Annotated in this window: 49 protein-coding genes, 4 pseudogenes and 1 riboswitch (2 of these 54 running past the window's edge); of the genes and pseudogenes, 20 read left to right on the forward strand and 33 right to left on the reverse strand. The window is 64.9% G+C overall.

Going from position 1 to position 56400, the window contains the following annotated elements; all coding sequences use genetic code 11:
- Both metF and ahcY read right to left on the reverse strand, forming a co-directional pair.
- Nucleotides 1–743 carry the 5' portion of a methylenetetrahydrofolate reductase [NAD(P)H] gene (gene metF, locus ABFA30_RS14315; RefSeq protein WP_225788863.1) on the reverse strand. 103 nt of this gene lie to the left of the window's left edge, so the window shows 743 of its 846 coding nt (coding positions 1–743); it begins with the start codon at nt 741–743; its stop codon lies off the left edge, out of view.
- A gap of 169 nt (nt 744–912) precedes the next feature.
- A complete protein-coding gene (gene ahcY / locus ABFA30_RS14320) occupies nt 913–2322 on the reverse strand; it encodes an adenosylhomocysteinase (RefSeq protein WP_225788864.1) in 1410 nt (469 codons plus the stop codon).
- 21 nt (nt 2323–2343) lie between these two features.
- Nucleotides 2344–2440, reverse strand: a riboswitch (S-adenosyl-L-homocysteine riboswitch).
- 179 nt (nt 2441–2619) lie between these two features.
- On the opposite strand from ahcY, the gene ABFA30_RS14325 reads away from it, so the two are divergent.
- Nucleotides 2620–3021: an acyl-CoA thioesterase gene (locus ABFA30_RS14325; protein WP_317235049.1), complete on the forward strand. Its 402-nt coding sequence runs from the start codon at nt 2620–2622 to the stop codon at nt 3019–3021.
- Between the two features lie 56 nt (nt 3022–3077).
- Here the strand turns inward: ABFA30_RS14325 and ABFA30_RS14330 are convergent, their stop codons facing one another.
- Complete coding sequence (locus ABFA30_RS14330) at nt 3078–4316, reverse strand: cation:proton antiporter (protein ID WP_225788865.1); 1239 nt, start codon at nt 4314–4316, stop codon at nt 3078–3080.
- Nucleotides 4317–4714: 398 nt separating this feature from the next.
- On the opposite strand from ABFA30_RS14330, the gene ABFA30_RS14335 reads away from it, so the two are divergent.
- Both ABFA30_RS14335 and ABFA30_RS14340 read left to right on the forward strand, forming a co-directional pair.
- Nucleotides 4715–5548, forward strand: a complete 834-nt coding sequence (locus tag ABFA30_RS14335; protein WP_225788866.1) for an EamA family transporter — start codon at nt 4715–4717, stop codon at nt 5546–5548.
- 31 nt (nt 5549–5579) lie between these two features.
- The gene (locus tag ABFA30_RS14340; protein ID WP_225788867.1) at nt 5580–5966 is read left to right on the forward strand and encodes an MAPEG family protein; all 387 of its coding nucleotides are present in this window, start codon (nt 5580–5582) and stop codon (nt 5964–5966) included.
- A gap of 84 nt (nt 5967–6050) precedes the next feature.
- Here ABFA30_RS14340 and ABFA30_RS14345 read toward each other — a convergent pair whose 3' ends face one another.
- On the reverse strand, nt 6051–7202 hold the full coding sequence (locus ABFA30_RS14345; protein WP_225788868.1) for a murein transglycosylase A: 1152 nt from the start codon (nt 7200–7202) through the stop codon (nt 6051–6053).
- 117 nt (nt 7203–7319) lie between these two features.
- Between ABFA30_RS14345 and ABFA30_RS14350 the strand changes: the two genes are divergently transcribed.
- Nucleotides 7320–7763: a c-type cytochrome gene (locus tag ABFA30_RS14350; RefSeq protein ID WP_253168200.1), complete on the forward strand. Its 444-nt coding sequence runs from the start codon at nt 7320–7322 to the stop codon at nt 7761–7763.
- A gap of 70 nt (nt 7764–7833) precedes the next feature.
- On the opposite strand, the gene ABFA30_RS14355 is transcribed toward ABFA30_RS14350, so the two are convergent.
- The 5 genes from ABFA30_RS14355 to ABFA30_RS14375 all read right to left on the reverse strand — a co-directional run bounded on the left by ABFA30_RS14355 (nt 7834) and on the right by ABFA30_RS14375 (nt 12835).
- Nucleotides 7834–8229: a DUF1090 domain-containing protein gene (locus tag ABFA30_RS14355; RefSeq protein ID WP_225788869.1), complete on the reverse strand. Its 396-nt coding sequence runs from the start codon at nt 8227–8229 to the stop codon at nt 7834–7836.
- Nucleotides 8230–8361: 132 nt separating this feature from the next.
- On the reverse strand, nt 8362–8757 hold the full coding sequence (locus tag ABFA30_RS14360) for a DUF1090 domain-containing protein (protein WP_225788870.1): 396 nt from the start codon (nt 8755–8757) through the stop codon (nt 8362–8364).
- Between the two features lie 59 nt (nt 8758–8816).
- Nucleotides 8817–10484 (reverse strand): NAD-dependent DNA ligase LigB, encoded by a 1668-nt coding sequence (gene ligB, locus ABFA30_RS14365; RefSeq protein ID WP_225788871.1) that lies wholly within the window; start codon nt 10482–10484, stop codon nt 8817–8819.
- Between the two features lie 145 nt (nt 10485–10629).
- Nucleotides 10630–11820 (reverse strand): methionine adenosyltransferase, encoded by a 1191-nt coding sequence (gene metK / locus ABFA30_RS14370; RefSeq protein ID WP_225788872.1) that lies wholly within the window; start codon nt 11818–11820, stop codon nt 10630–10632.
- 19 nt (nt 11821–11839) lie between these two features.
- The gene (locus ABFA30_RS14375; protein ID WP_225788873.1) at nt 11840–12835 is read right to left on the reverse strand and encodes an ArsR/SmtB family transcription factor; all 996 of its coding nucleotides are present in this window, start codon (nt 12833–12835) and stop codon (nt 11840–11842) included.
- Nucleotides 12836–13099: 264 nt separating this feature from the next.
- On the opposite strand from ABFA30_RS14375, the gene tkt reads away from it, so the two are divergent.
- The 7 genes and pseudogenes from tkt to ABFA30_RS14410 all read left to right on the forward strand — a co-directional run.
- Nucleotides 13100–15097 carry a transketolase gene (tkt, locus tag ABFA30_RS14380; protein ID WP_225788874.1) on the forward strand — a complete coding sequence of 666 codons (1998 nt, stop codon included), beginning with the start codon at nt 13100–13102 and terminating at the stop codon, nt 15095–15097.
- Nucleotides 15098–15245: 148 nt separating this feature from the next.
- Nucleotides 15246–16307 carry an erythrose-4-phosphate dehydrogenase gene (gene epd, locus ABFA30_RS14385; protein WP_225788875.1) on the forward strand — a complete coding sequence of 354 codons (1062 nt, stop codon included), beginning with the start codon at nt 15246–15248 and terminating at the stop codon, nt 16305–16307.
- Nucleotides 16308–16319: 12 nt separating this feature from the next.
- The gene (locus tag ABFA30_RS14390; protein WP_225788876.1) at nt 16320–17483 is read left to right on the forward strand and encodes a phosphoglycerate kinase; all 1164 of its coding nucleotides are present in this window, start codon (nt 16320–16322) and stop codon (nt 17481–17483) included.
- 32 nt (nt 17484–17515) lie between these two features.
- The gene (locus ABFA30_RS14395; RefSeq protein ID WP_225788877.1) at nt 17516–17734 is read left to right on the forward strand and encodes a hypothetical protein; all 219 of its coding nucleotides are present in this window, start codon (nt 17516–17518) and stop codon (nt 17732–17734) included.
- A gap of 78 nt (nt 17735–17812) precedes the next feature.
- A complete protein-coding gene (locus ABFA30_RS14400; protein WP_225788878.1) occupies nt 17813–18142 on the forward strand; it encodes an MliC family protein in 330 nt (109 codons plus the stop codon).
- 99 nt (nt 18143–18241) lie between these two features.
- Nucleotides 18242–19306 (forward strand): class II fructose-bisphosphate aldolase, encoded by a 1065-nt coding sequence (fba, locus tag ABFA30_RS14405; RefSeq protein ID WP_225788879.1) that lies wholly within the window; start codon nt 18242–18244, stop codon nt 19304–19306.
- Nucleotides 19307–19526: 220 nt separating this feature from the next.
- Nucleotides 19527–20882: pseudogene (locus ABFA30_RS14410) on the forward strand (diguanylate cyclase domain-containing protein); the annotation flags it as partial.
- 1 nt (nt 20883) lies between these two features.
- On the opposite strand, the gene ABFA30_RS14415 reads toward ABFA30_RS14410, so the two are convergent.
- From ABFA30_RS14415 to ABFA30_RS14450, 8 genes are all read right to left on the reverse strand, one after another.
- Complete coding sequence (locus tag ABFA30_RS14415) at nt 20884–21903, reverse strand: carbohydrate kinase family protein (RefSeq protein WP_225788880.1); 1020 nt, start codon at nt 21901–21903, stop codon at nt 20884–20886.
- Nucleotides 21904–21944: 41 nt separating this feature from the next.
- Complete coding sequence (xylB, locus tag ABFA30_RS14420; protein ID WP_225788881.1) at nt 21945–23432, reverse strand: xylulokinase; 1488 nt, start codon at nt 23430–23432, stop codon at nt 21945–21947.
- Nucleotides 23433–23449: 17 nt separating this feature from the next.
- A complete protein-coding gene (locus ABFA30_RS14425; RefSeq protein ID WP_225788882.1) occupies nt 23450–24925 on the reverse strand; it encodes a mannitol dehydrogenase family protein in 1476 nt (491 codons plus the stop codon).
- A 24-nt stretch (nt 24926–24949) separates the two neighbouring features.
- Nucleotides 24950–26062 (reverse strand): ABC transporter ATP-binding protein, encoded by a 1113-nt coding sequence (locus ABFA30_RS14430; protein WP_225788883.1) that lies wholly within the window; start codon nt 26060–26062, stop codon nt 24950–24952.
- A 49-nt stretch (nt 26063–26111) separates the two neighbouring features.
- Nucleotides 26112–26945 carry a carbohydrate ABC transporter permease gene (locus tag ABFA30_RS14435; RefSeq protein ID WP_225788884.1) on the reverse strand — a complete coding sequence of 278 codons (834 nt, stop codon included), beginning with the start codon at nt 26943–26945 and terminating at the stop codon, nt 26112–26114.
- A gap of 10 nt (nt 26946–26955) precedes the next feature.
- Nucleotides 26956–27879 carry a carbohydrate ABC transporter permease gene (locus ABFA30_RS14440; RefSeq protein WP_225788885.1) on the reverse strand — a complete coding sequence of 308 codons (924 nt, stop codon included), beginning with the start codon at nt 27877–27879 and terminating at the stop codon, nt 26956–26958.
- Between the two features lie 78 nt (nt 27880–27957).
- Entirely contained in the window at nt 27958–29268 is a 1311-nt protein-coding gene (locus ABFA30_RS14445; protein ID WP_225788886.1) for an ABC transporter substrate-binding protein, read from the reverse strand.
- Nucleotides 29269–29421: 153 nt separating this feature from the next.
- The gene (locus ABFA30_RS14450) at nt 29422–30327 is read right to left on the reverse strand and encodes an AraC family transcriptional regulator (protein WP_225788887.1); all 906 of its coding nucleotides are present in this window, start codon (nt 30325–30327) and stop codon (nt 29422–29424) included.
- Nucleotides 30328–30434: 107 nt separating this feature from the next.
- Between ABFA30_RS14450 and ABFA30_RS14455 the strand changes: the two genes are divergently transcribed.
- From ABFA30_RS14455 to ABFA30_RS14475, 5 genes and pseudogenes are all read left to right on the forward strand, one after another.
- Complete coding sequence (locus ABFA30_RS14455; protein ID WP_225788888.1) at nt 30435–30935, forward strand: M48 family metallopeptidase; 501 nt, start codon at nt 30435–30437, stop codon at nt 30933–30935.
- Nucleotides 30936–30947: 12 nt separating this feature from the next.
- Nucleotides 30948–31244, forward strand: a complete 297-nt coding sequence (locus tag ABFA30_RS14460; RefSeq protein ID WP_225788889.1) for a helix-turn-helix domain-containing protein — start codon at nt 30948–30950, stop codon at nt 31242–31244.
- A gap of 72 nt (nt 31245–31316) precedes the next feature.
- Nucleotides 31317–31475 (forward strand): annotated as a pseudogene (locus tag ABFA30_RS14465) (PAS domain-containing protein); the annotation flags it as partial.
- 8 nt (nt 31476–31483) lie between these two features.
- Nucleotides 31484–32461, forward strand: coding sequence for a threonine/serine dehydratase (locus ABFA30_RS14470; RefSeq protein WP_225788890.1), 978 nt, complete (start codon nt 31484–31486; stop codon nt 32459–32461).
- A gap of 310 nt (nt 32462–32771) precedes the next feature.
- Nucleotides 32772–33509, forward strand: coding sequence for a substrate-binding periplasmic protein (locus ABFA30_RS14475; protein WP_225788891.1), 738 nt, complete (start codon nt 32772–32774; stop codon nt 33507–33509).
- A gap of 15 nt (nt 33510–33524) precedes the next feature.
- On the opposite strand, the gene yccS is transcribed toward ABFA30_RS14475, so the two are convergent.
- From yccS to ABFA30_RS14510, 7 genes are all read right to left on the reverse strand, one after another.
- A complete protein-coding gene (gene yccS, locus ABFA30_RS14480) occupies nt 33525–35708 on the reverse strand; it encodes a YccS family putative transporter (RefSeq protein WP_225788892.1) in 2184 nt (727 codons plus the stop codon).
- Between the two features lie 211 nt (nt 35709–35919).
- Complete coding sequence (locus ABFA30_RS14485; protein WP_225788893.1) at nt 35920–37101, reverse strand: NAD(P)/FAD-dependent oxidoreductase; 1182 nt, start codon at nt 37099–37101, stop codon at nt 35920–35922.
- Between the two features lie 49 nt (nt 37102–37150).
- Nucleotides 37151–38488 carry an ATP-dependent RNA helicase DbpA gene (gene dbpA, locus ABFA30_RS14490; protein ID WP_253080931.1) on the reverse strand — a complete coding sequence of 446 codons (1338 nt, stop codon included), beginning with the start codon at nt 38486–38488 and terminating at the stop codon, nt 37151–37153.
- 112 nt (nt 38489–38600) lie between these two features.
- Complete coding sequence (mdtD, locus tag ABFA30_RS14495) at nt 38601–40028, reverse strand: multidrug transporter subunit MdtD (RefSeq protein WP_225788895.1); 1428 nt, start codon at nt 40026–40028, stop codon at nt 38601–38603.
- Nucleotides 40029–40148: 120 nt separating this feature from the next.
- Nucleotides 40149–41480, reverse strand: a complete 1332-nt coding sequence (locus ABFA30_RS14500) for a TldD/PmbA family protein (protein ID WP_225788896.1) — start codon at nt 41478–41480, stop codon at nt 40149–40151.
- Entirely contained in the window at nt 41480–42922 is a 1443-nt protein-coding gene (locus ABFA30_RS14505; protein WP_225788897.1) for a TldD/PmbA family protein, read from the reverse strand. Before ABFA30_RS14505 ends, ABFA30_RS14500 begins: the two co-directional genes overlap by 1 nt.
- Before the next feature lie 34 nt (nt 42923–42956).
- Entirely contained in the window at nt 42957–44759 is a 1803-nt protein-coding gene (locus ABFA30_RS14510) for an acyl-CoA dehydrogenase (RefSeq protein WP_225788898.1), read from the reverse strand.
- Nucleotides 44760–46220: 1461 nt separating this feature from the next.
- Between ABFA30_RS14510 and ABFA30_RS14515 the strand changes: the two genes are divergently transcribed.
- Both ABFA30_RS14515 and ABFA30_RS14520 read left to right on the forward strand, forming a co-directional pair.
- Nucleotides 46221–46841: a hypothetical protein gene (locus ABFA30_RS14515; RefSeq protein WP_225788899.1), complete on the forward strand. Its 621-nt coding sequence runs from the start codon at nt 46221–46223 to the stop codon at nt 46839–46841.
- 33 nt (nt 46842–46874) lie between these two features.
- Nucleotides 46875–47084 (forward strand): annotated as a pseudogene (locus tag ABFA30_RS14520) (IS5/IS1182 family transposase); the annotation flags it as partial.
- A gap of 28 nt (nt 47085–47112) precedes the next feature.
- On the opposite strand, the pseudogene ABFA30_RS14525 reads toward ABFA30_RS14520, so the two are convergent.
- The 9 genes and pseudogenes from ABFA30_RS14525 to ABFA30_RS14565 all read right to left on the reverse strand — a co-directional run.
- Nucleotides 47113–47241, reverse strand: a pseudogene (locus ABFA30_RS14525) (IS256 family transposase); the annotation flags it as partial.
- A 260-nt stretch (nt 47242–47501) separates the two neighbouring features.
- On the reverse strand, nt 47502–48305 hold the full coding sequence (gene hpaI / locus ABFA30_RS14530; protein ID WP_225789001.1) for a 4-hydroxy-2-oxoheptanedioate aldolase: 804 nt from the start codon (nt 48303–48305) through the stop codon (nt 47502–47504).
- 10 nt (nt 48306–48315) lie between these two features.
- Entirely contained in the window at nt 48316–49119 is an 804-nt protein-coding gene (gene hpaH, locus ABFA30_RS14535) for a 2-oxo-hept-4-ene-1,7-dioate hydratase (protein WP_253104462.1), read from the reverse strand.
- A gap of 17 nt (nt 49120–49136) precedes the next feature.
- Nucleotides 49137–50444: an MFS transporter gene (locus tag ABFA30_RS14540; protein WP_253104465.1), complete on the reverse strand. Its 1308-nt coding sequence runs from the start codon at nt 50442–50444 to the stop codon at nt 49137–49139.
- Between the two features lie 49 nt (nt 50445–50493).
- On the reverse strand, nt 50494–50904 hold the full coding sequence (locus ABFA30_RS14545; RefSeq protein WP_225789004.1) for a 5-carboxymethyl-2-hydroxymuconate Delta-isomerase: 411 nt from the start codon (nt 50902–50904) through the stop codon (nt 50494–50496).
- 56 nt (nt 50905–50960) lie between these two features.
- A complete protein-coding gene (gene hpaD / locus ABFA30_RS14550) occupies nt 50961–51884 on the reverse strand; it encodes a 3,4-dihydroxyphenylacetate 2,3-dioxygenase (RefSeq protein ID WP_225789005.1) in 924 nt (307 codons plus the stop codon).
- A 66-nt stretch (nt 51885–51950) separates the two neighbouring features.
- Complete coding sequence (hpaE, locus tag ABFA30_RS14555; protein WP_253167876.1) at nt 51951–53411, reverse strand: 5-carboxymethyl-2-hydroxymuconate semialdehyde dehydrogenase; 1461 nt, start codon at nt 53409–53411, stop codon at nt 51951–51953.
- Nucleotides 53412–53416: 5 nt separating this feature from the next.
- The gene (locus ABFA30_RS14560) at nt 53417–54184 is read right to left on the reverse strand and encodes a fumarylacetoacetate hydrolase family protein (RefSeq protein WP_410045586.1); all 768 of its coding nucleotides are present in this window, start codon (nt 54182–54184) and stop codon (nt 53417–53419) included.
- Nucleotides 54181–54855: a fumarylacetoacetate hydrolase family protein gene (locus tag ABFA30_RS14565; RefSeq protein WP_225789007.1), complete on the reverse strand. Its 675-nt coding sequence runs from the start codon at nt 54853–54855 to the stop codon at nt 54181–54183. Before ABFA30_RS14565 ends, ABFA30_RS14560 begins: the two co-directional genes overlap by 4 nt.
- A gap of 174 nt (nt 54856–55029) precedes the next feature.
- On the opposite strand from ABFA30_RS14565, the gene hpaA reads away from it, so the two are divergent.
- On the forward strand, nt 55030–55935 hold the full coding sequence (gene hpaA, locus ABFA30_RS14570) for a 4-hydroxyphenylacetate catabolism regulatory protein HpaA (protein ID WP_253104468.1): 906 nt from the start codon (nt 55030–55032) through the stop codon (nt 55933–55935).
- 231 nt (nt 55936–56166) lie between these two features.
- Nucleotides 56167–56400, forward strand: the start of a protein-coding gene (locus ABFA30_RS14575) for a Bcr/CflA family multidrug efflux MFS transporter (RefSeq protein ID WP_410045587.1). Its footprint extends 996 nt past the window's final position; 234 of the gene's 1230 nt are visible here — the first part of the coding sequence; its start codon is at nt 56167–56169; the stop codon falls past the right edge of the window.

Raw genomic sequence — 56400 nt, forward strand, 5'->3', positions numbered from 1 at the left:
CACATGCGGGTGATCACTTCCTCGCCGAACGCCTGGATGCTGCGGGTGTCGTCCCCGTAGGCTTCCAGCTGCTTGCGGATCCAGCGCGGGATCTCGGCGCCGCAGGCATCGGAGAAGCGTGCCAGCTTGCTGTAGTTGGTGATCGGCATGATGCCGGGTACCACCGGAATGTCCACACCCAGCTTGCGCACGCGCTCGACGAAGTAGAAATAGCTGTCGGCGTTGAAGAAGTACTGGGTGATGGCGCTGTCGGCGCCGGCCTTGACCTTGTGCACGAAGTTGGCCAGGTCGTCCTCGAAGTTGCGTGCCTGGGGGTGCATCTCGGGGTAGGCGGCGACTTCCAGGTGGAAGTGGTCACCGCTTTCCTGGCGGATGAACTCGACCAGGTCGCTGGCGTAGCGCAGTTCGCCATAGGCCATGCCCATGCCCGACGGCAGGTCGCCACGCAGGGCGACGATGCGCTTGATTCCGGCTGCCTTGTATTGGGCGATCAGGGTGCGCAGTTCGTCCTTGCTGTCACCGACGCAGGACAGGTGTGGCGCGGCGGCTACCTTGGCCTCGCTTTCCAGTTGCAGCACGGTGTTGAGGGTACGGTCGCGGGTCGAGCCCCCTGCGCCATAGGTGCAGGAGAAGAAATCGGGGTTATAGGTGGCCAGCTGGCGGGCGACGCCCATCAGTTTTTCATGGCCGGCCTCGGTCTTGGTGGGGAAGAACTCGAAACTGTAGCGGCGTTCTTGTGACATCACTCGTTCCTCGAGCAGCGGGCTTGAGCTTCAAGCGGCGAGCTGCAAGTGAAAGCCAGATCGGTGGTGGCCGATCTGGCTGGGGCATCGTTCAAGGTCCATTCAGCTGCAAGAAGCATCGGCACGCGCTGATTTTTCTTGCCGCTTGCAACTGACAGCTTGCCGCTGGTTAGTAGCGGTAGGTGTCTGGCTTGAACGGGCCGTCGACGGTCACGCCGATGTATTCGGCCTGCTGCGGGGTCAATTGGGTGACCACGCCGCCGAAGCCGCGGACCATCTCCAGGGCCACTTCCTCGTCGAGCTTCTTGGGCAGCACTTCCACGGTCAGGCGCTCGGCCTTCTGCGCGGCCGGCAGTTCGGCGAACTTCTGGCCGAACAGGAAGATCTGCGCCAGCACCTGGTTGGCGAACGAGCCGTCCATGATGCGGCTCGGGTGGCCGGTGGCGTTGCCCAGGTTCACCAGGCGGCCTTCGGCCAGCAGGATCAGGTAGTCGTCGTTCTGCGGGTCGAAGGTGCCGGCGCCGGTGCGGTGGATCTTGTGCACCTGCGGCTTGACCTCTTCCCAGGCCCAGTGCTTGCGCATGAAGGCGGTGTCGATCTCGTTGTCGAAGTGACCGATGTTGCAGACCACGGCACGCTTCTTCAGGGCCTTGAGCATGTTGGCGTCGCAGACGTTGACGTTACCGGTGGTGGTGACGATCAGGTCGATGCGGCCCAGCAGGTCACGGTTGATGCCGTCCTCGGTGCCGGTGTTGATGCCGTTCTTGAACGGCGACACGACTTCGAAACCGTCCATGCACGCCTGCATGGCGCAGATCGGGTCGACTTCGGTGACCTTGACGATCATGCCTTCCTGGCGCAGGGACTGGGCCGAGCCCTTGCCCACGTCGCCGTAGCCGATCACCAGGGCCTGTTTGCCCGACAGCAGGTGGTCGGTACCGCGCTTGATGGCGTCGTTGAGGCTGTGGCGGCAGCCGTACTTGTTGTCGTTCTTGCTCTTGGTGACCGAGTCGTTGACGTTGATCGCCGGGACTTTCAGCTCGCCCTTGGCCAGCATGTCCAGCAGGCGGTGCACGCCGGTGGTGGTCTCTTCGGTGATGCCGTGGATCTTGTCCAGCATCGCCGGGTACTTCTTGTGCAGGATCTCGGTCAGGTCACCGCCGTCGTCCAGCACCATGTTGGCGTCCCATGGCTGGCCATCCTTGAGGATGGTCTGCTCGATGCACCACTCGTACTCCTGCTCGGTCTCGCCCTTCCAGGCGAACACCGGGATGCCGGCGGCGGCGATGGCGGCAGCGGCCTGGTCCTGGGTCGAGAAGATGTTGCAGGACGACCAGCGTACTTCGGCACCCAGGGCGATCAGGGTCTCGATCAGCACGGCGGTCTGGATGGTCATGTGGATGCAGCCGAGGATCTTCGCGCCCTTGAGCGGTTGCTCGGCCTGGTATTTGCGGCGCAGACCCATCAGCGCGGGCATTTCCGACTCGGCGATGATGATTTCCTTGCGGCCCCAGTCGGCCAGGGAGATATCGGCGACCTTGAAATCGGAAAAACCTGCAGGCGTGTTTACAGCGCTCATCGAGAGCCTCCATTCGTAGTGTGCGAATGGGCGCCGTTGTGCGTTGAGCGTCCGCGGGAGCGGACAACGCCCCATCCGAGCCTGACAGGTGGAACCTGCTGCAGCGCCCCTCGGACAGGTGGCGGGCATGACCCCTCTGCGGGTGGTCATGTGAAGCGGCTGGGATTATAGCTGCGGCGCAGGCCCAGGCCCAAGGTTTTCTGTCGATTAATCGCGACGATAGTCGATGTTCAATGGAGAGTGACTGGCGGGTCTGCCATCATTACCGCACGTCAGCCAAGCAGGTCAGGAGCACCGATGAATTTCCACACCCGCAAGTGGGTAAAACCCGAAGACCTCAACCCCAACGGCACCCTGTTCGGCGGCAGCCTGCTGCGCTGGATCGACGAGGAGGCGGCGATCTACGCCATCGTCCAGCTGGGCAACCAGCGGGTGGTGACCAAGTACATCTCGGAGATCAACTTCGTCAGCGCCTCGCGCCAGGGCGACATCATCGAGCTGGGCATCACCGCCACCGAGTTCGGTCGTACCTCGATCACCCTCAAGTGCGAAGTGCGCAACAAGATCACCCGCAAGAGCATCCTGACGGTGGACAAGATGGTCTTCGTCAACCTCGGCGAGGACGGCCTGCCAGCGGCGCACGGGCGCACCGAGATCAAGTACATCCAGGACCAGTTCCCCGATACCGCGGTCGAATGAGCTTCAAGCTGCAAGAGAAGGGCGTGCACACTCACGCTTTTTCTTGCAGCGTACAGCTAGTCAGGCTGGGCGCTGACCCCGCGTACAACGCGGCCGATGCTCAAACCCTGCACCAGGATCGACGACAGCACCACGATGTAGGTGATCGACAGCAGCAGGTCACGCTCGGCGCCGGCCGGTAGCGACAGCGCCAGCGCCACGGACACGCCACCGCGCAGGCCGCCCCAGGTCAGTACCCGCACGGTGCCCTTGGGCACACTGCGCCACCGGCGCAGCAGGACGATCGCCGGCGCCACGGTCAGCAGGCGCGACAGCAGTACCGCCACGGCCAGCACGGCGCCTGCGGCCAGGTGCATCCAGTTGAACGGCAGCAGCAACAGCTCCAGGCCGATCAGGGCGAACAGCAGGGCGTTGAGCATATCGTCGATCAACTCCCAGAAACCGTCCATGTAGCGGCGGGTCATGTCGTTCATCGCCAGGTTGCGCCCCAGGTTGCCAATGATCAGGCCGGCCACCACCATGGCGATCGGCGCCGACACGTGCAGCTCGTAGCACATGGCCGAGCCACCGATGACCAGCGCCAGGGTCAGCATCACCTCGACCTGGTACTGCTCGACGCTCTTGATCATGCGGTAGGTGGCGTAGCCGATCAGGCCGCCGAAGACGATGCCGCCGATGGCCTCGCGGGCGAACAGCACGGCGGTGTCGGCGAAGCTTGGCGTCTCGCCGAGCTGGACGATGCCCAGCAGTACGGTGAACACCACCACCGCGGTACCGTCGTTGAACAGCGACTCGCCGACGATGGTGGTCTTCAGTGGTTTGGAGGCGTTGGCGGTACGCAGAGCACCCAGCACGGCGATCGGGTCGGTGGGCGAGATCAGCGCACCGAACAGCAGGCAGTACATCAGCGGCACGTCCCAGCCGAACAGGGCGAAGATCCAGTGCGCCAGGAAACCGATCACCACGGTGGCGATCAGCACGCCGACGGTGGCCAGCAGGCCGATCGGCCAGCGGTAGCTGCGCAGGTCGGCCAGGTTGACGTGCAGGGCGCCGGCGAACAGCAGGAAAGCCAGCATCCAGTGCATGAGCAGATCGTTGAAGTCGATCTGGTTCATCAGCCCTTCGACGCGTTCTTCCAGGCCAGGGAAGCCGATCAGGCTCAGGCCCTGGATGATCAGGGAGAACAGCAGCGCGGTGACCATCACGCCAATGGCTGGCGGTAGGCCGATGAAGCGGTAGTTGACGTAGGTGAGGAGGGTGGTCAGGCAGATAAATGCGGCAACGAGTTCGAGCATCCCGAATCCTGTGACAGTGGCTTCCAAGTCATTACCCGAATGGCTCGGGCAGTTCTTTGATGATCTGGCGGAGCAGCCGGGACACATCTTATGACCGGTTTTGTTGGAATCGTTCAAGTCTGAGGGGTGTGCGGCCTTGAGTCGTACACGGATGAGGCGGGCCGCGAGTGGCTGGCCCTGAGACCCGTGGCGCATGGCAAGGGCTGGTGCCCTTGTCCGCGGGCAAGCCCGCTCCCATAGGGATCTGCAAAACCACATGACGTGTGATCGACGCGAACTCCTGTGGGGCTTGCCGGCGAATGGGCTGCGCAGCAGCCCCAAGGCCCCACGCGAAACGGATATAGTGTGGATCGCCCCGGCCATTGACGGCCCGAATGCTTTGCAAGGAACCCCTCTGCGTGTTGGCAACTTCTCTGGTGCTGGTCGCGGCCCTGCTGCACGCGACTTGGAATACCCTGATCAAGTTCAGTGGCGAGCGCCTGCTGGTGATCGCCAGCATGGATGCGGTGGCACTGTTGTTCGCTGTGCTGGCGATAGCATTCGTCGAGCTGCCGCCGGCCGAGGTCTGGCCCTGGCTGCTGGCCTCGGCGTTGGCCGAGCAGTTGTACCGTTTCCTGCTGATCCAGGCCTATCGGGTCGGCGACCTGGGGTTGGTCTATCCTCTGATGCGTGGCTTGTCGCCGCTGGTGGTGCTGGGGTTGACCCTGGCGTTCGCCGGCGAGTCGCTGAGCAGCCAGCAGATCATCGGTATCCTGCTGATCCCCTGCGGCATGGCCTGCCTGCTGTGGCAGGGCGGCGGTGGCGATCGCTTGCCCTGGTCGATGTTACCGGTGGTGGCGCTGATCGGCCTGTGCATCGGCTGCTACACCTGGTTCGACGGCCAGGCCGTGCGGCTGTGGGGCAAGCCCTGGGACTACCTGGTCTGGCTGACCCTGCTCAGTGCCTGGCCGTTCCCGTTGCTGGCCTGCGTGGCGCGCCGCGCACCGTTCGTGCTGTTCTGGCGTACCCAGTGGCGCCTGGGGCTGGCGGTGGGGGTATGCGTATTGCTGAGCTACGCCCTGGTGTTGTGGGCCATGCACCTGGGGTCGGTGGCCGAGGCGGCGGCGCTACGTGAGCTGAGCGTGATCCTGGTGGTGCTGATGGGCATGCGCTACCTCAAAGAACCTTTTGGCGGCCCGAGACTCCTAGCTTGCGGGCTGGTCCTGGCGGGCATGCTGGTGATGAAGCTCTGATACCGATCATTCTGAACAAGGAGTCCTGTCCATGACCGTTGCCCTGTGGTGCATTTTGATCGCGATGATCCTGCCGCCGCTGTGTGGCTTGACGGCGAAGCTGAGCAGTGGCCGTTTCGGCATGCGCGACAACCATGACCCGCGTGCCTTCCTAGATACCCTCTCAGGGTTGCCGCGCCGCGCCCATGCCGCCCAGCAGAACGGCTACGAAGCCTTTCCCGCGTTCGCCGCGGCAGTGCTGGTGGCCGATATCGTCGGCAATGCCGAGCAGGTCACCCAAGACGTGCTGGCGGTGCTCTATATCACCAGCCGGCTGCTCTACATCATCTGCTACCTGGCCGACCTGGCCGTCCTGCGCTCTCTTGTGTGGTTCGTCGGGGTGGCCCTGATCGTGACGTTCTTCATCGTTTCGATCTGAGTAGGCGTATTCGCGGGCTTGCACGTGGGGGCGCTTCGCGCCCCGAGATGGCAGTGCTTGCCCGCGAAAACGCTTGGCGCTGATTCAGGGGGCTTTAGGCACTTCGGGCAACGGCTTGCCCTTGGGCCACAACAGCCAGATCTGCCCTTGCTGCTTCATGTTGCCCGCCAGTTCGCCGGCCTCCGGGCCTGTGCCCCAGAACAGGTCGGCACGTACCTCGCCGGTGATGGCGCCGCCGGTGTCCTGGGCGCCGACCGGGCGCACCACCGGGCTGCCGTCCGGGCGGGTGGTGGAGAGCCAGAGCAGGCTGCCCAGGGGAATCACCTTGCGGTCGATGGCCACGCTATAGCCGGCGGTCAGCGGTACGTTGAGCGAGCCGCGTGGCCCTTCGTTGCTGTCCGGGCGGGTGCCGAAGAACACATAGCTGGGGTTGCTCGCCAGCAGCTCGGGCACCCGTTGCGGGTTGGCCTGGGCCCAGGCATGGATGCTGCCCATGGTCACGTCTTCTTTCTTCAACTGGCCCTGTTCTACCAGCCAGCGACCGATCGGCCGGTACGGATGGCCGTTCTGGTCGGCGTAGCCCAGGCGCAGTTGGCGCCCGTCCTCCAGTTGGACACGCCCCGAGCCTTGGATTTGCAGGAACTGCAGGTCCATCGGATCGGTCAGCCAGGCCAGCACCGGCGCCTTGACGCCATCGCGATAGATCGTTTCCGCCGTGTCGTAGGGCTTGAGCACGCGGCCTTCCAGACGCCCGCGCAGACGCTTGCCCTTGAGCTCGGGGTAGATGCTGGCCAGGTCGACCACGACCATGTCTTCCGGGATGCCATAGACCGGTACCTGGGCGCTGTCGGTGCGTTCGAGGCTGCCGGCGTAGACAGGTTCGTAGTACCCGGTGATCAGGCCATTGGCACTGTTTTCGGCCGAGCGCAGGCCGTAGACCTCGAAGTTCTGCTGCAGGAACGCGCGGACTTGGGCGGCATCTTGGGCAAGGGGCTGCGCGGCCTCGCAGGTGGTGGCCCAGACCGGATCGCGCTTGAGCTTCTCGCAACCGTTGCGCCATGCCTGGAAGCCAGCCAGCAGGTCGCTATCGCTGACGGTCGGCAGGTCTTTCCAGGTCGCGGGTGCATAGGTGGCGATGGCATGGGGTTCAGGCTTGGCGCTTTCGCCGCCGTTGCAGCCGGCCAGCAGGGCCAGGGCGGGAAGCGCCCAGGCGAAGTGGCGCAAGGCAGATTTCATGGTCGAATCCTTGAGAGGGAGAGCCTGCTTGGCTGCCCCTGTTTTTCGTAAGGGTATTGGTGTTTGTCGAGCAGGCGAGGATACTGTCGGCCCGTTCCCCGAACCAGTGAGACCATGATGTACAAATGTTTCACCATGCTGCTGGTCAGCCTGTCCCTGGTGGCCTGCGACCGTGTCGATCCTAACTCACCCTTGGGCCAGCGCAAGGCCATCTTCAAGGAGATGCTGAAAACCAGCGAGGACATGGGCGGCATGCTGCGCGGTCGGTTGCCCTTCGATGGCGGGAAGTTCGCCGCGGGCGCGGTGAAGCTCGATGGCTTGGCGCATGCGCCCTGGCAGCACTTCCCTCAGGTCAAGGATGACGGCCAGAGCAGCGCGCGGCCGCAGGTCTGGGAGCGCCAGGCACGCTTCCATGAGCTGGCGCGGCAATTGGAGGGCGTGACCGGGGAACTGGTTGGCGTGACCCGTGCGCAGCCGCTTGAGGCTGCACGGTTGAAATCGCCGATGGACAAGGTGGAGGCCGCGTGCAAGGCCTGCCATACAGAGTTTCGTAATCACTGAGTGGCGGGCTTGCCCCGCCGGCCGCTGGTTCTAATACGACAGCGCGGCCCGGCGGGGCCCGCCAGTCAGGTCACTTGTCCAGTTCGCGTTTCGCCGCTTCCAGTTCCTCCCTGGATTCGGCGAGTTTCTTCTCGCGCTTGCTGATCTTGTCGGCATCGCCCTTGGCCTGGGCTTCCCTCAGGTCGGACTCGCGCTCCTGCACTTCGCGTTCGGCCTTGCGAACCTTCTGCTCGCGTTCCGCCCGCAGCCCGGCGTCGGTGCAGTGTTCCTTGTTTTCCTTCAATGCCTTCTCCAGGCCGCGGATCTCGCCCCAGTTGTCGTGCTTTTTGGCGTACTCGAGCTGGTTCTCGATGGCGCTGCGCTTGGCCGCGCAACCGGTCAGGCCCGGATCGGGCTGCGCGGCCTGCAGCGAGGCCGATGCCAGGCCGAGCACGGTGAATAGGGCGAATGAACAAAGCGGCTTCATGACAGCCTCCTTCCGGGGCAATTGACGATGGATGGGGAAATACTGCCCCCATCCTCCTCGTCAGTGAATCCCGCTGCGATCTTTCGGCTGTTTTTTCAGAAAAGTCTTACATGGTTAGCAGGTAAGCCCCTGTCAACGCTCCAAGTCGTCCACGGCTTCCTGCAGTTCCTTCTTGGCCTCGGCGAGCTTCTCTTTGCGCTTGTTGATCTTCTCCGGGTCACCCTTCTTCATGGCCTTGTCCAGGTCCTTGGTGCGCTGGTTGACCTCATGACGGGACTCGAGCACCTTCTGCTCGCGCTCCTTGCGCAGGCTGGCGTCGGTGCAATGTTCGGTGACTTCGCTCAGGGCTTTTTCCAGGCCGGCCAATTGTTCGGCATCGCCGTGGGTACGTGCCTGGGCGATCTGCTCGGCGATGGCCTGGCGCTTGGCTGCGCAACCGGTCAGGCCTGGCTGCTCCTCGGCGGCCAGCGCGGCATGGGCGGTCAGGCCGAACAGGGCAGACAGGACGAGGGACGAAAGCAGTTTCATCGGGGACTCCATTCGGGGCAGGGCGGCAGAAAAGGAAATGCTGCCTTGATCCGCAGAAATTAGAAACCCTCGATTGCATGCCGGTGCAATTGTTTGGCCAGTATCTGTACATCCTCGTTCTGGAAAAACGCATGCAGTTGCTCGGCTCGGTGGCGGCCGATGCCCGGCTCCGCCATCCATTGCGTGGGGCTCCTGGCTGCCAGGGTCTGCCAGTCCGGCCCCAGTTCGAGATCCTTGGGGGCCGGGACGCCAAGGGCGCGCAGCCAGCGCGGGAAAGGCTGCCTACGCGCCTGGGCGAAGGCCTGCTGCAACTGCTCGGCGCGTGTCTCGGCGATCCCGGGTACGCGCAGTAGTTCATCGCGGGTCAGGGCGAGCCAGCCGTCCAAGGTGCCGACCAGGCCACTTTCGACCAATTGTGCCCAGGCCGCCGTCCCTACGCGTGGCATCGCCAGCCCTTGCTTGCCGCCGAGCCAGGCCAGCCGGGCGATGAACTGCTCCCGGCAGGCCTCGCTGTCCTGCCAGCAGCTCAGCGGGTGATAGCGGCCAGGTTCCGGCACGCTCAGCGGTGCGCGCTGAACACTGCGATGCACCACGTTTTCCAGCCTGGGGATGGTCAGCCCGGCAAGGCTGATCGCCACCTGGTCGCCCGGGCGTATGTCCAGCGCCTGCCAGCGCGCCAGCGAACCCAGGCTGACCTGGCTGATGCGCCGGTCATCCAGCAGTAGTGGCTGCAGGTGCAGCACGGGTGTGACACGCCCGGTTCGCCCGACCCTGAAATGGACCTTGCGCACCTCGGCCATGGCTCGACGGTACGGGTATTTCCAGGCGGCGATCCAGTAGGGCGCCTGGGCGCGCCAGCGTTGTGCGGGCGGGCGACTGTCCTGGCGCAGGATCACGCCATCGCTGGCAAATGGCAGCGGCGAGCGATACCAGTGCTGGCGCCAGTGGGCGGCTTGTGCCGGGCTGTCGATGGCGACGCTGAATTGCTGGCTGTCGGGGAAGCCCAGCGATGCCAGCCGTGCGAGGCGTTCGCCCTGGGAAGCCGGGCCTTCGGGCCAGTCCCAGACGAACAGGCCGATACCGGCGCCTTGCTCGGCGGTCAATTGCCTGCGCGCCATCAGCCCGGCCACGGTACCGCGCGCATTGGCGCCGCCGGCGGTTGCCTGTACGTGCTCATCGAGACGCCAGTAGAGCTCCCCTTGCAGAACCAGGTCGAGCGGCTGGGGCAATTGCCGAACGACCCCCGCCAGTTGGGGAACATGGCGACTCCAATCGTGCCCTCGCACGCCATCGCCACGGCTGAGCAGACGCACCAGCTGGCCTTGGCGATAGACCAGCGATACGGCGACCCCATCGACCTTGGGCTGGATCCAGACGCCGTGCTTGCCGCGCATCCAGCGTTCCATGGCGTGTTCATCGACCAGCTTGGCAACGCCGGTATGGGCGATCGGGTGGGCGATGGTGCCACGGGCGCTGGCCAGCGGGTTGTCGGTGTATGCCAGTGCGAAGCAACCTTGAAGCTGCAGCAGCCGCTGCCGGCTCTGGTCGTACAGCTCGTCCGGCACCAGCGAGATGCCTTGGCGATGATAGTGGTCGTCCCACCGGGCGAGGGTCTGGCGCAGTTGCGCGACCTCCTTGCGAGCGCGCTCGTCAGCCCATGCCGGGCAATCCCCGGCATGGGCCATGGATGACAGGACGAACAGGGCAACGATCAACACGAACGGCATGGCCAGCATCCTTGCGTGGCAACGGGAAATGCTTAGCCTAGGCAAGCCCCGCCCTGGCCGCCGCGCGCAGTTGTCAGCCGATATGTCACGAAAAAGCCCCTGCCGATCACTCGGCAGGGGCTTTGGTCTTGCAGCTTGCCGCTGCTTACAACCCGGCAGCGTCACGCAGGGCGTCGGCGCGGTCGGTGCGTTCCCAGGTGAAGGTGGTGAAGGTGTCGTCGCCGACGGTCTTCTGCTGCGGAATACGGCCGAAGTGGCCGTAGGCAGCGGTCTCCTGGTACATCGGGTGGAGCAGGTCGAGCATGGTGGTGATCGCATACGGACGCAGGTCGAAGCATTCACGGACCAGTTGCACGATCTTGTCGTCGGCGACCTTGCCGGTGCCGAAGGTGTTGATCGAGATGGAGGTCGGCTGGGCGACGCCGATGGCGTAGGACACCTGGATCTCGCAGCGCTCGGCCAGGCCGGCGGCGACGATGTTCTTGGCCACGTAGCGACCGGCATAGGCGGCCGAACGGTCGACCTTGGACGGGTCCTTGCCGGAGAAGGCGCCGCCACCGTGGCGAGCCATGCCGCCGTAGGAGTCGACGATGATCTTGCGGCCGGTCAGGCCGCAGTCGCCCACCGGGCCACCGATGATGAAGTTGCCGGTCGGGTTGATGTGGAACTGGGTGTCCTTGTGCAGCAGTTCGGCCGGCAGGGTGTGCTTGACGATCAGCTCCATGACCGCTTCACGCAGGTCCTTGTAGGACACTTCCGGGTTGTGCTGGGTCGACAGGACGATGGCATCGATGCCGACCACCTTGCCGTTCTCGTAGCGGCAGGTGACCTGGGACTTGGCGTCCGGGCGCAGCCACGGCAGCAGGCCAGACTTGCGCGCCTCGGCCTGGCGCTCGACCAGGCGGTGCGAGAAGCAGATCGGTGCCGGCATCAGTACGTCGGTTTCGTTGCTGGCATAGCCGAACATCAGGCCCTGGTCGCCAGCGCCCTGGTCTTCAGGCTTGGAGCGGTCGACGCCCTGGGCGATGTCCACGGACTGCTTGCCGATGATGTTCATCACCGCGCAGGTGGCGCCGTCGAAACCGACCTCGGAGCTGTTGTAGCCGATGTCGATGATGACCTTGCGCACCAGTTCCTCCAGGTCGACCCAGGCGGAGGTGGTCACTTCGCCGGCGATGATGGCGACACCGGTCTTGACCAGGGTTTCGCAGGCCACGCGGGCATACTTGTCCTGGGCAATGATTGCATCAAGGACCGCGTCCGAAATCTGGTCGGCGATCTTGTCCGGATGCCCTTCGGACACGGACTCGGAGGTGAAAAGGGAGTATTCGCTCATCTCGACGGGTTCCTAAAATTTACCGATGGTGAGTGTCGCCAGTGGCCCGCTGGAAATGGCGGACCTGGATCTGGAAACCGTTACGCAAGCCCACGTAGAGGCTGTCCCCGGGTGCCAGCCCCGCAACATTGGCCCAACGGGCCAGGTCGTCCTGCTCGAAGCCCAGCCAGAGGTCGCCGCAGGCTTCCCGCGCCCACCCCTGGTCATGGCTGCACAACTCGGTGATCAGCAGGCTGCCGCCGGCCTTCACCCGTTTGGCCAGCAGGCGCAGGGCCAGGGCCGGGTCGCTGAAATGGTGCAGGACCATGTTCAGCACAACGCAGTCGGCTTCCACATCCGTTGCACCCAGTGCATCGGCCAACTGCAGGGTTACATTGTCCAGGCCTTCGCGCTGGCAGACCTGGCGTGCCAGCTCGAGCATGGTCGGGCTGTTGTCCAGCGCCGTGACCTGGGCGAAGCGCCGCGCCAGGTCCGGCAGGAAACCGCCGTCGCCCGGGCCGACCTCCAGTGCGCTGGCCGTCGGCGCGAAGCTGAGCTTGTCGAGCAGGGCCAGCAGGCTCTCGCGGTACTGCGGCAGGCCGGCGATCAGGTCTTGCTGGGCGCGGAACTTCTCTTCCACGCGCAGGAAGAAATCCTGGCTGGTGGCCGCCCGGCGCTGCTGTACCTGGGCGATGCGCGCCTGCACGTCCTGCGCCAGGGCCAGGCCGTCGACCTCCTCGAGCAGTGCCGCGTGCAGGCGGCCGCCCAGGCGCAGGCTATCGGGCAGGGCGCGGCGATAGAAGATCGCGTTGCCTTCGCGGCGGGTGGCCACCAGATCGGCCTGGGCGAGCACCTTGAGGTGGTGGCTCATGCCCGACTGGCCGATGCCGAAGATCTGCGCCAACTCCAGCACGCCGAACGAATCGCTGGCCAGGGCGCGCAGCACGTTCAGGCGCAAGGGGTCGCCACCGGCCTTGCACAGGGCGGCCAGTTCGTCGCTTCGCTGGTGGTCTGCCGAGGGCGCACGTAGGTTCATGAGGCGGCAGTCTAGACAGGGGATGCTGTCGTCGCAATAGCAATATCAAAAAGTTTTGATATTGCCGATGAGCTGTAAGTTTCGAGCGCCACGCTGCGAGCGATAAAGCGGGCCGATCACCGCTCTGCCTCCCTTTGTAGCTTGAAGCTCGTCACTCGTGGCTGGATTCGTGGCTGGAAAAGTTTGCCCCCGGACCCGCCTGTGGGCGAAAATGGCCGCCTTTTTTCGTTCCACTACCTTATTCAAGCCCCAGGAGACTCAGCGATGCCCAGCCGTCGTGAACGTGCCAACGCCATTCGTGCCCTCAGCATGGATGCCGTGCAAAAGGCCAACAGCGGCCACCCAGGTGCCCCCATGGGCATGGCGGATATCGCCGAAGTGCTTTGGCGCGACTACCTGAAGCACAACCCGAGCAACCCGAAATTCGCCGATCGCGACCGCTTCGTGCTGTCCAACGGCCACGGCTCGATGCTGATCTATTCGCTGCTGCACCTGACCGGCTACGACCTGTCGATCGACGACCTCAAGGCCTTCCGCCAACTGCACAGCCGCACCCCGGGCCACCCGGAGTACGGCTACACCGCGGGCGTCGAGACCACCACCGGCCCGCTGGGCCAGGGCCTGGCCAACGCCGTGGGCTTCGCCCTGGCGGAGAAGGTGCTGGCCGCCCAGTTCAACCGTGACGGCCACACCATCGTCGACCACAACACCTACGTGTTCCTCGGTGATGGCTGCATGATGGAAGGCATTTCCCACGAAGTCGCCTCGCTGGCCGGCACCCTGGGCCTGAACAAGCTGATCGCCTTCTACGACGACAACGGCATCTCCATCGATGGCGAGGTTCACGGCTGGTTCACCGACGACACGCCGAAGCGTTTCGAGGCCTACAACTGGCAGGTGATCCGCAACGTCGACGGCCATGACGCCGACGAGATCAAGATGGCGATCGAGACCGCGCGCAAGAGCGACCGGCCGACCCTGATCTGCTGCAAGACCATCATCGGCTTCGGCTCGCCCAACAAGCAGGGCAAGGAAGACTGCCACGGCGCGCCGCTGGGCAACGACGAGATCGCCCTGGCGCGCAAGGAACTGAACTGGAACCACGGCCCGTTCGAGATCCCTGCCGAGATCTACGCCGAGTGGGACGCCAAGGCCGCCGGCGCCAAGCTCGAGGCCGACTGGAACCTGCGTTTCGACGCCTACGCCAAGGCCTACCCTGAGCTGGCCGCCGAGTTCCAACGCCGCCAGAGCGGCGAGTTGCCAGCCGATTTCGCCGAGAAGGCCCAGGCCTACATCAACGAAGTCGCTGCCAAGGGCGAGACCATCGCCAGCCGCAAGGCCAGCCAGAACACCCTGAACGCCTTCGGCCCGCTGCTGCCCGAGTTCCTCGGTGGTTCGGCCGACCTGGCCGGCTCCAACCTGACCCTGTGGAAAGGCTGCAAGGGCGTCGAGGCCGATGACGCCAGCGGCAACTACGTGTTCTACGGCGTGCGCGAGTTCGGCATGACCGCCATCATGAACGGCGTCGCCCTGCACGGCGGCCTGGTGCCGTACGGCGCGACCTTCCTGATGTTCATGGAATACGCGCGCAACGCGGTGCGCATGTCGGCGCTGATGAAACAGCGCGTGATCCACGTCTACACCCACGACTCCATCGGCCTGGGCGAGGACGGCCCGACCCACCAGCCGATCGAGCAACTGACCGCCCTGCGCAGCACGCCGAACCTGGACACCTGGCGCCCGGCCGATGCGGTCGAGTCGGCCGTGTCCTGGAAGAGCGCCCTGGAGCGCCGGGACGGCCCGTCGGCGCTGATCTTCTCGCGCCAGAACCTGCAGCACCAGGAGCGCGACGCCCAGCAGATCGCCGACATCGCCCGTGGTGGCTACGTCCTCAAGGACTGCGCCGGCGAGCCTGAGCTGATCCTGATCGCCACCGGTTCGGAAGTGGGGCTGGCGGTCCAGGCGCATGCCACGCTGACCGAGCAGGGCCGCAAGGTGCGCGTGGTATCCATGCCATGCACCAGCGTGTTCGATGCCCAGGATGCCGCCTACAAACAGTCGGTACTGCCGGTCGAGGTGGGCGCGCGCATCGCCATCGAAGCGGCCCATGCGGACTTCTGGTACAAGTACGTGGGCCTCGAAGGCCGTATCATCGGCATGACCACCTACGGCGAATCGGCTCCGGCCGGTGCGCTGTTCGAAGCGTTCGGCTTCACCCTGGAGAACATCCTGGGTACTGCCGAAGAGCTGCTGGAAGACTGATCGGTCGGTGAGGCTGTACCGGCCTTTTCGCGGGCAAGCCCGCTCCCACAGGTATCGCGTGAACCTGTGGGAGCGGGCTTGCCCGCGATGGGCCGTGCAGCGGCCCCATTGGCCTGCCCAGACAACGCACTAGTTCGTGAGCCTGTTCATGCCCCACCAGCGTCCCTACAAAGTTGCACTCAACGGATACGGCCGCATCGGCCGCTGTGTCTTGCGCGCACTGTTCGAGCGAGGGGCGGATGCCGGCTTCGAGATCGTTGCGCTGAACGATTTGGCCGATCAGGCCAGCCTCGAATACCTGACTCGCTTCGACTCCACCCACGGGCGTTTCCCCGGCGAGGTGAAGGTCGACGGCGATTGCCTGCACATCAACGGCGACTGCGTGAAGGTGCTGCGCAGCGCAAGCCCGGAAGGCATCGACTGGGCCGCCCTGGGTATCGACCTGGTGCTGGAGTGCTCCGGCGCCTACCACACCCGTGCCGATGGCCAGCGCTTCCTCGATGCCGGTGCGCCACGGGTACTGTTCTCCCAACCGATGGCCAGCGAGGCGGACGTGGATGCCACGGTGGTCTACGGCATCAACCAGGGTTGCCTGGACGGCAGCGAGCGCCTGGTGTCGAACGCCTCCTGCACCACCAACTGCGGCGTGCCGCTGCTGCGCGTGCTCGACCAGGCATTCGGTATCGAGTACGTGTCGATCACCACCATCCACTCGGCGATGAACGACCAGCCGGTGATCGATGCCTACCACCACGAAGACCTGCGCCGCACGCGCTCGGCCTTCCAGTCGGTGATCCCGGTGTCCACCGGCCTTGCGCGGGGCATCGAGCGCCTGCTTCCGGAACTTGCCGGGCGAATCCAGGCCAAAGCCGTACGCGTGCCGACCGTCAACGTGTCGTGCCTGGACATCACCCTGCAGACCGCCCGCGACACCAGCGCGGCTGAGGTCAACCGGGTGTTGCGCGAGGCGGCGCTGGACGGCCCGTTGAAAGGCTTGCTGGCCTACACCGAACTGCCGCACGCCAGCTGTGATTTCAACCATGACCCGCATTCGGCGATCGTCGATGCCAGCCAGACCCGTGTCTCAGGCCCCCGCCTGGTGAACCTGCTGGCCTGGTTCGACAACGAATGGGGGTTCGCCAACCGTATGCTCGACGTTGCCGACCATTTCCTGCACGTCGTCCACCAAACCCGCACCAAACAGCCCTGAAGGACTGCATTCATGACCGTGTTGAAGATGACCGACCTCGACCTGCAAGGTAAGCGCGTACTGATCCGCGAAGACCTCAACGTCCCCGTGAAGGACGGTGTGGTAGCCAGCGACGCGCGTATCCAGGCTGCGCTGCCGACCATCAAGCTGGCCCTGGAGAAGGGTGCGGCGGTAATGGTCTGCTCGCACCTGGGCCGTCCGACCGAGGGTGAGTTCTCCGCCGAGAACAGCCTCAAGCCGGTCGCCGACTACCTGGCCAAGGCACTGGGCCGCGACGTACCGCTGGTCGCCGACTACCTGGATGGCGTCGAGGTCAAGGCTGGCGACCTGGTGCTGTTCGAGAACGTGCGCTTCAACAAGGGCGAGAAGAAGAACGCCGACGAGTTGGCGCAGAAGTACGCCGCCCTGTGCGATGTGTTCGTCATGGACGCCTTCGGTACTGCCCACCGCGCCGAGGGCTCCACCCATGGTGTGGCCAAGTTCGCCAAGATCGCCGCGGCCGGCCCGCTGCTGGCCGCCGAACTGGACGCCCTGGGCAAGGCCCTGAAGGCCCCGGCCAAGCCGATGGCGGCGATCGTCGCCGGCTCCAAGGTGTCCACCAAGCTGGATGTGCTCAACAGCTTGAGCAGCGTCTGCGACCAGTTGATCGTCGGTGGCGGCATCGCCAACACCTTCCTCGCCGCCGCAGGCCACAAGGTCGGCAAGTCGCTGTACGAGCCTGACCTGGTCGAGACGGCCAAGGCCATCGCCGCCAAGGTCAGCGTGCCGCTGCCGGTCGACGTAGTGGTCGCCAAGGCGTTCGCCGAGAGCGCCGAGGCCACCGTCAAGGCCATCGCCGAGGTGGCCGATGACGACATGATCCTGGACATCGGCCCGCAGACCGCCGCACAGTTCGCCGAGCTGCTTAAGTCGTCGCAGACCATCCTGTGGAACGGCCCGGTCGGTGTGTTCGAGTTCGACCAGTTCGGCAACGGCACCAAGGTGCTGGCCAAGGCCATCGCCGACAGCGCCGCGTTCTCCATCGCCGGTGGCGGCGACACCCTGGCGGCCATCGACAAGTATGGCGTCGGTGCCAATATCTCCTACATTTCTACCGGTGGCGGTGCGTTCCTCGAATTCGTCGAAGGCAAGGTCCTGCCCGCCGTGGCAATCCTGGAAGAACGGGCCAAGGCCTGAGAACGAAGGCGCCTGGCAAAGGGAGCGGCCTGATGGTCAAGCAATTGCCGTGGATGATCGTGGCCCTGTCGCTGGGCGCCTGCTCCAGCAACAAGGGCCAGGATACCGAGCCGTCGCAGCCACCTGCCGGCGGCTGCTACCAGTCCCAGTGGCAGGCGGAGACGGTACCGGTGATCAACAAGCGCCTGGGCCCGGAGGGCCTGGAAAAATACGACGACGAGCACCAGCGCAAGGCGCCGGGATGCCCTTGATCGGGTACCTGGCAACCTGGCGGTTGTTTTGTGGTCTTGAAGAAGGGGCCGCTGTGCGGCCCTTCGCGGGGATATCGAATGAAAGCGCTGATGGCCTCGATGGCCCTGGCGACACTGGCAGGATGCTCGTTGCTGCAGCCGGCGCAACCCGCCCCGGCGGACAACTGGACCCGTTGGGTCTGCGACAGCCAGGCCGAAGTGCTCTGGCGCTTCGCCAACGCCACGCAGGATGCGGTCGACGTGCGCCTGGGCGGTGGCGACCAGGTCTACCGTCTAACGTCCGAGCCGGGCGCCTCCGGCGCGCTGTACAGTGACGGGGTGCTGGCTTTCCACACCAAGGGCGACGAAGGCCTGCTGTACTGGGTGGCGACCAACGATCTGATAGGGCGGGGCTGCAAGGCACCGTGACTGGCCGGGCCGCGATGATGGCCCACACTACTTGAACAGCAACCGCCCCTGCGGCAGGCTTGCACGAAACAACGACGCTTGTCGGGAGAGAGATACACAATGGCACTCATTAGCATGCGCCAGATGCTGGACCACGCCGCCGAGTTCGGCTACGGCGTTCCGGCTTTCAACGTCAACAACCTCGAGCAGATGCGCGCCATCATGGAAGCCGCCGACAAGACCGACTCCCCGGTCATCGTCCAGGCCTCGGCCGGTGCCCGCAAGTACGCCGGTGCCCCCTTCCTGCGCCACCTGATCCTGGCGGCGATCGAAGAATTCCCGCACATCCCGGTGTGCATGCACCAGGACCACGGCACCAGCCCGGACGTGTGCCAGCGCTCCATCCAGCTGGGCTTCAGCTCGGTGATGATGGACGGTTCCCTGCGCGAAGACGGCAAGACCCCGTCGGACTACGACTACAACGTCCGTGTGACCCAGCAGACCGTGGCGTTCGCCCATGCCTGCGGCGTGTCCGTGGAAGGCGAGCTGGGCTGCCTGGGCAGCCTGGAAACCGGCCAGGCCGGTGAGGAAGACGGTGTCGGCGCCGAAGGTATCCTGGATCACAGCCAGATGCTGACCGACCCGGAAGAGGCCGCCGACTTCGTCAAGAAGACCCAGGTCGACGCCCTGGCGATCGCCATCGGCACCAGCCACGGCGCCTACAAGTTCACCAAGCCGCCGACCGGCGACATCCTGGCCATCGACCGCATCAAGGAAATCCACAAGCGCATCCCCAATACCCACCTGGTGATGCACGGTTCTTCCTCGGTCCCGCAGGACTGGCTGGCGATCATCAACGAGTTCGGTGGTGACATCAAGGAAACCTACGGCGTACCGGTCGAGGAGATCGTCGAGGGCATCAAGCACGGCGTGCGCAAGGTGAACATCGACACCGACCTGCGCCTGGCCTCCACTGGCGCGATCCGTCGCTTCCTGGAGCAGAACAAGTCCGAGTTCGACCCGCGCAAGTACTTCGCCAAGACCATCGAAGCCATGCGTGACATCTGCATCGCCCGCTACGAAGCCTTCGGCACTGCCGGCAACGCCTCGAAGATCAAGCCGATCTCCCTGGAAGGCATGTTCCAGCGCTACGCCAAGGGCGAGTTGGCTGCCAAGATCAACTGATCCGGCCTTCGCAACGAAAAAAACCCGCAGTGATGCGGGTTTTTTTTGTGCGTGCATGGGGACTGCGAGGCAGCCCCAGGAACGGGCCATGACCGTTAGTCGGCTCATCGTACTTTTGTTAGCTGATAGCGATCTGATTTCATTGCTTCCTGCAAGGCCGAGTCTAGAGTAATCAATCGGATCCAATCTCAGACGGAATCCCCCTTACAAGAGACGCGGCATGGATGGAGCTCACCCCCAGACCCCGGACGGCCAATCCGTTCTGCTGGTTGTCGACGACTACCCGCAGAACCTGACCAGCATGCAAGCCCTGCTGGCGCGGCACGATCGGCGCATATTGACGGCTGGCTCGGGCAGGGAGGCATTGGATGCCCTGCTGCAGCACGATGTGGACTTGGTCTTGCTGGATGTGTGCATGCCCGGCATGGACGGTTTCGAGGTCGCCCGCCTGATGCGCGGTAGCCAGCGCACGCGCCTGATTCCGATCATCTTCCTTAGCGCCAACGAGCAATCCGAGGCCGCCGTGCTCGAGGGCTATGCCATCGGCGCGGTGGACTACCTGTTCAAGCCCTTCGACCCGCAGATCCTCAAGCCCAAGGTCCAGGCATTGCTGGAGCATCAGCGCAACCGGCGCTTGCTGCAGTGCCTGACCCGCGAACTGGAGTCGGCCAGGGCGTTCAACGCCTCGATCCTGGACAACGCCGCCGAGGGCATCCTGGTGGTGGACGAGGCGGGCATCATCGCCTTTGCCAACCCGGCCCTCTCACGGCTGCTGGCCGCCCCGCAGGGAAAGCTGCAAGGCGTTCCCGTGCTGGAACTGGTCCAGCTGCCAGGCGCCAGCCACTGGTGCGATTCGGACTTCCACCACGCCTACCTGGAGCGGCGGATCATGCGCCTGCACGATGCCTGCCTGCGTACCCTCGATGGCCAGTCGATCCCCGTCGCTCTTTCCTGTGCGCCGTTGCCTGCGGAGCAGCGGGCCATGGTGATCACGGTGCTGGACATGTCGGTGGTGCGTACCCTGCACCAGCAACTGGAGTACCAAGCGGTCACCGATCCGCTCACCGGCCTGCTCAACCGCCGTGGTTTCTACCAGGCTGCCGAAGGGGCACTGTTGCGCAACGAGTGCCAGGGCAAGGTTCAGGCCCTGATGTACATGGACCTGGACGGCTTCAAGCGGATCAACGACTCGCTCGGTCACGAGGCTGGCGACCAGGTGCTGCGTTGGGTCGCCGAACAGCTCGAGGATTGCCTGGGCGGCCACGCCATGCTGGCGCGCATGGGCGGCGATGAGTTCATTGCCTTGTTCGGGGACTTGCCCGACCCGGCGTTGGCCGGGCGCTTTGCCGAGCGGCTGCTCGAACGCATGGCCAGCCACCCGCAACTGGACGGGTTTGGCATGAGCCTTGGCGTCAGTATCTGCATCGCCACCTCTGCGGACTGCGGCGTCACTGTCGAAGGGTTGCTGCGTGCTGCCGATGCCGCGATGTACGCGGCCAAGCGCGACGGGCGCCAGCAGTACCGGTTCCATGACCCGCAACTCACTGGTCGGCCCCATTCGCAGTTGATGCTCGACCTCAAGCTCGACCGCCACCTGAGGGGGCGGCCGATGCCTGCCAACGAAGCAGGGGCTGCTCCGGCGCGCTGTCCATGGCGGGGGCGCTAGCCAGCTCATGGGCGAAGGGCAGTTGCGGGCCGGTTCGCGAACAGGTGATGGCGGCCGCGCGGATGGCGAAGGTGAGTATCCCGTCGATCGTTTCCCGTTCCAGGGCCGCCAGCCCCTCGGCGCTGTCCGCACCGAGGCGGGCGAGGTAGGCGAGCACCGCGGCCTGGAAGGTATCGCCCGCACCGACTGTGTCACGCACCTCCCGCGAAGTGTCGGCGGGCCGTGCCCAGGAGCCATGCGCACAATGCACGCTGGCACCGTTGCCCCCGTGGGTGATGAACACCAGCCGGCAGCGCTCGTTGAGCCAGCCACGCGCCACCTCTGCGGGAGAACGGGTCGGGTAGAGCAGGGCCAGGTCTTCCTCGCTGACCTTGATGAGGTGGGCATGGCGGGCGAAGGCTTCGACCTGGTGCCGCCAACGCTGTACATCCGGTTGCGGGTTGAGGCGTACGTTGGGGTCGAGGCTGATGAAGCGTCGGTGGCTTTCGCGTTGCACCAGCGCCAGCAGCGTTTCGGCCACCGGCGTCACCACCAGGGTGTAGGAGCCCACATGCAGGCCGCGCACCCGCTTGTCCAGCGTCGGTAGATGCTCGAGGCGAACCTGCCGGTCGGCACAACCTTCGCCGCGGAACTGGTACTGCACCGCTCCCTTTGCATCCAGGCCCACCATGGCCAGGGTAGTGGGCGCGTCGCTGGGGACCAGGAAGCGGCAGTCCACGTGCTCCTCTTCCAGCACGCGGCGCAGGCGCTCACCCAGGTAGTCACTGGACAACCCACCGAACAGCGCCGCCTCTGCGCCCAGCCGACGCAGGCCGACGGCGACGTTGAACGGCGAGCCGCCAGCGATCGCGGTGAAGCCCAGTTCGCCGCTGCGAGGGGCATTTTCCAGGCTGAAGACATCGAACAAGGCTTCGCCACAGACCAGGTACATGAAGTGCTCTCCGACACGAAAGAGGGGAAAGGGGCCTGCGATCAGCGTCCAGGTAGATGCTCCCGGTAACGTTGGTAGGCCATTTCATAAGCGGCCTGCTGAGCGGGCCGTGGCACCGTGCGGGTGCGCTCGTCGAGGCTCACGCAGCGCTGGCACAAGGCATCCAGGCTGTCGCCATCGCCCTGCTGGCGGCCCAGGCTCCAGGCGGCCTGGATCGCCGCGCCAAGGGTAGCGGCTTCGGTCTGCCGGGGACAGACCACCGGCAGGCCGAGCAGGTCGGCGAGCACCTGGCGCCACAGCGGGCTTTTCGCCGCGCCGCCGACCAGGCGGATCTCTTCGCCTGGCAGGCCGCTGGCGCGCAGCAGGTCCAGGCCAAGGCGCAGGCTGAAGCAGGTGCCCTCCAGCACCGCCCGGCAGAGATTGGCGCGGGTCAGGTTGTTGCTGGTCATGCCGTGCAGGCTGGCGCTGGCGTCGGGCAACGCGGGCACCCGTTCGCCGTCGAAGAACGGCAGCATGAGCAAGCCTTCGGCGCCGATCGGCGCCTGCCCGGCGAGCTGGGCGAAGTGCTCCCGATCCAGTTGCAGCAGCGCCTGCACCAGGCCACAGGCGCTGGTCAGGTTCATCGTGCAGATCAGCGGCAGCCAGCCACCGCTCGAGGCACAGAACGTCGCTACCTCGCCCTGTGTGACCAGCGGATGATCGGCGTGGGCCGCCAGGGTGCCAGAGGTGCCCAGGCTGAGGGTGATCATGCCGGGGTGGATATTGCCGGTGCCGATGGCCCCGAGCATGTTGTCGCCACCACCACTGGCCACCCAGGCCTGGGGGCTGAGGCCGAGCAGCTCGGCGGCCTGCGTGCGCAGCGTGCCGATGCAGTCACCGGGCTCGACCAGTTCGGGCAGCGCTGCCAGCAAGCGCTCGCCCGGTTCGATCAGTTGCAGCACATCGGCTGCCCAGGCCCGGCGGCGCACATCGTAGTAGCCGGTGCCCGACGCATCGCCGGGTTCGCTGCAGGCGCGGCCGGTCAGCCAGTGATTGAGGTAGTCGTGGGGCAGCAGGATATGGGCGGCGCGTTCGAACAGTTCGGGGAAGCGGCGTTTGCTCCACAGCAGCTTGGACACCGTGTAGCCCGGCGCGATCACCAGCCCCAGTCGCTCCAGCGAACCCGGGGCGCCGCCGAGGGCCTCGAGCAGTTCGAGGTTTTCCGGCGTGCTCTGGGTATCGCACCACAGCTTGGCCGGACGCAGCACCTGGCCCTGGGCGTCGAGCAGCACCAGCCCGTGCTGCTGGCCGGACACCGCCAGCCCACGGATTGCCTTGCCGCTCACGCCCGCTTCACGCAAGGCACCGCCCACGGCGGTACGCAGGGCGGCCAGCCAGTCGCCGGGGTCCTGTTCCCGGCGTCCGCCAGTGCCCTGCGGTGGCTGATGCGCGGCGCTGCCCAGGCCGAGCACGTGGCCGCTGCCGGCGTCCAGCACCAAAGCCTTGGTGCCTTGGGTGCCGCAATCGATGCCGAGGAACAGTCCGTCCATGTCGTCGTGCTCCGGGTTCAGTCGCCGAGTACTCGGCGCAGGGTTTCGCTCACGCCGAATTCGCGCAAGCTGTCGTACATCCGCTCGAACGCCGCGACGAAGGCCTTGGAGGCCGGTATCAGCGTGCCGAAGATCGCTTCGTCGCCCAGCACCCTGGCGGCCAGCCCATCGCGTTGCACGGCGCGGGCCTGGCAGTCCGAGGCGCGCGGGTCGGGAATCGCATAGGTCGTGCCGTTCTCGTCCACCCCGCGCAGGTACAGCGCCCAGGCCGCCACCACCAGGGCCACGCGCTCCAGCGGCTGGCCGTCGGCGATCAGGCGATTGGCGGTGGGCACGATGAACTTGGGAAACTTCGACGAGCCGTCCGAGCACACCCGCTCCAGTTGGTCGGCGATGGCGCGGTTGGCGAAGCGCTCGGCCAGGCTGTCCTTGTAGCATTCCAGGTCGATACCAGGCACTGGCGCGAGCTGCGGGGTCACGTCCCGGTCCATGAAGGTGCGCACGTAGCGGCGCAGCAGCGGGTCGGCCAGGGTTTCGTGGACGAAGCGGTAGCCCTGCAGGAAGCCCAGGTAGGTCAGGGCCAGGTGGCTGCCGTTGAGCAGCTTGATCTTCATCTGTTCGTAGGGCGTGACATCGTCGGTGAACTGTACGCCAACCTGTTCCCAGGCCGGGCGCCCGGCGACGAACTTGTCTTCCAGCACCCACTGCACGAAGGGTTCGCAGACCACCGGCCAGGCATCCTCGATGCCATGCCGTTCGGCCAGCGCCACGCGGTGGGCGCTGCTGGTCATCGGCGTGATGCGGTCGACCATGGCGTTGGGGAAACTCACGTTGCCGTCGATCCACTGGGCCAGGTCGGGGTCGAGGTGATGGGCGAAGGCCAGCAGCGCCTTGCGTGTCACCTCGCCGTTGTGCGGGAGGTTGTCGCACGACATCACCGTGAATGCCCCCACCCCGGCTGCACGGCGGCGGCGCAGCGCTTCGCAGAGAAAGCCGAAGACACTGCGCGGTGCCTGCGGATTGGCCAGGTCGTGCTGGATCTGCGGCAGGTCGGCGCGAAACTCGCCGGTGCTGTCGTCCATGCAGTAGCCGCCCTCGGTGATGGTCAGCGAGACGATGCGGATGGCAGGCTCGGCCAGCTTGGCCAGCAGCGCCTCGGCGCCATCTTCGGCCAGCAGCATGCCGTTGATGGCGGCGATCACGCGCACGTCGGTGTCGGCCTGGTCGCCCAGCTCGAACAAGGTGTAGAGGTGGTCCTGCGCGGCCAGGGCATCACGCATGGCGCGATCCTCGCTGCGCAGGCCAACGCCGCAGATGGCCCAGTCGAGGCCCTCGCCACGGTTCATCAGGGCGTCGGTGTAGGCGGCCTGGTGGGCACGGTGGAAGCCGCCGACGCCGATGTGCACGATGCCCTGACGCAAGTGCGCCGGATCATAGGAAGGACAGGCGACCGTGGTCGCCAGCAGGCCGAGGTTGTGCTGGTTGAGTTTCATCTTGAACATCCTTGGAAGGCGGCTTCAGGCCACCTGTTGCAGGCGTTTGTCGAGGGCCTGGCCGTGGCTGTCGAACAGGTGGCAGTGCCCCGGGTCGAAGTTCAGTTCCAGTTGCTCGCCGAAGGCTGGCGCGAAGTCGCCGCGCACGCGCACGGTGAGCATCTCGGCGGAGGCGGTACGCACATGGCAGTAGCTGTCGCTGCCCAGGCGTTCGCTGACATCGGCGGTGACCTGCAGCGAACCCAGGGCGCCGTGCCCGCTGCGGGTGATGTTCAGGTGTTCGGGGCGGATGCCCAGTGTCACCTGGCTGCCGGTCGGCAGCTCGCCCACGCACAAGGGCAGGGCGACGCGTGTGCCGCACTCGAGGGCGACCTCGCATTGGTTGCCTTGGTGGCGGCTCAGGTGCCCGCGCAAGAAGCCCATCTTCGGCGTGCCGAGGAAGCCTGCGACGAACAGGTTGGCCGGGTGGTGGTAGAGCTCCAGGGGCGAGCCGACCTGCTCGATGCGCCCGCCGTTGAGCACCACCACCTTGTCGGCCAGGGTCATCGCCTCGACCTGGTCGTGGGTCACGTAGATCATGGTCGCGGCCAGTTCCTGGTGCAGGCGCGCCAGCTCCAGGCGCATCTGCACCCGCAGCGCCGCGTCGAGGTTCGACAGCGGCTCGTCGAACAGGAAGATCTTCGGGTTACGCACGATCGCCCGGCCGATCGCCACTCGCTGGCGCTGGCCACCGGAGAGCTGGCGTGGCTTGCGTTCGAGCAGTGGCTGCAGCTCGAGGATGCGCGCGGCGTTGTCCACCTTGGCGGCCACGTCGCGCTTGTCCACGCCCGCCAGGTCCAGGGCGAACGACAGGTTCTTGCGCACGGTCATGTGCGGGTAGAGCGCGTAGGTCTGAAACACCATGGCCAGGTCGCGCTTGGCCGGGGCGGTGTCGGTGATGTCGAGGCCATCGAGGGTGATGCTGCCGCTGCTGACCTCCTCAAGGCCGGCGATCAGCCGCAGCAGGGTCGACTTGCCGCAGCCGGACGGGCCGACGAACACGACGAACTCGCGGTCGCGCACGTCCAGGTCGATGCCCTTGATGATGGCGTGCCCATCGAAGCCTTTTTGCAGGTTGCGGATCTTCAGGTCAGCCATGTCGAGTTACCTCCGCGTTGGCCGGGAACATTAGGGGAGAACGGGCGATTCATTTCACGGCGCCGAAGGACAGGCCGCGGACCAGTTGCTTCTGGCTGATCCAGCCGAAGATCAGGATCGGTGCGCAGGCCAGGGTGGAAACGGCCGAGAGCTTGGCCCAGAACAGGCCTTCGGGGCTTGAATAGGAGGCGACCAGCGCGGTCAGCGGGGCGGCGGCCGAGGAGGTCAGGTTGAGCGACCAGAAGGCCTCGTTCCAGCACAGGATCAGCGACAGCAGCAGGGTCGAGGCCAGGCCGCCACGGGCGATCGGCAGCAGCACGCGGATGATTTCCTGCCAGGTACCGGCGCCGTCCAGGCGTGCCGCTTCGAGGATGTCGACGGGGATGTCCTTGAAGTAGGTGTACACCATCCAGACCACGATCGGCAGGTTGATCAGGGTGTAGACGATGACCAGCGCCAGGCGCGAGTCGAGCAGGCCGAACTGCTTGGCCAGCAGGTAGATCGGCATCAGCACCCCGACCGGCGGCAGCATCTTGGTCGACAGCATCCAGAGCAGCGTGCGCTTGGTGTGGCGCGTCTCGAAGAAGGCCATGGAGTAGGCGGCGGGCACCGCGATCAGCATGCACAGCAAGGTGGCGGAGAAGGAAATCAGCACCGAGTTCCAGGCATAGGCGAAGTAGTCGCTGCGCTCGTTGATGTGCAGGTAGTTCTCCAGGGTCGGCTGGAAGAGGAACTGCGGCGGCGTGGCGAATGCGTCGAGCTCGGTCTTGAAGCTGGTCAGCAGCATCCAGAAGATCGGGAAGAAGATCACCAGGGCGATGCCCCAGCACAACAGGCCGATCGATGCATCGCGCAGGCGACGGGTTTGCTTGAGTGTCAGCATGGCGGGCTCCTCAGCTGCGCTCGGTGAGGTTCTTGCCGATCATCCGCACCAGCACGATGGCGGCGATGTTGGCGATCAGCACGGCGATCAGGCCACCGGCCGATGCCATGCCGACATCGAACTGCAGCAGTGCCTGGTTGTAGATCAGGTAGGCGAGGTTGGTGGACTCGTAGCCGGGGCCGCCGCTGGTGGTGGTGAAGATCTCGGCGAACACCGAGAGCAGGAAGATCGTCTCGATCATCACCACCACGGCGATGGGCCGCGCCAGGTGCGGCAGGGTCAGGTGCCAGAAAATGGCCAGCGGGCCGGCGCCGTCCAGGCGCGCGGCTTCCTTCTGCTCCTGATCGAGGGATTGCATGGCGGTCATCAGGATCAGGATGGCGAACGGCAGCCACTGCCAGGAGACGATCAGGATGATCGACAGCAGTGGATAATGCGCCAGCCAGTCCACCGGCTGGGCGCCGAACAGGCGCCACACGGCGGCGAGAATGCCCGACACCGGGTGGAAGATCAGGTTCTTCCACAGCAGCGCGCTGACCGTGGGCATGATGAAGAACGGCGAGATCAGCAGCACCCGCACCACGCCCCGGCCCCAGAATTCACCCGCCTCCAGCAACGCGGCGATGAGCACGCCGAACACCACGCTGATCGCCAGCACGCTCCCGACCAGCGTCAAGGTGTTCAGGGCGCCGGGCAAGAAGCCGGCGTCGGTGACGAAGAAGCTGAAGTTCTCCAGGCCGACGAATGCGTTCTCGCCAGGGTACAGCAGGTTGTAGCGGATCAACGAAAAATACAGGGTCATGCCCAGGGGGACGATCATCCACAACAGCAGCAGCGCCACCGAGGGGCTGACCAGGAACCAGCCAGGGCCGACACGGCGTTTGCCGGGGCGCGTGGCGGCGAGGGTCGGGGTATCGAGGGCCGAAGTGTTCATGGCGACTCCGTGTGCATCGAAAGAGGGCGAGCGGCCAGCCACCGCGCCGGTAGCGGCGCGGCAACGGTCAGGGGCGGGTTACTTGGGATAACCGGCGCGTTTCATCTCGCGGGCGGTGGATTGCTGGGCGGCGGCGAGCACCTGGTCGACCTTCATCTGCCCGGTCAGGGCGGCGGAGAACAGCTTGCCGACCTGCGTGCCGATGGCCTGGAACTCGGGAATGGTCACGAGCTGGATACCGACATAAGGCACCGGCTTGAGGGTGGGGTGGTTCGGGTCGACCCGTTTGAGCGACTCCAGCGTCACCTGGGCGAAGGGCGCGGCCGCCAGATAGGCATCGCTGTAGGTCGAGGCGCGGGTGCCTGGCGGCACGTTGGCCACGCCTTCCCTGTCGGCCACCAGCTTGCCGTATGCCTCGGAGGTGGCCCAGGTGCTGAAGGTCTTCGCCGCCTCCTTGGCCTTGGAACTGCTGGGAATCGCCAGCGCCCACGCATACAGCCAGGAGGCACCCTTGTCGGTCACTTCCTTCGGCGCGAAGGTGAAGCCGACCTGGTCGGCGACCTTGCTCTGGCGCTTGTCGGTGACGAACGAGCCGGCAACGCTGGCATCGACCCAGATCGCGCACTTGCCGCTGTTGAACAGCGCCAGGTTTTCGTTGAAGCCGTTGCTGGAGGCGCCGGGCGGGCCGTACTGCTTCAGGGTGTCGACGTAGAAGTTCAGGGCGTTCTTCCACTGCGCGCCGCTGAACTGCGGTTGCCACTGCTCGTCGAACCAGCGCGCGCCGAAGGCGTTGGCCACGGTGCCGACCAGGGCCATGTTCTCGCCCCAGCCGGCCTTGCCGCGCAGGCAGATGCCGTACTGGTCCTGGTCGGGGGCGTTCAGCTTGGCGGCGAACCCGGCGAGCTGGGTCCAGGTCGGCTGCTCGGGCATGTCCAGCCCGGCCTGCTGGAACAGGTCCTTGCGGTAGTAGGTGATCGAGGCTTCGGCGTAGAAGGGCAGCGCGTACAAGGTGCCTTGCACCGACAGGCCGTCGCGCACCGAGGGGAACACGTCGTCCAAGTCGTAGTCGGCGGGCAGGTTCGTCATCGGCTCCAGCCAGCCCTTGGCACCCCACAGCGCGGCTTCGTACATGCCGATGGTCAGCACGTCGAACTGCCCACCCTGGGTGGCGATATCGGTGGTCAAGCGCTGGCGCAACACGTTCTCTTCGAGCACCACCCACTTGAGCCTGATGTCTGGATGCTGCTCCTCGAACACCTTGGACAGCCGCTGCATGCGGATCATGTCGTTGTTGTTGACCGTGGCGATGGTCAGGGTTTCGGCGGCCTGGGCGAACAGCGGCAGGCTCAGGCAGGCGGCGGCCACACAGGCCTTGATCGAGTCGTTCATCTGTGAACTCCCCTCCCGGACCGGGGGCGGTGCGGGAGACATTATTGTTTTTGTGTCGCTCGCCGCCGATTACACCGCCATGCAGCGGAGCCGACAAAGCCTCGACTGCACTTTGGCTGATACTTTTTTGCACTGGGCGGCACGGGGATTCGTTCAGAGCCGGTTCTGCTCGGTCAGCCGCTGGGTCACCAGGCTGCGGTAGTCGGAAGGGGTCATGCCTTTGAGCTGCTGGAAGCGCCGGTTGAAGTTCGACAGGTTGCTAAAGCCCGACTCGAAGCACACTTCGGTCACCGGCAGGTCGCTCTTGGCCAGCAGTTCGCAGGACTTGCTGACCCGCAGGCGGTTGACGAACTCGACGAAGCCGCGCCCTGCGGCCTGCTTGAAGAAGCGCGAGAAGTAGGTGGGCGTCATTCCCAGGTGTTCGGCGACCTCGCTCTGGGTGAGGTCCTGGGCGTAGTGCTGGAAGATGTAGTCCACGGCCCGGTTGATGCGCTCGACGTGGTGTTCGTCGGCCAGCTGCGAGGAGGTGACGGTGGACAGCAGTTGGTAGTCCTCGCAGGCCGCGAGCTGTTCCATGAGGATAAAAAAGTATCCCAGGCGCGTCATGCCACGGCTGTCGGCGATGCGTTGCAGCAACTGCCGGCTTTCGGCGATCAGCGCAGGGTCGCGGAATTCGATGCCGTAGCGCGCCCTGGCCAGCAGTGGCGTGAGCTGGTTCAGCTCGGAGAACACGCTGCTGCCGTCCTCGAGCACCTCGTCGGTGAAATTGACCAGCATGTCGCGCTTGCTCACCACTTCGTCGGGGGCGACCTGGCTGATCCAGTTATGCGGCAGGTTCGGGCCTGTGAGGAACAGCGTGTCGGGGGCGAAGTTGCCGATATAGTCGCCGATGAATACCTTGCCGGAGCTGGCGACGATCAGGTGCAGCTCGTATTCCTTGTGGAAGTGCCAGCGCACCAGCGGGCTGGGAAAACCGTGCTGACGGTAGATCAGCGAGTGGCCTTCGTGGTCGTCCATCAGTTCGTAGGACGGGTCGGTGACTTTGCTGACTTTTGGCATGGCGGTGGCGTCGACCGGGGGCGAGTGAACATCCTAGCCAAAAAATGCCGGTCAGTGCGGGCTGCATATTCGCTAGAATCCCTTATCGCCCCAGCAGACACGACGCCATGACCGCCCTACGCTACCTGCAAGCCTATCCCCCGCATCTGCAGGAACAGGTACGCCAGATGATCGCCAGCGACCGCCTGGGCGACTATCTGCAGCAGCGTTATCCCGGCCGTCATGACGTGCAGAGCGACAAGGCGCTGTACGCCTATGCCCAGGACCTGCGCCAGGAGTACCTGCGCACCGCACCGGGCCTGGACAAGGTACTCTATGACAACCGCCTGGACCTGACCCACCGTGCCCTGGGCCTGAACACCGCGGTGTCGCGGGTCCAGGGTGGCAAGCTCAAGGCCAAGAAGGAAATCCGCATCGCCTCGTTGTTCAAGGAGGCGGCGCCGCAGTTCCTGCGCATGATCGTGGTGCATGAGCTGGCGCACCTGAAGGAGCGGGATCACAACAAGGCGTTCTACCAGCTCTGCCAGTACATGGAACCGGATTACCATCAACTGGAGTTCGACCTGCGCGTCTACCTGACCTACCGGGAGCTGCCGGGCATTACCTGAGGAACGAGCAGCATGGATGTAAGCAAGACCAAGAGCAGTTTCTACCGCCGCCTGTACGTGGCCTGGCTGATCGACAGCCAGACCGCCACCAGCGTGCCGGCGCTGATGGAGGCCACCGGCATGCCCAGGCGCACCGCTCAGGACACCATCGCTGCCCTGGCCGACCTGGACATCATCTGCGAGTTCGAGCAGCAGGTGGGGGCGCGCAATCATGCCGGGCACTACCGCATCCTCGACTGGGGGGCGATCGACAAGCAGTGGATCATCCAGCACCTGCGCAGCATCCGTGAGGTGCTGGGGTACCCCTGAGCAGCAGCGCCGCTTTCCACGGCTTTTCCCGGTGGATTAGCATTGGCAACCCTTCGCTCCAGGAAACCCCAGATGCCAGCACGACGGCAGGCCACCCGCTTCAGCAACTACGCCGCCATGGCCGACGGTATCGCCACCTTGCTGTTCCCCCATGCCGAGGTGGTGGTCCACGACCTCTCGACGCAGACGGTGGTGCACATCGCCAACAACCTCTCCAAGCGCAAGCTGGGGGCATTGCAATGACCGTCGACGACGCCTACCTCGATGCGCTGTACCAGGCGATCACCGAGGCGCACCGTGAAGTGCGCCCACAAGTGGCCGTGACGCCGCTCGAGCACAGCGCCCGACTTTCGGCCATGAGCGGGTGCGAGGTCTTCCTCAAGTGCGAACACCTGCAGCACACCGGCTCCTTCAAGTTTCGCGGCGCCAGCAACAAGCTGCGGCTGCTGGACGCCTCGCAGCGGCGCCTGGGCGTGATCACCGCGTCATCGGGCAACCATGGGCAGGGGCTTGCCCTGGCGGGGCGCACGCTGGGCGTGCCGGTGACGGTCTACACCACCCGCGACGCCTCACCCTACAAGCTCGAGGCCATGCGTGCGCTGGGCGCGCAGGTGGTGAGCCTGGACATGGACCCGCTGGGCGTGGAGCTGGAGGCGGGCAGGCAAGCACGGTTGCAGGGCAAACCCTTCGTCTCGCCCTACAACGACCGCGACATCATCGCTGGGCAGGGCACCATCGGCATGGAACTGTTCGAGCAGGCGCCTGACCTTGCGGCGGTCTTCGTCGCGGTCGGGGGTGGCGGCATGATCTGCGGCATTGGCGCCGCTCTGCGGCGTCTTGCTCCGTCGGTGGAAGTGATCGGCTGCTGGCCGGCCAACGCCCCGACCCTGCAGCGCTCGCTGGAGCAAGGGCGGATCATCGAGATGGAGGAGGCGCCGACGATCTCCGACGGTACCGCCGGCGGCGTCGAGCCCGACAGCATCACCTTCCCCCTCTGCCAGCAACTGCTGGACCGCACCGTGCTGGTCAGCGAACAGCAGATCAGGGCGGCCATGCGTGACGTTGCCGCCAGCGAACGCTGGATCATCGAGGGCGCGGCAGGTGTCGCCCTGGCGGGCATGCAGCATTTGGCGCAGGCCTATCGGGGCAGGAAGGTGGCGGTGGTGTTGTGTGGGCGCAACATCGTGCTGGACAAGTACCTTGAGGCGATCGCATGAAGGCCTGGTCAGGCCGGTAATGCTGTGCGCTTAAGCAATGGGGCCGCCTTGCGGCCCTTCGCGGGCAAGGCAGCCCCAATCGATGTCACATCAGACTTAAGTGAACAGCATTATGGTCAGGCCGGCGGTTTTTCCTCGTGTGCCTGAGCATCGCGGCAAGCCGGTATTTTCCCTGAAATCGGCTAAATTAGAGGCTAATTGACATTATTGTCGGCTGCCGATGGCGTCCACCGTTGTGTAATCTGCAAAACCTGTAGTCGTGAGGATCGCCTTCAAAGGCGTGGGTCTTCAACTGCGAAAGGACTTGAGCATGCGGCCACTGCTTCACGTTCTGGGTTTGCTGGGCATGCTGTTGGCGACCTGCGCCTCGGGTTACGAGAAGCTGCGCCTGGTGGCCGACAACTGGCCGCCTTTCACGGGCAGTACGATGCCCGGTGGTGGCCTGGCCACCCATATCGTCACCACGGCGCTGACCCGTGCCGGCTATGCCTGCGACGTCGAGGAGGTACCCTGGGCCAGGGCCCTGCTGGGTATCGGCGAGGGCCGCTACGATGTGCTGGTCAATGCCTGGTACAACGACTCGCGGACCCTTGTCGGCCAGTTCTCCCAGCCCTACCTGAGCAACCGCATCCGCCTGCTCAGGCAGCAGGATGCGGCCTTCAGCTACAAGCAGCTGTCCGACCTCTACCCCTACGCCATTGCCGTGGTGCGCGACTATGCCTACTCGCCTGAGTTCGACAGCGATAGCCGTCTGCGCAAGGTGCCGGTGCGCGACTTCTCGTCCGCGGTGCGCATGCTGGCGGCAGGGCGGGTCGACCTGGCGGTGGAGGACGAGTACGTGGCGCGCTACCACCTGCAGCGTGAGGCACCGGCGGTGCATGATGCGGTTGCGTTCGTCGAGCCTGCGCTGGGCGAGAACAGCCTGCATATCCTGGTCAGCCTCAAGTATCCCGGGCATGCGCAGGTCGTCGAACGCTTCGAGCGGGCCATCGCAGCGATGAAAGCTGACGGCAGTTACGCCCGGTTATTGCACGAGCATGGTTTCTGATCAGGCGTGACGGCTTCAGGCCGGCGCGCTTTCCTTGATCAGGTGTGCCGCCAGGGTCCGCAGCGGGCCGAGCTGGCGGCAGATCAGGGCCAATTGGGTCTGCACCAGGCGTTGGTGTTCATCCAGGTCTTCGGGCATCTGCTCCAGGGTCGCGGCCAGGGCTTCCTCGGCATCGCTGTGGATGGCGACCGGCAAACGCGCGGCGAGGCCATTGGCGATCTCGTCGAGGCTGTTGGCCAGGCCCTGGCCGGCACCGTCGATCAACTGCTCCTGGACGTCGGCCGGCAGTGCCGTGTCGCGGTGCGCGCCAAGCCCGGAGAGGTAGCTGAGCAGGGTGTGCGACAGCACCAGGAAGCGAAAGCCAACGTCCGCTTCCTTGCGAAAGTGCCCCGGCTCCATGAGCATGTTGGCCAGGGTGGTGGACAGTGCTGCATCGGCGTTGTGGGCATTGCGCCGGGCCAGGCGGTAGGCCAGGTCGTCACGCTTGCCATGGGCGTACTGCTGCATGATCTGGCGCAGGTAGACGCTGGCGCAGGCCAGGGTATTGGCCAGCACCTTGTTCAAGCGCCGGCCCTGCCAGTCGGGCAAGAACAGGAACACCGCGAGGATGGCGATCAGGCTGCCGACCAGGGTATCGAACAGGCGCGGCAGGAACAGGCCGTAGCCGTCGCCGATCTGGTTGAAGCAGAACAGCACCATCAGGGTGATCGCCGCGGTGGCCAGGGTGTAGCGGGTGGTGCGGTTGACGAAGAACACCACCCCGGCGACCACGGCGAACATCGACTGGATGACCGGGTTGGGGAACAGGTCGAACAGCGCCCAGCCGACGGTCAGGCCGATCGCCGTGCCGAAGATCCGCTGCACCAACTTGCGCCGTGTCGCGCCATAACTGGGCTGGCAGACGAACAGGGTGGTGAGGATGATCCAGTAGCCCTGGGTCGGGTGGATCAGGTGCACCATGCCGTAGCCGACCGACAGCGCCAGAGGCAGACGCAGGGCATGGCGGAACAGCAGCGAGGTCGGGGTCAGCTGGGTACGCAGGCGGCTCCAGACATCCTTGAGGCTGCGTGGCGAACGGTCGAGCAGGCTGCTGTCGCTGGCGTCGGCCAGGCTGTCCGGGTTGCTGGCGGCGCCGAGCAGGCGGTCGAGGGTGGCCAGGTTCGCCGCCAGTGCCCGCAGCGAGCGCAGCAGGCCACGCCAGGCCGGGTTGCTCTGGATGCGCAGGTGCTCCAGGGAGGCGTCGAGGTCCTCCAGGGCTTCGGTGAAACCGGTGTCGTAGACGAACGGCTGGCGCAGGCGGATCGACTGGGCCAACTGCTGGCAGGCCGAGCCCTGCTGGCGCAGCAGGCGCTGGCAGCGGAACATCACGTCGCTGTGGAAGAACGCCTCGGCCAGGGCGTTGTAGGGGTAGTGCGAGGCGCTGACCCGCTCATGGATATCCTGGGCCAGGAAGTACAGCTTCAGGTAACGGCTGACCTTGGCGTTCGGCTGGCTGTTGCCGACCCGGTGCAGGATGATTTCCTTGGCCGCGTTCAGGGCTGCGACGACCTTGCCGTTCTGCTGGGCCAACTCCAGGCGCCGAGCTTCCACGTCGAGGTTGCGGATCGGTTCGAACAGGTTGGCCTTGAGCTTGAGGTAGCGGCCCAGTTCGAGGAACAGCTTGGCCAGGCTCTGCTGCACCGGTTGGTTGGAGAACAGCGCCTGCCACAGCACCGAAAGCAGGCCATACCAGGCCGCGCCGGCCACCAGCAGCATCGGCTCGTGCCAGAAGTCGCTGACCTGGCCGCCGCGTTGGTCCACGCCGATCATGGTGTACACCGAGAGGATCAGTGTCGCCGAGGCGATGGTGCCATAGCGCTCGCCCAGGGCGCCGAGCATGGTCAGGGCGAAGGCCGCCAGGGCCAGGGCGCCGGCGAATATCCAGGGGTAGGGGAACAGCAGCTCGACCGACAGCGCGGCGATGGCGAAGCACACCAGGGTGACGGCCAGGGCGCTGAGGCGGCCTTGCCAGCTGTCGTCGGTCTCGGCCAGGGCGCTGGCGATGATGCCGAGGAACAGCGGGATCAGCAGGCCCATCTCGTTCTGGTACCAGCACAGGGCCAGGCTGCCGGTGAGGGCGACCGTCACCCGGATGCTGTAGCTGAACTTGTCTTGGCCCCACAGGCGACGCAATGAATGGCGGAACGAGCTCGATGACATGATGGCCTTGGCGGTGATCGATGAAGTCGCTTTCGAGGCCGTGCAGCTGGGGCCGCCCATCGCCGGCAAACCGGCGCCCACAGGTTGTGCAACACCGCGGACCTTGTGGGAGCCGGCTTGCCGGCGATGGGCTGCGAAGCAGCCCCATGCAATGCCGGCTCTGCCGCACGGACCAGCAAGAAGCGTTCCGTGCTGCTGAATGGATTCTACTCTACACGAACTGCGCCGCAGCGTTGGCCGATGCCCAGGCCCACTGGAAATTGAAACCGCCCAGGTGGCCGGTGACATCGAGCACCTCGCCGATGAAGTACAGCCCCGGGCTCTTGAGCGACTCCATGGTCTTGGAGGACACCTCGCGGGTATCCACCCCACCGAGGGTGACCTCGGCGGTGCGGTAGCCCTCGGTCCCTGCCGGAACCACTTGCCAGGCCGCCAGCTTCTCGGCGATCTGTGCCAGTTCCGCCGGGGTGTACTGCTTCATCGGCCTGGACTCGAACCACTGCTCGGCCAGCAGGTTGGCCAGCTTGCGGGTGAACACCTCGCCCAGCACGGTCTTGAGCTCGGCATTGGCGCGCTCGGCTTGCTGCTGTTGCAGCCACTGCAGGGCGTCGCGGTCCGGCAGCAGGTTGATCTGCACCGTATCGCCGGCTTCCCAGAACGACGAGACCTGCAGGATGGCCGGGCCGCTCAGGCCACGGTGGGTGAACAGCAGGTTTTCGCGGAAGCTGGCGCCATTGCAACTGGCGGTGCAGTCCAGCGAGGTGCCCGACAGTTCCGTGCACAGTGCCTTGAGCTGGGGCTCGGTGATGGTGAACGGCACCAGGCCGGCGCGGGTCGGCAGGGTGTGGTGACCGAACTGGCGGGCGACCTGGTAGCCGAAGCCGGTGGCGCCGAGGGTGGGAATCGACAGGCCGCCGGTGGCGATCACCAGGGACTGGCAGGCGAACGGGCCGGCGCTGGTGTCCAGGAGGTAGCCCTCGTCGGTCTTCTCGATCCGCTCGATGCTCGTGTGCATGCGCAGCTCGGCGCCGGCCTCGTCGCACTCGGCCAGGAGCATGTCGAGGATGTCGCTGGCCTTGTTGTCGCAGAACAGCTGGCCAAGCTTTTTCTCGTGGTAGGGCACGCGGTACTTGGCCACCAGCTCGAGAAAATCCCACTGGGTGTAGCGAGCCAGGGCCGACTTGCAGAAGTGCGGGTTCTGCGAGAGGAAGTTGGCCGGCTCGGTGTACAGGTTGGTGAAGTTGCAGCGCCCGCCGCCGGACATGAGGATCTTCTTGCCCGGTTTGTTGGCGTGGTCGAGCAGCAGCACCCGCCGGCCGCGACGGGCGGCGAGCTGGGCGCACATCAGGCCGGCGGCGCCGGCGCCGATGATGATCACGTCGGTGGTGTGCACGGTGTTACCTCTTCAAGAACCAGGGCCCCACGGCAGCCCAGGAAGAATCTCAGACGATGCGGACCTTCAGGGAGCGCCCCTTGATCTTGCCGCTGTTGAGCCGCTGCATGGCTTGCCTGGCCACGTCGCGCTCCACCGCCACGAAGGCTTGGAAATCGAAGATGGCGATCTTGCCCACCTGCTTGCCAGGGATGCCGGCGTCACCGGTCAGTGCGCCGAGAATGTCGCCCGGGCGCAGCTTGTCCTTGCGCCCCGCAGCGATGCACAGGGTGCTCATGGGGGGCAGCAGCGGCTCGCCGCCCTTGTTCTTCAGGCTGTCCAGCTGGTCCCAGCGCAGCGGGGCCTTCTGCAGCGTTTCGATGGCCTGGGCACGATGGCCTTCGGCCGGGGCCACCAGGCTGATCGCGATGCCCTTCTCGCCCGCACGGCCGGTACGGCCGACGCGGTGCACGTGGATTTCTGCATCACGGGCCAGCTCGACGTTGATCACCATGTCCAGGCCGTCGATATCCAGGCCACGGGCGGCCACGTCGGTGGCCACCAGCACCGAGCTGCTGCGGTTGGCGAACATCGTCAGGACCTGGTCGCGGTCGCGTTGCTCCAGGTCACCGTGCAGGGCCTGGGCGGCGATGCCCTTGGCCTTGAGGTGGGCGACCAGGTCTTCGCACTGCTGCTTGGTGAAGCAGAAGGCGACGCAGGACTGTGGCCGGTAGTGGCCGAGCACGCGGGTCACCGCCTCCAGGCGCTGCTGCGGGTCGATCTCGATGAAGCGCTGCTCGATCTGGTTGTCGGCGTGCAGGCTCTGGACCTTGACCTGTTGTGGCTGGCGCATGAAGTCGGCGGCCAGTTGCTCGATGCCAGCCGGGTAGGTGGCGGAGAACAGCAGGGTCTGGCGCCGTGCCGGGGTGCGGCCGATGATGCTGGCGATGGCGTCGAAGAAGCCCATGTCGAGCATGCGGTCGGCCTCGTCGAGGACCAGGGTGTTGAGCCCGTCGAGCACCAGGGTGCCTTTGTCCAGGTGCTGCTGCACGCGCCCTGGCGTGCCGACGATGATGTGCGCACCGTGTTCCAGGGAGGCGATCTGCGGGCCCAGGGACACGCCGCCGCAGAGGGTGAGGACCTTGATGTTGTCCTCGGCGCGGGCCAGCCGGCGCAGCTCCTTGGCCACCTGGTCGGCCAGCTCGCGGGTCGGGCACAGGACCAGCGCCTGGCAACCGAAGTAGCGCGGGTTGATCGGGTTGAGCAGGCCGATGCCGAAGGCGGCGGTCTTGCCGCTGCCGGTCTTGGCCTGGGCGATCAGGTCCTGGCCCTTGAGGATGACCGGCAGGCCCTGGGCCTGGATCGGGGTCATCGAGGTGTAGCCGAGGGCGTCCAGGTTGGCCAGCATGGCGGCGGACAGCGGCAAGGTGGCAAAGGCGGTGGAGTCGGTGGTCACGAGGCGGGCCTGCGGTGCGAAGCGAAAAATGCCGCACAGTCTACCAGCCTCGTGGCCATTCGCCCTACGGTTCCCTCTGCGCTTCCAGACGACGGGCACGCCTCCCGTCCGTCGGCGACAGCTGCAGGAAGATCGCCGCCGCCAGCATGGCCATCAGGCCGATGGTCAGGAAGGTCAGTTGGAAGGCGCCCAGGGTGCTTTCCACGCCCTCGGTGCTGCCAGCCGCGCTGAAACCGCCGAGCAAGGCGCCGGCACAGGCCACGCCCAGGCTCAGCGACAGCTGCGCGACCACCGACAGCAGGCTGTTGCCGCTGCTGGCGTGGGCGTCGTCCAGGTCGATCAGGGTGACGGTGTTCATGGCGGTGAACTGCATGGAGTTCACCGCGCCGAGCAGGGCCAGTTGCACCAGCAGCAGGGCGTAGGGCGTCTGTTCGTCCACCAGCCCGAGGCTGGCCAGCAGCACGCCGAGCAGCAGGGTATTGCCGGTGAGGATGATGCGATAGCCGAAGCGCTCGATCAGCGGCCGGGCGATGGACTTGGCGACCATCGCCGCGGCGGCCAGGGGGATCATGCTCATGCCGGCCTGGGCGGGCGAATAACCCAGGGCCACCTGCAGCAGCAACGGCACCAGGAAGGGCAGGGCGCCGCTGCCCAGGCGGGCGAACAGGTTGCCGAGGATGCCGATGGCGAAGGTGCGCACGCGGAACAGGCTGGGCGAGAACAGCGGCTCCGGGTCGCGCCCGGCGCGCAGCCAGTAGGCGGCCAGGCAGGCCATGCCAGCGAACAGCAGAAGCATCACCCGCAGGTGCGGCAGGTGCAGTTCGCCCAGGCCTTCCATGGCGATGGTGATCAGCACCATCGCCGCGCCGAACAGCAGGAAGCCGGGGCCGTCGAAGCGGGTGCGCTCGGCACCGCGCAGGTCGGGAATGAACTTCCACACCGCATAGCAGCCCAGGGCCCCGACCGGCAGGTTGAGCAGGAAGATCCAGTGCCAACTGAGGATTTCCACCAGCCAGCCGCCCAGGGTCGGCCCGAGCAGTGGGCCGAGCAGGCCCGGGATGGTGATGAAGCTCATGATCCGCACCAGTTCCGAGCGCGGATAGGCGCGCAGCACTACCAACCGCCCGACCGGCAGCATCAGGGCACCGCCCAGCCCCTGGACGACCCGGGCGGCGATGAGAAAGGCTAGGCTGTTGGCCATGGCGCAGAGCAATGAGCCGAAGCTGAACAGCACGATGGCGCTGAAGAAGATACGCCGGGTGCCGAAACGGTCGGCGATCCAGCCCGAGGCGGGGATCAGCAGGGCCACGGTGAGCATGTAGGCGATGATCACCCCCTGCATGCGTAGCGGGTCCTCGGCCAGGTCGCGGGCCATGGCGGGCAGCGCAGTGTTGAGGATGGTGCCGTCCAGCGACTGCATGAAGAAGGCGATGGCCACCACCCAGGGGATCCAACGGGCGGTGACGGGGTCCAGCGGGGGGCGTTCGGGCATGGGAACCTCAATGTTCAGCATTGCCTGCACCGCCCCGATCGCCGGCAAGCCCCCGCAAGGTTCGTGGCGCTGCAAAACCTGTGGGAGCCGGCTTGCCGGCGATAGGGGCGGTTCGATCAATCACAAGGTCAGGGTCAGGGCTTTGACCAGCGCCCCCGGCAAATGACTCGATCCGGTACTGCGCTGCCCATAGGTACTGGTCGACAAGATGAGCTCGCGTTCGCAGGTCAGGTCTTCCAGCTGGCTACCCAGCAGGCTGTACAGGCTGTCGTCGAAACGCATGGTGCTGACCGGGCCCTGGATCTCGCCGTTCTCCACCCAGAAGGTGGCGAAGCGGGTCAGGCCGGTCATGCGCGCGGCTGGCAGGTCCGAGTAGTTCAGGTACCAGAGGTTGCTGATGTACAGGCCGGTGCCCAGGCGTTCGAGAATCTGGTCATTGGCCAGGTTGCCTGGTGCCAGGCTGAGCGCGCAGGGCGACTCGTAGCTGTCGGCACCATTGGCGGCCAGCGCGAACTCGGCGGCACTGCGCGCGCTGACCAGTCGCTGCAGCGCCCGGCCTTGGTGGATCAGCGGTACGTCCAGGCGCGGCGAGCCTTCATCGGAAAACGCCGGGCTCAACGAGCCGCTGACCTGCTCGTCGAAGCTGACCAGCGGGCTCAGGCTCGCATCGCCGTTGTACAGGCGCTGCAAGGCGCTGTTGCCGGTGGCCAGGGCCTGTGCGCAGAAGCCGCCCCAGCACAGCATGCCGGTGATTTCGTCCATGGCGGCAGGCGCCAGGTAGGCGCGGTAGCCGCCTGGCGCGAGGGTGATGGCCGGGCGGCCGAGCAAGCCCAGTTGTTCCCGCGCTTGGCGCAGGCGCGCGGTGAACGCCTCGGGGTTCCACGCTTGGCCGGCATAGTTGGCCTTCACCGCCTGGCCATTGTCGTGGAACAGGCTCCAGTCGAAGTTGAAGCTGTTGGCCTGGTGCCAGCCGAAGGCCCCGAAGGAGCTGGCAAAGCCCCGGCAGATCGGGCCGGCGGCATAGATGCCAACCAGGTCCAGGTCGCCGGCTTCACGGTCGAGCAGCGTCAGCACCTCGTCCAGGGCGGGCAACGCTCGGTCCTGCAGGCTGTGGCTGTGCCAGGCGTTCTCGTCCAGGCTCAGGTAAGGGTCGATCGCCAGCAGCGGCAGGGTCTGGCGCAGTTGCTCGAGAGCATCGTCCAGGCGCTGGCGATCCAGCTGTGCATCGCCGCTCAAGGTGACCTGCTGTTCTGCCTGGCGCCCATCGCGGATCAGCCGCAGTTGCGCGCTGGCCTGGCTGACCTCGCCGGCCTGGCGCACCTTGGCATGGTTGAAACGCACGAATTGCGACTGTTCGGCGCTGTAGCCGAGGGTGAATTGCTCTTCGGGGCGCAGCGCATCGCGCACGGCGCTGACCAGCGCTTCGAAGCGTTGTTGGGGCGTGGCGCTCATCAGGCGTCTCCTCCGAATACGTCGATCTGGCGGAACACGCAAGCCGGCGAGGCGTGGCCGACCCGTACCACCTGGTTGGGTTCGCCCTTCCCGCAATTGGGCGTGCCCAGGACCTGGAAGGTGCTGCGGTCGCCGACCGCCGCGAGGTTGCGCCAGAACTGCGCGGAAATGCCACGGTAGTTGGGGTTCTTGACGATGTCCTTGAGTTCGCCGTGCTCGATCAACTGGCCCCACTCGCAACCGAACTGGAACTTGTTGCGCGCATCGTCGATGGACCAGGAGCGGTTGGTGCGCATGAGGATGCCATGCTCGATACCGGCGACCAGCTGCTGCAGCGACTGGTCGCCGGGCTCGATGTTGAGGTTGGCCATGCGGTCGATCGGCGCACGGTTCCAGCCGCAGGCGCGGCTGTTGGCCACGCCGTCGAGGCCAGAGCGGAACTGCGAGAGGGCGCCACCCAGCGGGCGTAGCAACAGGCCGTTGCGGATCAGGAACTGCTTGCTGGCCTGGCTGCCGTCATCGTCGTAGCTGTAGCTGGCCAACTCTTCGCCGATGGTCGGGTCGAAGGTCACGTTGAGCAGCGGCGAGCCGTACTGCAGGTGGCCGAAGTCGCTGGCCTTGACGAAGCTGGTGCCGGCGTAGTTGCGCTCGTCGCCGAGGATGCGGTCCATCTCCAGCGGGTGGCCGATGGACTCGTGGATCTGCAGCATCATCTGGTCGGGCATCAGCAGCAGGTCGCGCGGGCCACTGGGGGTGTTGGGCGCCAGCAGCAGTTGCAGCGCCTCGTCGGCGACACGGCGGCCGGCGCCGACCAGGCCGCAGCGTTCGATGATCTCGAAGCCGCCCTGCTGGCCGAAGTTGTCGCGGCCCAGGCTGCGGCACTGGCTGTCCTGGCCGTCGCTGGCGGTGACGCTCAGGCCCGGGAACAGGAAACGCTGGGCGTGCCGCAACTCGGCGCCGGCCGAGTTGAGGTAGGTCTGCTCGACCAGGCTCATGCCGAGGCTGGCCTGCCAGTCCACCAGGCGGCTGTCCTTGGGCACGCTGGCCGATTCGGCGGCGAGCAGGCCGAGGCAATCGGCAAGGGTGGGAACGGGTTGGTCGAGGTTGGGTGAGAGATGATCGTGACGCGCGCAGGTCACCGGTTGCTCGCGCAGGTCGAGCAGGCTATGCGCGGCGATCTGCCGGGCCAGTGCCTCGGCGTGTTCCAAGGCGCGCTGCAGGCCCGCCTGGGACAGGTCGGCGGTGGCGGCATAGGCTTCCACGCCCTTGACCCGTACGGTGAGCATGGCGCCCTCGTCCTGGCTGAAGAACGGTGGCTCGGCGACATTGCGCCGTACCGACAGGGCCTGGTGCGATTGCTTCACGTGGCGCAGGGAAAACATCTCGGCCGTGCTGCGCAGTGCGCTGAAGCGCTGGCGCAGCAGGGCGCTGGAATCGAACATGCGGAAAAACCTCCGTGTGCGCGGTGGCTCCCCCTCAGAACCACCCCTCTTGCATGCCCTGGCAGGTGTCGTCGCGGGCCTCGAGCAATGCCAGCTCATTATGGCAGCCTGGTACCTCCCAGGTCAGGAAATAACGTGCGGCCTGCAGCTTGCCGAGGTAGAAGTCGCGGTCCGCGGCATTGCCCTGGAGCAGGCCGAGTTCGGCGTGGATCGCCTGTTCCAGCCAGCGCCAGCCGATCACGCAGTGGCCGAACGCCTTGAGGTACAGGGCGGAATTGGCCAGGGCGGTGGTGACCTTGCCCTGGGCCAGGTCGCCGAGCAGGGCCAGCGTCACGCCTTGCAGGCGGTTGACCAGGTGCTCCAGCGGCTGGCGCATGGCGTCCAGGCTTGGATGGTGGCTGGCACGCTCGGCGGTGCTGGCGATCAGGCGGATCAGTCGCTTGAGGCCGGCACCGTTGTCCTGTGCCAGTTTGCGGCCCAGCAGGTCGAGCGACTGGATACCCTCGGTGCCTTCGTGGATCGGGTTCAGGCGGTTGTCGCGGTAATACTGCTCGACGGGGTATTCGCGGGTATAGCCGTGACCACCAAGGACCTGGATGGCCAGTTCGTTGGCCTTGAGGCAAAAGGCCGAGGGCCAGGACTTGACGATCGGCGTCAGCAGGTCGAGCAGAGCCTGTGCCTGCTGGCGGGCGCTTTCGTCGCTGGCCGTCTGGGTGTCGTCGAACAGGCGCGCGGCGTACAGGCCCAGGTCGAAGGCGCCTTCCACGTAGGCCTTCTGTGCCAGCAGCATGCGTTTCACGTCACTGTGGCCAATGATCGGCACGGCAGGGCTGCGCGGGTCCTTGTTGTCCGGCAGCCGGCCCTGTGGTCGCTGGCGGGCGTACTCCAGGGAATAGAGGTAGCCAGCGTAGCCCAGCATCACCGCGCCCATGCCGACGCCGATGCGCGCCTCGTTCATCATCTGGAACATGCACGCCAGGCCCTGGTGCGGCTGGCCGACCAGGTAGCCGACGCACTGGCCGTCGTCGCCGAAGTTCAACGCCGTGGAGGTGGTGCCGCGCCAGCCCATCTTGTGGAACAACCCGGCCAGCGACACATCGTTGCGCTGGCCACGGCTGCCATCCGGGTTGACCAGGTACTTGGGCACGATGAACAACGAAATGCCCTTCACGCCGGGAGGTGCATCCGGCAGCTTGGCCAGGACCATGTGCACGATGTTTTCCGACAATTCGTGGTCGCCACCGGAGATGAAGATCTTGTTGCCCTTGATCCGGTAGGTGCCGTCGCCGGCGGCTTCGGCACGGGTACGGATATCGGCCAGCGACGAGCCTGCGTGCGGCTCGGTCAGGGCCATGGTGCCGAAGTAGCGGCCCTCGATCATGGGCTGTAGGAACAGGCGTTTCTGCTCGTCGCTGCCGAAGCTCTCGATCAGGTTGGCCGCGCCCATGGTCAGGAACGGGTAGGCCGTGGTACCGGCGTTGGCCGCCTGGAAGTGGGCGAAGCAGGCTTGCGAAACCAGGCTGGGCAACTGCATGCCGCCGACCTCGAAGTCGCGATTGGCGTTGAGAAAACCCGCTGCGAGGAAGGCATCGACGGCAGGCTTCACCTCGGGGATCAGCTCGGCCCGGCCATCCACGTAGCGCGGCTCGTTCTCATCGGCCTTGCGATTGTGCGGGGCGAAGTACTTCTCGGCGATGGTGCGGGCGGTGGCGAGCGCCGCGTCGAAGGTCTCGCGGCTGTGCTCGGCGAAGCGCGGGCGCTGGGTCAGGGCTTCGGCGTCGAGGACTTCGTAGAGTTCGAAAGCGAGGTTGCGGGAACTGAGCAGGGTCTCGGGCATATGGGGAGGTCCTGGGGCGGGATACTGCGAGTCTAGGTGGAGGATGGGATGGAGGACAGGTTAATAGGTTTGAGTGATATGGGATTAGAAGGTAAGGATGCGCTGTCGCGTGTTTGCATAGGTTGCAAGTTGAGTTGTTAGAAAAAGGAAATTTCCCACAAGATTTTAGGATGCGCTGTTGAGACACCACTGAGCTGATTAGGGTAGATGTTGGGCTTTTGATCAGGAGGCTGGGTGATGGAAAGGCTTTCTCATTGGGGTGAAGTTTGGAAGGAGGATTTGTGTAACGTCGAAGATCCTTTTCTGGCGGTTATAAATGTTCGCAGGAATTTACGAAGCAGGGGATATGTGCGGGAAATAGAAGGGTGACAGGGCTTTTGAGGTCCTGCGGTCTTTATACTTCTCGAAGCCTGACCGGGGATGAAGTTGAAATGGCGCTTCGGCCAGTTGGGACGGGTGAATGGATGCTGTTGAAGAAAGAGCCATTTCTCTCCATTGATCCTGATAGGTATTGGTTTGCAAGGATGTGTAGGTCAAAGTCTGAGCGTGAGCGTCTTGTATCTGCTGGTTTTGTTGATAGTGGTCCCGGCAAGTGGAAAATAGTGGACATTAGAATAAACAAGGGGGGCATCGAGTGCGGCCTTTATTGCAAATTTTCTGGCGTCGCGAGGAGATGAGGGGCGAGTGTTCTTATCCTCGGGGAAGGACTACGCTAACACAACGAGAACTGTAACTCAGAAGTGGGTGGCTTTGGACAGCCAGGAGCGCGATTTTGCTCCGTCATCTGCAATTCATAGATACGGAGTGCTGCGGAAAACTATACAAGTTTATGTGGAGGCTGATGAACACTGGGATATTTCAGGGGCTTCGTGGCACTGGCGTCCGGTCATTGCAAATGAAGTTTATGAATTTAAAGGCGAGTGAGATGAAACGTGCCGATGATCAAGCTAAGGCGGTTGGTGCAATTGTTTTGGAGTTGTATGGACGCTTTTTATGTATGTTTCGTGGTGGTTGCTAGTCTCAGGCGAGGTGTAATACCATTTTTGAGTGACTTTGATGCGGCACTAACAACTATGGGGGATTGGGGGGGCGGGCTTGAGGTTTTAATATGGATGGGAGTGTTTGTGCAGCTCTCCGTTGTTGCTAGTGGCATATTGCTTTATCAAGGTCGAACGTCTGGGGTTTACTTGGCCGCTGCGCAAATGCCATTTCGTATCTTGTTCGTAGTTCCCTCTGTTTCCGTGATTCTGTTATTGCCAGGTATCAGTACCTGGCTCTGGCTGAGTCTCCTGGTTGCTTCCGAGGGGGTTAAAGGCTGGAGTCTTTGGTGGCTTTGGCGAAGCCGTAATGCCTAGCAACTGAAGTGAGAATGCTCGGGAACGCATTATCCAATGCTCTGTGCACACAAATTGTAGAGATATTTCCTACGGGGACGATCGAAAATGGATTGCTGCGCCTGAAATGATGATCGTCTTGAATGAGTGCTTTGAGTTTTTCAAGGGGATCTTTCTAATGGGTGATCTGGCTAGTGCCGGTCTCGATGTAGATAACGTCAAGACTGATGGCGCGCCATTCTTCGTGGTGTCGCCCGTGAAGCTGGGTGTGATGACATTCTTCACATTTGGCCTCTATTGGTGGTACTGCTTCTACCAAAGCTGGAGATTGCACAAGGTGCGTACAGGGGAGCGGGTGATCCCAATCTTGCGCTCGGCTTTCGGTATTTTCTTTATTTACCCCTTGTTGAGTCGAGCGAACGATTTTATACGTGAGTCGGGAGGGAGTTATCCCTGGTCAATCCTGCGGCTAACGTTGACCTACTATGCGTTGTCAATCATGACGGCTGTTGCCGGTTTTTTTCTGGATGGTCACCTGGCTACCGTCTTGGCCGTAGAGCTTATCCTTCAAATTGCTTGGATCTCTATTATGGTGGCCATGCAGAAAGGTATAAATTTCAGCGCGGGTGATGCGTCAGGCGAGTCGAATAGCCGTTTCACACTGGCCAATTGGCTCTGGATGATTCCCGGTTGCGTAATGGAGCTGGTCAAACTGTACGCTCTCTTCATGACTCCACTCATGGCTTGAAGCATGGCTACATGGCGCTCTTGATGCCAGTGTAGACGCAGTACCTACAAGCATTTGATAAAACGCAGTGCGCTTTACAAGGCCAGGCGCAATATTGAAAAGTCAGAAGCCCAGGTATGTGCGAAGGTCAAGCACCCGTTCCGGGAGATCAAGCGCCAGTTCGGTTATGTGAAGACCCGCTTTCGTGGCTTGGCCAAAAAAAGGAGAGCGGGACTGTCAGTTTTTTTGTGTTCGGGCCGGTAATGGCCTGCCGCCAGGCAGGCCCTGATTTTCACCAGGTTGGCCTGATGAACCGATCTCCGTACAGAATCGCAAATTGATTCATCGCGCTTTTCCAATCATGGGCCGGTTTTCCCCAATTGGCTGTTATGTTGCGCAATCCCAGCCAAATCAGTTTGGAACACCGGCGAAGCCGGTGCCATCCACCGCGTCACCTGCTTCGCCGGTAAGCCGGCTCTCACAGGTTGTGCGCAAGGCCGAGGCATGAACGACAACGGCGCCCCTGTGGGAGCGGGCTTGCCCGCGAACACCGGCGAAGCCGGTGCCATCCACCGCGTCACCTGCTTCGCCGGTAAGCCGGCTCTCACAGGTTGTGCGCAAGGCCGAGGCATGAACGACAACGGCGCCCAAAAGGCGCCGTTGTCGTTTGCGTCGGTTCGCTCAGTAAACGCCACCACCTGTACTGCCGAACGCTGGCGTTTCCTTGAACTTGCCCGCCAGCTCCCGCAGGCCGCGCATCAGCACGGTGGTGTCGACGCCGACCGCGACGAAGGCCGCACCCAGCTCGATATAGCGCCGGGCCAGCTTCTCGTCCGCGCTGAGGATCCCGGCCGCCTTGCCAGCCTTGACGATGCGCACGATGGCATCTTCGATGGCCGCCTGCACTTCAGGATGCCCCGGGTTGCCACGATGGCCCATGGCTGCGCTGAGGTCGGCCGGGCCGATGAACACGCCATCGACCCCGTCGACCGCGACGATCTCGTCCAGGTTGGCCAGGCCTTCCGTGTTCTCGATCTGCACCAGCAGGCACATCTGCTCGTCGGCATGGTCGAGGTAGCCGGCGATGCTGTTCCAGCGCGAGGCTCGTGCCAGTGCGCTGCCCACACCACGGATGCCCGTGGGTGGGTAATGCACGGCCCTGACCAGCTGGCGCGCCTGCTCGGCGCTTTCGACCATGGGCACCAGCAGGGTCTGCGCACCGATGTCCAGCACTTGCTTGAGCAGCGCAGTATCGCCGATCACCGGGCGGATCACCGGTTGGCTGGGGTAGGGCGCCACGGCCTGCAACTGCTCGAGCATGCCGCGCAGGTCGTTCGGTGCGTGCTCGCCGTCGATCAGCAGCCAGTCGAAACCGGCATTGGCGGCCAGTTCCGCACAGTAGGCGTCAGCCAGGCCGAGCCACAGGCCGATTTGTGCCTGGCCGCTGCGCAGGCGTTGCTTGAAGCTGTTGATGGGCATGTGCATGGCGGGCTCCTCAGACGAAACGGCAGGCAATCGAGCCGAGCATGTCGTAGTCGACGTGGAAGGTGTCACCGGGCCGCGCGGCGACCGGGCGGGTGAACGAGCCGCCGAGGATGACCTGGCCCGGCTGCAGGGTAACGTCATACGCTGCCAGCTTGTTGGCCAGCCAGGCGACGCCCTTGGCCGGGTGGTTGAGCACTGCGGCGCTGACCCCCGACTCTTCGATCACGCCGTTGCGGTAGAGCACTGCCGGTACCTTGCGCAGGTCGATCTCGGTGGGGCGCACGGCGCGCCCGCCCATGACCACGCCGGCGTTCGCCGCGTTGTCGGAAATGGTGTCGAACACCTTGCGGGTCGCCTGGGTCTGCGGGTCGACCTGCTGGATGCGCGCATCGATGATTTCCAGTGCCGGGATCACCCACTCGGTGGCGTCCAGCACATCGAACAGGGTCACGTCCGGGCCTTTGAGCGGCTTGCCGAGGATGAACGCCAGCTCGACCTCGACCCGCGGCACGATGAAGCGCTCGAAGGGAATGTCGCTGCCTTCGTCGAACAGCATGTCATCCAGCAGGGCACCGTAGTCGGGTTCGGTGATGTTCGACGATACCTGCATGGCCCGCGAGGTCAGGCCGATCTTGTGGCCGACCAGGCGGCGGCCGGCGGCGATCTTCTTGGCGACCCAGGCACGCTGGATGGCGTAGGCATCTTCAATGGTGATGCCCGGTTGCTCCAGCGAGAACTGGCGAACCTGCTCGCGGGTGCGTTCGGCCTGGTCGAGGCGCTCGGCGGCCTGCTGGATGAAAGCGTTATCAAGCATGGTTGGAATCTCTTGGTTCAAGGATTGACGATGGCCGCCCGGGTGCGCAGCACCAGCAGGCCGCCAAGGGTGATGAAGATCGCCAGCAGGTACAGCGCGAGGCTGGCGCTTTGCGTGGTGTCGCGGACCCAGCCGATGAAATAGGGCGCGGCGAACGAAGCGACGCTGCCCAGCGAACTGATCAAGGCGATGCCGGCCGCCTGGGTGCGTGCGTTGAGGAAGGCCGGCGGCAACTGCCAGAACATCGGCAGCGCGGCGCTGGCGCCCATGCCCGCCAGGACCAGCCCGGCCAGTACCGGCCAGGGCTGCTGCGGCATCAACCCGGCGATGGCGATGCCGGCGGCGGCCATCAGCATGGGCACGCACAGGTGCCAGCGGCGCTCGCGCTGGCGGTCGCTGGAGCGCCCGCAGGCGAGCATGAACACACAGCCGGCCAGGTAGGGCAGGGCACTGAGCAGGCCGACGCTGGCGTCGCTGCCGATGCCAGCACCATGGATCAGGCTGGGCATCCAGAAGGCCAGGGTGTTGACCGCCAGCATGACCGCGCAGTACACCGCCACCAGCAGCCACACGGCCCGGCTGGCGATGATCCCGCCCAGGGAGGTCACCGACTTGCGCTGCTCCTCGGCGCCGAACTGGGCGCGCAGTGTCGCCTTCTGCCGCTCGTCGAGCCAACGCACCTGCTCGAAGCCTTCCGGCAGCGCGGCCAGCACCACCAGGCCCAGCAGTATCACGGGGGCGCCTTCGAGCAGGAACATCCACTGCCAGCCGCGCAGCCCGGCGGTGTCGTGCATGAAGGCCAGGATCGTTCCGGAAACCGGCCCGCCGATGACGCCGGCCAACGGCACGGCAACGGCGAACAGCGCGGTGACCTGGGCCCTGCGCCCGGCGGGGTACCAGCGGTTGAGGTAGACCAGGATGCCCGGGAAGAAGCCGGCCTCGGCTGCGCCCAGGGCGAAGCGCAACAGGTAGAAGGCGCTGCTGGTCTCGATCAGCAGCATGCTGGTCGACAGCGCGCCCCAGACCACCATCAGGGTGGCGATCCAGCGGCGTGGGCCGATGCGCTCGAGCACCAGGTTGCTGGGCACGCCGAACAACGCATAGGCGATGAAGAACAACCCGGCGCCCAGGCCGTAGACCGTGTCGGAGAACTGCAGGTCCTGGCTCATCTGCATCTTGGCGAAGCCGATGTTGATACGGTCGAGGTGGGCGAACAGGTAGCACACCAGCAGCAGCGGCATCAGCCGCCAGGTGACCGTGCGGTGGGTACTGTCGGCCAGTTCGGCTTGGGTCTTGGCAGGCGAGGCATGTTCGAGAGTGCTCATGTTCTTGTACTTGTTCTGTGATGAGGGGGCAACGGCCCGTCGGCAGGCGTCAGGCCGGGCGGTTGAACAGGGGGTGCAAGGTGCTGTGCTTGGCGTCGTAGACCTGCTGGGTGCTCTCGTCGATTTGCAGGGTGATGCCGATCGGACGGCGTTGCAGCAGCCCGTCCAGGCGGCTCTTGAGCACCTGCAGCAGGCTGTCTCCGACACGTTCGTGAACCTCGGCGCGGCGGCCGCTGCCCATGCGCAGGTTGGCGTACAGGAAGCCGTAGTCGCCCTGACCGTCAGCCACCGCGCAATGGGCGGCAGGGTAGGCCAGCACGCGGGTGCCGCCGGTGGGGAATACCGCTTTGCCGGTTTCGTCGCGCTGTTCGAGCATGCTGTCGGCCAGGGCACGGCACAGCCCTGGAATGTCGGCTTCGGTTTCCAGGTCGGGGGTGTAGAGCAGAACCAGATGGGGCATGAAGGGCCTCCTCGTTGCAGAAGCGGCTGGCCGCCCGCCAGGGACGGCCAGGTGGGTCACAGGCGGCTGGTGGAAACCACCGCCGCCGGGTGGGCAGCCTGGGCCGGGGGAATGGCCGAGCCATCCTGGGGCGTGACCGGGAAGATCGCGTTGATCTGGCCGGTACCCGAAGAGCCGAAGTAAGGCGTCACCACCTCGGCCTTGCCGTCGTACCCGGACCAGCCCAGGGCGCCGAGCAGCATCGCGGTGTCGTGCATGAAGCCTTCGCCGTGCCCCTTGGCGGCGTACTCCGGGAGCATGCCGCAGAACGCCTCCCACTCGGCGTTCTCCCACATCGAGACCACGCGGTTGTCCAGCGTCTCGAGGAACGGGCTCCAGACCTTGGTGGCGAACTCCGGTGCCTGGCCGTTCTGGGCGAAGCGGTGCGACAACGAGCCACTGGCCAGGAAGGCCACGGTGCCGTCGTAGTGATCTTCCACCGCCTTGCGCATGGCCCAGCCGAGGCGGGCACTGTCGGCCAGGTAGTGCGAGGTGCACAGCGCCGAGACCGAGATCACCTTGAAGTGCTGGTCCTGGTTCATGTAGCGCATCGGTACCAGGGTGCCGTATTCCGGGCCGAGGGTGGTGGCGTGGTGGGCCATGGTCTCGACGTCGAAGCGGTTGCACGCCTCGGCCAGCAGTTGGCCGAGTTCGGTATTGCCGGGGAATGCGTAGGGCATGTTGCTGATGAAGTGCGGCAGCTCGTTGCTGGTGTACACGCCCTGGAAGTGCGGCGCGCACAGCACGTGGTAATTGGCGTTGACCAGCCAGTGGGTGTCGAACACGACGATGGTGTCCACGCCCAGTTCGCGGCAGCGGCGGCTGATCTCGTAATGCCCGTCGATGGCCGCCTGGCGAAAGCCCTGGCGCGGGCCTGGCAGCTCCGACAGGTACATGGAGGGAACATGAGTGATCTTGGCTGCGAGTGCCAGCTTGCCCATGGTGAAACTCCTTGTTGTTGTGTAGCCACCCGGCTGGCGACATTCGCCAGCCGGGTGGAGGAGGGGTCATACGCCCCAGCGAGGGATGTGGTGGCTGCCCATCGAGATGCACACGTTCTTGATCTCGGCGAACACTTCGAAGCTGTATTGTCCACCTTCACGCCCGGTGCCGGAGCCTTTGACGCCGCCGAACGGCTGGCGCAGGTCGCGCACGTTCTGGCTGTTGATGAACACCATGCCGGCTTCGATGCCACGGGCCAGGCGATGGGCCTTGCCGATGTCCTGGGTCCAGATGTACGAGGCCAGGCCGTACTCGGTGTCGTTGGCCAACTGCAGTGCTTCGGCTTCGTCCTTGAACGGAATCAGGCAGACCACCGGCCCGAAGATTTCCTCCTGGGCGATGCGCATCTTGTTGTTGACGTCGGCGAACACGGTCGGCTGGATGAACTGCCCCTTGGCCAGGTGCGCCGGCAGGTTGGCCGGGCGCTCCAGGCCGCCGGCGACCAGGCGTGCACCTTCTTCGATGCCGATGCGGATGTAGCCGGTGACCTTGTCGTAGTGCTGCTGGGTGATCATCGAGCCGACTTGGGTCTTCGGGTCGGTCGGGTCGCCGACGATCAGGCGCTTGGCACGGGCGGCGAATTCGGCCACGAATTGGGGATACACGCTCTCCTGGATGAAGATACGGCTGCCGGCGGTGCACCGTTCGCCGTTGAGCGAGAAGATGGTGAACAGTGCCGCGTCCAGGGCGCGCTCAAGGTCGGCGTCCTCGAAGATCAGCACCGGCGACTTGCCGCCCAGCTCCATCGAGTACTTCTTCAGGCCCGCGCTCTGCATGATCTTGCGGCCGGTGGCGGTGCCGCCGGTGAAGGAGATGGCGCGTACGTCCGGGTGGCGTACCAGGGCGTCGCCCGCGGTGGCGCCATAGCCCTGGATCACGTTCAGCACACCGTTGGGGATGCCGGCTTCGACGGCCAGGCGGCCCAGTTCGTTGGCGGTCAGCGGCGACAACTCGCTCATCTTCAAGACTGCGGTGTTGCCCAGTGCCAGGCACGGTGCAGTCTTCCAGGTGGCGGTCATGAACGGCACGTTCCATGGCGACACCAGGCCGCATACCCCCACCGGCTGGTACAGGGTGTAGTTGAGCATCTGGTCGTCGACCGGGTAGGTGTGGCCGTCCATGCGCGTGCACACTTCGGCGAAGAAGTCGAAGTTGTGCGAGGCACGCGGGATCAGCACGTTCTTGGTCTGGTGGATCGGCAGGCCGGTGTCGAGGGTTTCCAGTTCGGCCAGTTTCGGCACGTTCTGTTCGATCAGCTCACCGAGCTTGCGCATCAGGCGGGCGCGTTCCTTGGCCGGGGTGTTGGCCCACTTCGGAAAGGCCTCTTTGGCCGCGGCCACGGCCTGGGCGACTTCCTCGGCGCCACCGCTGGCGACTTCGCCGATGGCCTCGCCGGTGGCCGGGTTGTAGTTGACGAAGGTGTCTTTGCTCTCGACCTCACGGCCGTTGATCCAGTGCTTGATCATGCTGCTCATGCCTTGTTGTTCTTGAAGAAGTCAGCCTCGCTGACGATGCGGTTGACCAGGCGGCCCACGCCTTCCACCTCCACCACCACTTCATCGCCCGGCACCACGTCGGCCAGCCCCTCCGGCGTGCCGGTGGCGATCATGTCGCCCGGCTGCAGGGTCATGAAGCTGGAGAAGTATTCGATCAGGTAGGGGATGTCGAAGATCATGTCGGCCGTGGTGCCTTCCTGCTTCAGTTCGCCGTTGATCCAGGTGCGCAGCTTCAGGGCGCTGACGTCCGGTACATCGGCCGCATCGACGATCCACGGGCCCACCGGGGTGGTGGCGTCACGGTTCTTCACCCGCAGGTTGGGGCGGTAGTAGTTCTCCAGGTAGTCGCGGATGGCGTAGTCGTTGCACACCGTGTAGCCGGCGACGTAGTCCAGGGCGTTTTCGCGCTTGACGTTCTTGGCCGCCTTGCCGATGACCGCGACCAGCTCGCACTCGTAGTGCATGTATTGGACGTTGTCCGGGCGCCAGGTGGCCTGGTTGTGGCCGGTGTAGGTGCCTGGCGACTTGATGAAGGCCAGCGGTTCGGTCGGCGGGGTGAAGGCCAGCTCGCGGGCGTGGTCGGCGTAGTTCAGGCCCAGGGCGAACATGCTGCCGGTGGCCGGTGGCAGCCACTCGACCTGGTCTTCGCCAAGCCGCCGGCCATCGACCAGGCGTACGGCGTTGTCGTCCTCGACCGTGACGGCATGGACGCTGCCTTCATAACGGATACGTGCGTGCTTCATGCTGGTTCCCCCGACTCGGCAACGATGGTGTTCGCCAGGCGGCCAAGGCCGGTGATCTCGACCTCGACGTGATCGCCCGGGTGGACGTCGACGCGCCCCTCCGGGGTTCCGGTGATCAGCACATCCCCCGCGTGCAGGGTCATGAATTCGCTGAGTTCGGCGATCAGTTGTGGAATACGGCGAACCAGGTTGGCGGTGGTGTTTTCCTGGACGACCACGCCGTTGACGTAGAGCTTCAGGGTCAGCTGGTGCGGATCGGCGATCGCCGCTGTCGGGACCAGTTGCGGGCCGATCGCGCAGAAGCCGTCGCGGCACTTGGCCTTGACCGCCGGGCGGTAGTAGCTGTCTTCCGGCAGGCTGTATTCATTGACGATGGTGTAGCCGAGCACATGGTCCAGCGCATCGTCCGCGCTCACCCGGCTGGCATCCTTGCCGATCACCACGCCCAGCGCCGGGCCTGGCTGCAGGCGCTCGACACCCGATGGGTAGATCACATCCGCACCATGGGCGTTGCGCGTGTTCGGTGTCTTGATGAACAGCACCGGTTTGACCGGCGCTTGCTTGTAGGGCGGCTGTTCGAACTCAGCCAGACGCTGCTGCAGCAGACCGTTGTAGTTCAGCGCTACGCCGAACAAGGTGCCGTTCGCAACGTCATGCAACGCATGGCTCATGCTTTTCTCCTGGCGGTGCTGGGCAACAGGTGCTCTCCAGCGATATCGTTAATGTGTTAACTTTATAATTAAGATGTTAACGAACGTCAAGATTCCATCCTGTGGCATCTGCCGTGCGGCGGGTGCACCATGGAAGCTGGTCAATTCGGTCAAGCGATTAGCGAGCAAGCAGTGATGAGCGATCGGCACCCCATTCCGAACATCAACATCGGCCAGGTCTACGACCAGCGCTACAGCGACAGCGAGGTGCATTACGATCGGCTCGGCAACCTGGCCGGCTTTTTCGGGCGTAACATGCCGGTGCATCGCCACGACCGGTTTTTCCAGGTGCATTACGTCAAGTCCGGCACGGTGCGGGTCTACCTGGACGACCAGCAGTTCATCGAGTCGGGGCCGATGTTCTTCCTCACGCCGCCCACGGTGACCCATTCCTTCGTCACCGAGCCCGACAGTGACGGGCATGTGCTGACGGTACGCCAGCAACTGGTATGGCAACTGATCGAGGCGGATGCCAGCCTGCTGCCGGCGGGGGTGCACGTGCGCCCGGCCTGCGTGGCGCTGGCCAAGGTACCGGCGGCGGACCAGGCCGAGGCACGGCGCCTGGAGCACTGGCTGGAAGCGCTCAGCGACGAGTTCGCCAGCCCCCATCCGGGGCGTGAGGCGGCGCTGCAGTCGCTGACCCGGTTGATCATGATCAGCCTGCTGCGGCTGTGCCCCAACTCGCGGGAGTCGACCCCGGCCAGGCACGAAGACCTGAAGATCTTCCACCGTTTCAATGCACTGATTGAGGCGCACTACCTCGAGCACTGGCCGCTGGCGCGCTATGCGCAGCAGATCGGGGTGACCGAGGCGCGGCTCAACGATATCTGCCGGCGCATCGCCGACTTGCCTTCCAAGCGGCTGGTGCTGGAGCGGCTGATGCAGGAGGCCAGGCGCCTGCTGCTGTTTTCCAGCAGTTCGGTGAACGAAATCTGCTACCAGCTCGGCTTCAAGGACCCGGCCTACTTCAGCCGTTTCTTCAACCGGTATGCGAAGCTCACGCCCGGCGAGTACCGGCAGCGGCAGTCGCACCTGCAGTGAAATGGCCATGTAGGTCCACCCGGAGCGCTGTAGTTGTTTGCAAAGGATGCTCGCACCTTGCCGGGTCGCCTTGAATGGGTTTTCCGTGGAACAGATTGCACTTTCCATGGGGCTCATGGCGGTTGCCCGATGCCCCCGCGTAGCTACTGGATAACAATTAAAATGTTAACAACTTTGGATGAATGTTAATATGTTATCGTTATTTTCCAGCCAACCCCTCCTGGAGTGCCGATGTTGCCCAACCCCAGTCGCCTGATCGTTCTACTGGCTGCCCTGGTAGCGTTCGCCCCCTTGTCGATCGACACCTACCTGCCGAGTTTGCCGGCCATCGCCGATGACCTCGCTGCCAGCGCTACCCATGTGCAACTGACAATCGGCGTGTTCCTGGCCGGGCTGTGCCTGGGCATGCTGTTCCATGGCCCGTGTTCCGACCGTTTCGGCCGCAGGCCGGTGTTGCTGTGCGGG

Source organism: Pseudomonas sp. HLMP, from assembly GCF_046365545.1.
Lineage (GTDB): Bacteria > Pseudomonadota > Gammaproteobacteria > Pseudomonadales > Pseudomonadaceae > Aquipseudomonas > Aquipseudomonas guariconensis_B.

Bases quoted from the DNA above. Each gene is read 5' to 3' on its own strand.
- fba (WP_225788879.1), top strand. From the start codon at position 18,242: ATGGCACTCATTAGCATGCGCCAGATGCTGGACCACGCCGCCGAGTTC.
- hpaA (WP_253104468.1), top strand. From the start codon at position 55,030: ATGAGCGATCGGCACCCCATTCCGAACATCAACATCGGCCAGGTCTAC.
- dbpA (WP_253080931.1), bottom strand. From the start codon at position 38,488: ATGCTGGCCAACCTGGACGCCCTCGGCTACACCTCGATGACCCCGATC.
- ABFA30_RS14395 (WP_225788877.1), top strand. From the start codon at position 17,516: ATGGTCAAGCAATTGCCGTGGATGATCGTGGCCCTGTCGCTGGGCGCC.
- ABFA30_RS14375 (WP_225788873.1), bottom strand. From the start codon at position 12,835: ATGAACCTACGTGCGCCCTCGGCAGACCACCAGCGAAGCGACGAACTG.
- ABFA30_RS14505 (WP_225788897.1), bottom strand. From the start codon at position 42,922: ATGTTCGATTCCAGCGCCCTGCTGCGCCAGCGCTTCAGCGCACTGCGC.
- yccS (WP_225788892.1), bottom strand. From the start codon at position 35,708: ATGTCATCGAGCTCGTTCCGCCATTCATTGCGTCGCCTGTGGGGCCAA.
- ABFA30_RS14515 (WP_225788899.1), top strand. From the start codon at position 46,221: ATGATGATCGTCTTGAATGAGTGCTTTGAGTTTTTCAAGGGGATCTTT.
- ABFA30_RS14415 (WP_225788880.1), bottom strand. From the start codon at position 21,903: ATGTACCTGGTCTGTGGCGAAGCCTTGTTCGATGTCTTCAGCCTGGAA.
- hpaD (WP_225789005.1), bottom strand. From the start codon at position 51,884: ATGGGCAAGCTGGCACTCGCAGCCAAGATCACTCATGTTCCCTCCATG.
- ABFA30_RS14390 (WP_225788876.1), top strand. From the start codon at position 16,320: ATGACCGTGTTGAAGATGACCGACCTCGACCTGCAAGGTAAGCGCGTA.
- ABFA30_RS14430 (WP_225788883.1), bottom strand. From the start codon at position 26,062: ATGGCTGACCTGAAGATCCGCAACCTGCAAAAAGGCTTCGATGGGCAC.
- mdtD (WP_225788895.1), bottom strand. From the start codon at position 40,028: ATGCCCGAACGCCCCCCGCTGGACCCCGTCACCGCCCGTTGGATCCCC.
- ligB (WP_225788871.1), bottom strand. From the start codon at position 10,484: ATGCCGTTCGTGTTGATCGTTGCCCTGTTCGTCCTGTCATCCATGGCC.
- ABFA30_RS14440 (WP_225788885.1), bottom strand. From the start codon at position 27,879: ATGAACACTTCGGCCCTCGATACCCCGACCCTCGCCGCCACGCGCCCC.
- xylB (WP_225788881.1), bottom strand. From the start codon at position 23,432: ATGGACGGACTGTTCCTCGGCATCGATTGCGGCACCCAAGGCACCAAG.
- hpaI (WP_225789001.1), bottom strand. From the start codon at position 48,305: ATGCACATGCCCATCAACAGCTTCAAGCAACGCCTGCGCAGCGGCCAG.
- ABFA30_RS14510 (WP_225788898.1), bottom strand. From the start codon at position 44,759: ATGCCCGAGACCCTGCTCAGTTCCCGCAACCTCGCTTTCGAACTCTAC.
- ABFA30_RS14445 (WP_225788886.1), bottom strand. From the start codon at position 29,268: ATGAACGACTCGATCAAGGCCTGTGTGGCCGCCGCCTGCCTGAGCCTG.
- ABFA30_RS14435 (WP_225788884.1), bottom strand. From the start codon at position 26,945: ATGCTGACACTCAAGCAAACCCGTCGCCTGCGCGATGCATCGATCGGC.
- hpaH (WP_253104462.1), bottom strand. From the start codon at position 49,119: ATGCTTGATAACGCTTTCATCCAGCAGGCCGCCGAGCGCCTCGACCAG.
- ABFA30_RS14325 (WP_317235049.1), top strand. From the start codon at position 2,620: ATGAATTTCCACACCCGCAAGTGGGTAAAACCCGAAGACCTCAACCCC.
- metK (WP_225788872.1), bottom strand. From the start codon at position 11,820: ATGAGCGAATACTCCCTTTTCACCTCCGAGTCCGTGTCCGAAGGGCAT.
- ABFA30_RS14360 (WP_225788870.1), bottom strand. From the start codon at position 8,757: ATGAAACTGCTTTCGTCCCTCGTCCTGTCTGCCCTGTTCGGCCTGACC.
- ABFA30_RS14460 (WP_225788889.1), top strand. From the start codon at position 30,948: ATGGATGTAAGCAAGACCAAGAGCAGTTTCTACCGCCGCCTGTACGTG.
- epd (WP_225788875.1), top strand. From the start codon at position 15,246: ATGCCCCACCAGCGTCCCTACAAAGTTGCACTCAACGGATACGGCCGC.
- ABFA30_RS14475 (WP_225788891.1), top strand. From the start codon at position 32,772: ATGCGGCCACTGCTTCACGTTCTGGGTTTGCTGGGCATGCTGTTGGCG.
- ABFA30_RS14545 (WP_225789004.1), bottom strand. From the start codon at position 50,904: ATGCCCCATCTGGTTCTGCTCTACACCCCCGACCTGGAAACCGAAGCC.
- ABFA30_RS14425 (WP_225788882.1), bottom strand. From the start codon at position 24,925: ATGAAACTCAACCAGCACAACCTCGGCCTGCTGGCGACCACGGTCGCC.
- ahcY (WP_225788864.1), bottom strand. From the start codon at position 2,322: ATGAGCGCTGTAAACACGCCTGCAGGTTTTTCCGATTTCAAGGTCGCC.
- ABFA30_RS14355 (WP_225788869.1), bottom strand. From the start codon at position 8,229: ATGAAGCCGCTTTGTTCATTCGCCCTATTCACCGTGCTCGGCCTGGCA.
- ABFA30_RS14345 (WP_225788868.1), bottom strand. From the start codon at position 7,202: ATGAAATCTGCCTTGCGCCACTTCGCCTGGGCGCTTCCCGCCCTGGCC.
- ABFA30_RS14450 (WP_225788887.1), bottom strand. From the start codon at position 30,327: ATGCCAAAAGTCAGCAAAGTCACCGACCCGTCCTACGAACTGATGGAC.
- ABFA30_RS14400 (WP_225788878.1), top strand. From the start codon at position 17,813: ATGAAAGCGCTGATGGCCTCGATGGCCCTGGCGACACTGGCAGGATGC.
- ABFA30_RS14340 (WP_225788867.1), top strand. From the start codon at position 5,580: ATGACCGTTGCCCTGTGGTGCATTTTGATCGCGATGATCCTGCCGCCG.
- ABFA30_RS14350 (WP_253168200.1), top strand. From the start codon at position 7,320: ATGTACAAATGTTTCACCATGCTGCTGGTCAGCCTGTCCCTGGTGGCC.
- tkt (WP_225788874.1), top strand. From the start codon at position 13,100: ATGCCCAGCCGTCGTGAACGTGCCAACGCCATTCGTGCCCTCAGCATG.
- ABFA30_RS14500 (WP_225788896.1), bottom strand. From the start codon at position 41,480: ATGAGCGCCACGCCCCAACAACGCTTCGAAGCGCTGGTCAGCGCCGTG.
- ABFA30_RS14330 (WP_225788865.1), bottom strand. From the start codon at position 4,316: ATGCTCGAACTCGTTGCCGCATTTATCTGCCTGACCACCCTCCTCACC.
- ABFA30_RS14455 (WP_225788888.1), top strand. From the start codon at position 30,435: ATGACCGCCCTACGCTACCTGCAAGCCTATCCCCCGCATCTGCAGGAA.
- ABFA30_RS14470 (WP_225788890.1), top strand. From the start codon at position 31,484: ATGACCGTCGACGACGCCTACCTCGATGCGCTGTACCAGGCGATCACC.
- ABFA30_RS14540 (WP_253104465.1), bottom strand. From the start codon at position 50,444: ATGAGCACTCTCGAACATGCCTCGCCTGCCAAGACCCAAGCCGAACTG.
- ABFA30_RS14565 (WP_225789007.1), bottom strand. From the start codon at position 54,855: ATGAGCCATGCGTTGCATGACGTTGCGAACGGCACCTTGTTCGGCGTA.
- hpaE (WP_253167876.1), bottom strand. From the start codon at position 53,411: ATGATCAAGCACTGGATCAACGGCCGTGAGGTCGAGAGCAAAGACACC.
- ABFA30_RS14560 (WP_410045586.1), bottom strand. From the start codon at position 54,184: ATGAAGCACGCACGTATCCGTTATGAAGGCAGCGTCCATGCCGTCACG.